Source organism: Chryseobacterium sp. 27AL (assembly GCF_057815395.1).
The window spans coordinates 1,210,873-1,268,543 of the sequence record NZ_JBYRIW010000001.1; the positions used below are offsets into that span (position 1 = coordinate 1,210,873).

Below are 57,671 nucleotides of genomic sequence, written 5' to 3' on the forward strand. Positions count from 1 at the left end.
TCCTGCAAAAGTTCCATAGGGTGTTGCTCTTGTGCTGGCTCTCAGGGCGTATTTTTTTAGGGTACTGAACAGCTTCTCCTCTTTTGATTTTTTTAATTCACCTTTTTTATACAACTGAATTGTCTTGTAGAGATCGGGAGAGCTCCAAAAAATGGATGCGGTAAACAATGTATTCTCTAATAAGCTATGTACAACTTCCTCGAGAGATTTAGTTTTATTTTTTTCCAAAAAAAGAATATCATAAGAAAAAGAAGGCTTTCTTATGATATATCTCTGATAATTTTTAAATGAGTTTTCTGATAACATAACTATTTCATTCAGTTCTAAAAGACGCTTCCAAAGATGCGATAAAAAATACTTTTATCACTCAATAAAATTTCACCTTCACCTTGCATTACAGGCATTACAGGGATTTCTTTCTGCTCGGAAGTCCATATTTTTTTTCCCGGAAGCTTTACATACGCCTGATGCATCCCATCTATCTCTACAGGTAAGATGGAAGAAATTTTACCTTCTATAAAACCATATTCATGACTGGGAAACCCATGCAGGCTGAATTTTACCGTCTGGCCTGTTTTTACATTACCCGATCCTTTCACAGGAAATTTTATTTTAACTTCGGAACCTGTAGATTCGGGAACTACCCAGATGATTTTGTCCAGTGTATTATTTTCATTGGTGCCGTTAGAAAGATAGATCTTTCCTGCCATGGGAGTTATGGTCGTGTATTCTTTCCCGGTATTTTTATCGATGTGTATGAGAAGTGTATCTCCTGGTTTTACCTCATCTCCGTTTTTCACTAAAAAGTTGAAGATCTGATTGGCATCATCTCTTTTCACCGTCACTTTCCCAGGCTGGTTTTCAGATTGTACAATGACGGTCGTCTGAAGCGTTTCCGGGTATTTTATGAAGAAGGAAACAAATAGTCCCATCATCGCTATGATAAAAAGACATGTAAGTCCCCAACGGGTAATCCAGCTTGGGATGATGCCTACGATTTCTTCCATCTCGGCACTTCTCTCTTCTAATATTTGATCTAATTCTGCCATAATTATGCTGCGCCAAGCTCTAGCTGGTTTTTTACTAATTCAAAATAATATCCTTTGTTTTTAGCAAGCTCATAATGATTTCCCTGTTCTACAATTTCACCGTCTTTCATGACAATGATCTGATCTGCGTGCTTTACGGTACTTAATCGGTGAGCGATTACCACGACAGTTCTGCCTTCATAAAACTTATTTAGATTTTCCATGATAATTTTCTCATTATTGGCATCCAGCGCACTTGTTGCTTCATCAAAGAATAAATATTTAGGGTCTTTATAAACGGCTCGTGCAATGAATAACCGCTGTTTCTGGCCTCCGCTCAGCCCGGAACCACTGTTTCCTATCCGGGTTGTAAATCCTAACGGAAGCTTTGAAATGTACGGATGCAGGTTTGCTACTCTTACGGATTCAAAAAGCTTCTCTTCATCGATTCTTTCTCCTTTCATCGCAATATTTCTGGCTATGGAATCAGAAAAAATATATCCTTCCTGCATAACGGTTCCCACGTTGTTTCTCCAAAGCTGGGCTGAAATATCCTGAAGTGAAATTCCGTCGACTGTTATATTTCCTTCACTGGGTGCATAAAATTTAAGAAGCAGTTTGAGCAATGTTGTCTTGCCGCTTCCACTCGCTCCTACGATGGCCGTAATTTTACCTTTAGGAATGAATAAATTAATATCTTTCAGTACCAGCGGGCTTTTGGGAGAGCCGTAACGAAAAGATAAATTTGAAATTTCGATCCCGGAACCCGTGTTTTCTTTTAATCTTTTGGTGAATAATTCATGGCTTAGATATAATGAATCTGAATCATTTTCAGGACGGATGGGATATTTGCTGTCATTAAAACCAATTAAATCCTCATCACTTTCCTCTTCTTTCCGGTTATGAATTTCATTTAATCGGTCTAAACTTATCTGCGCATCCTGAATGCTTTTTATAAATGAAATAATCTGTGTAAGAGGACTATTCATCTGTCCAACGATGTACGAAATACTCAGCATAACCCCTAAGGAAATCTGCTGATTGACAACAAGACTTGCCGCGAGATAACTGATAAAGATATTTTTAAGCTGGGTGAAAAATGTAGCACCCATTTCCTGATACTGCTCAAGAGAAAGACTCTTAATATTAACTCTAAATAATTTAGCCTGAATTCTTTCCCATTCCCAACGTCTGCTTTTTTGACTGTTGTACAATTTGATTTCCTGCATTCCTGTAATAATTTCATACAGGCTGTTCTGATTTTCCCTTGATCTCTGGAATCTGTTATAATCAATATTTTTTCTTCTCTTAAGGAAAAGTAATATCCATCCTATTGAAAGTAAGCTCCCTATGGCAAAAACTCCTAAAAGTTGAATATTGTAAATTCCCAGGATAAAAGAAAACACAAACAAATTGATAATTGAAAAAAGCGTATTTAAGGTAGAACCTGTTAAAAATGTTTCAATTCGGTGATGATCGTTTATTCTCTGGGTAATGTCACCAACATTTTTAGATTCAAAAAAATTTACAGGAAGCTTCATCAGCTTTATTAAAAAATTGGAAATGATACTGATGCTTATTCTTGTGCTGATGTGAAGGAGAATCCAGTTTCTCAACATATCTATTGCTACACTTCCCAGAAACAAAAGCAACTGTGAAAATAGAATAAGATGAATAAAACTTAAATTTTTTCTGTTAATCCCGAAGTCTACCAAGCTCTGTGTGAGGAAAGGAAAACACATACTGATCAAACTTGCCAGTACCATGCCCAGAACCAGCTGTGCAAAATATTTTTTATACGGTCTGAGATATCCCATCAGGAATCCGAAGCCGCTTTTGTTCTTCTCTATCCCTTCTTCATTTCGATAAAAATCCGGGGTGGGTTCCAGTAAAAGCGCCACCCCTTTGTTGTTGGCGGTAGACAGCCAGCATTTTTCGAAAACATCTTTTTCCACTCTTACCATCGTGTGCCCGGGATCGGCGATGATAATCTGTTCTTTTTTACGGAAAAGATTCTTTTTCTTGATGTCGTAGAGTACAATAAAATGCTCCTGATTCCAGTGCAGGACACAGGGAAGCGGAACATCATTGACCAGCTGCTCGTAGTTCAGTTTGGCAGTGAGTGTTTTGAATCCTATTTTTTCAGCCGCTTCACTTAGCCCAAGAAGACTAACCCCATTCTTAGTAATATAGGAATTGGCTCTTAAATAGTCGAGTGAATATTCTTCTCCGTAGAATGAAGATATCATCCGCAAACAGGTCGGACCACAATCCATGTAGTCCAACTGCTTATAAAATTTATATTTTTTACTAAGAATTGACATTGATGATGGTATTACAAATTAGAGGTCGGCCATTGAGTCTGAACTGTAGGATCAGTTTTCCTGCCTCCTGTAATTGCTTCAGCATCTACAGGCTCAATATCTGTTGACAGTTCTTTAGTTATTCCCAGAAATTTTACTTTCTGTTTATCTACCAAAGTTTTGTTATTCTTATCTGTTTGGTTTTTGTTTTTTTTATCTGAATTTTTCATCTTGTTAAAGGTTTATTAGGCGTTGGTATCCGAGAAAAGGTTCTTGATTTTAAGTTCTGTATTTTCGATGTGATTTTGGGTGTAGATAGGTGGCTTATATTCTCTGAAGCCTCCGAAAAAACTGTCAGATTCTGCCTGGTCCTGGATATCCAGCTTTTGCTTGCAGCTGTCTATATTTTTGCTTTTAGCTTTGGTAATCCGTAATTTCTGAAACAACTTTTTCATTTTCGTATATTTTTTTGATTAGTGTGAGTATCGGGATAGTCCCGGGGAATAATACATCCTGATTGTTCCCGATAAAATGATGCATTCCTTCCGATTGAGCTTCGGAACCTGGCTTTGAAATGAGCTCTAAAAATTCTTTCAGGATCATTTCATCATCATACACAGGTATAAATTGGGGAAGAATATTTGATATAAAATCAATGAAAGAACGCAGGTATCTCTTATTTTGCAATTTGTAAAGAATCTTTACCGTATCAAAAACGATCTGGTAAATCATTGTGCATTTAAGAGCAGACTCTTCTGTTTTGTCATCAAAAGTAAATTCGGAAAGATATCTTATCCCAACATTCTTTTTAGTCATAAGAAACAGCAGCAACTTGCAGTTCATAACAATTCCTTCTGAAAAATGATTAGTTCTGAAGCATATCCTCGATATATTCTGATATTGCTGTATCTGAACAAAAACAGGCAAATCTATTTTCGTTTGCTCTTTAATCTTCTGATTGGTAACTATTGATTTTAAAGTAAGATATGCAGCTAATTTTATATTTCCGGTCTTATAATATAAATAGGCTTTTTTAGGATACAGGGTGTCTTTTAAAATCAGTTTAAAAGTTTCATCACTATTTTCCAACGGAAACATTTTTTCGCCATACCCAAACTGAGAAAAGCTTTCCTCAATTTTATTCTCTTTCACAAGACTGAAAGCTTCGAAAAATGTATTCTCAAGGCTATTGTACAGGGCAGCGTCATCAAAAGATCTCTTATTTATAAATTCCCTGGTATAGATACCGGTAAAGAGATCATCATTGAGAATGGAGGAAATATTTTTCTGCATAATCTAGCCGGCTATTCTTATCAGTTTTTTTCTTACAATTTCTTTTTTCTGATTTTCATCAAAATCATAGACACAGTAATCTTTGTCTTTATTTTCCAATGCGTGCTGCGAGCAGCCTCCGTTGCACAAAGGCAGTATGGAGCACGAAAGACATGGTTTGTTTTTAAACTTGATGTTCATTCTTTCATCAAATTTCTCATTCCAGTTGATCTCACCATTAGCTTGCAAAGTGCCTTCTTTGGAACCTCCCGAAAAATCTCTGGCCGTACATTTGAAAACGTCACCATTATAGTTGATCGTCGCATTATTGATCTTATCGGCATAGCAAGAATGCTTCACATTGTCCGGAACGGCTCCTTCGTGAGCTGCAAATCCAAGTTCTTTTACCTTTCTGATGAGATCATTTACTCTTTCTGTAGTCTGCGGGTCTTCTACAACCTGCCATACTTTATGAAAAGCAATAGAAGCGTAATCTCTTTTTTCCACATCGATCTTCTGAAGATCTTTGTACACTTCTTCGAAATCATCAAGATTATCATTCGTAAAATTTACCCTGATCCCTACGCTGAAATCATTTTCACAAAGCTTTTTTACATTTTGCATAATCACATCGTAAGAACCGCGTTTTGCGTTTACATATCTTACGGTATCGTGCGATGCTTTATTACCGTCCAGCGTGATCTGAAATCCGTTTACCGTATACGCTTTCAGTTCTTCAATCATTTCGTCTGTGAAAAGGAAGCCGTTGGTCGTAAACTGAGTATCAAATTCCACCCCGTATTCTTTACAGATCTTGTCTGCAAATGCCATAATAGGGGCAATCACTTCTTTATAATACATCAAAGGTTCTCCTCCAAACCAAGAAATATGAAAAGTTTTCAGCTCCTTTTTTGTGGTGATGATATTGTTGATCAGAAGACAGGTTTTGGTCACCGTTTCGTTGTTCATCTTTGATCCTTTCACGTGGGATTCATAACAGTACCAGCATTTAAAGTTGCAGTTCATGGTTGGGTTCACGATCAGCGAGTAATGTGTTTCATCACTATCAATCTTCTTGCTCAGTGTACGTACTTTATCAACCTCATCCACTTCTTTTTCCACAATGAAACCATTTTTATACAATGACTGATAAAAAGTAGGATGATAGCCGGAAAGATCCTGAATATCTTCTTCTGTTCTCAGTGCTTTGAACAAGTCTAATATAGTCGCATCGATGGCTATGAACTTATTACTGAAAGAATTATAAATATAGTTCTTGTTATTATGAAAAATACTGTGATTAAATTGGCTTGTTTTCATAATTAGTTTTTTTAAAGAAGTCAGCCTAAAAATTTTTTTTAGGCTAACTTAAAATTTAAAATTAAGGATTAGTTACCTGTACTTGTGCTCGTACCTGTTTCAGGCTTTACAGCACACTTACATTTGAAGATATTGATGTTGATATCTTCCAATTGCTCTTCTGAAACAGCATCTGAGAAACCTCCGGCTAATTGTCCCGCTTCGTTTTCGTTTACAGCTTCGAATTGTAATGATTTTGATAAGTGCTCAAGAGCTTTGTCATTTGAGTTGTTAGAATCTTTAGACATTTTAATTTAATTTATGGTTATTACTTACTCTTTTATACCGGTTTTCAGTTTTCCCCGTAGTTGTTGCAACAATATCTTTACAATCAGTTCATTTTTCAGAACGATTTGTACGTTTTCAGTTATAGATTTGCATCTGTTTGCGGTTTAGTTGTACATCTACACTTTGACCAGTTAACATGAGTAATTTCTCCATTTTCTTCTGATACCGGCTCTGAAAAACCTCCTGATAACCGTCCTAATTCATTTTCGTTCACTTCTTCAATTTTCAATTGTCTGGATAATTTTTCAAGAGCGTCTTCTTTCTCTTCTGATTTTTTTTCTTTCATTTCAATTAGTTTTTATGGTTATTAGTTTTTAGCCCTGTTACAATTTAAAGTCTTCCTTTTTCATCTGCGCTACTGGATTCAATTTTCTTTGCTTTAAAATTTTCTCCGCTTTTGAAATTGTAGATCAACGAAAGCGAAAGTACCCTGGATTGCTCTTTATGACTGATATAGATTCTTGTATCATTAAAGTAGCTCGTCGCCTTATAATTATTGGTATAGAAAAGATCACTCAACGATGCTCTTGCTGTAAGCTGGTTTTTGAAAAACTTTTTCTGTACTCCCAAATCTACTCCTGCAATCCCTTTGGTGACGATATTTCCGGTTACCATCTGTGGTGTGTAAAATCCATTTAACGTAAAAGTATATCCCTTTCCTAATGTGATTTCCTGTTCAGACTGCAGGATAAATGATGGCTTTTCTATCAAGAAATAAGGTGATTTTGAAACTGTATACGTCAAAAGTAAATTATTGTTGGTCGTCCACCATTTTGCAATATTTACAGGCACGCTTAAGGTAGCTGTCAGCACTTTACTTGTCCCTGCATTGGACTTAATTACAGTCACCAGCTCCTGCCCCGGGTAATTTTCGATGATCTGGGCAATAATATCGGTAGTGTAATTATAGCTCAATGCTGTATAATATTTTCCGCTCCACATGCCGCTTACCTCGAATGAATTGGTAAATTGCGGTTTGAGATAAGGATTTCCTGTCGTTACTGAATAGTTATCGATATAATATTTGTACGGGTTCAAATCAAAATAGGAAGGTCTTCGTATTCTTCTGTTGTATGAAAAAGCCAAAAAGTTATTCCCTTCCGCATCTAAATTTCTTTTCAGGAATAATGACGGAAACCAGTTAAAATAATCCTGAGAAACCTCGCCTTGCTGGCTGCCTGAAAGATCACCCGATACATCCGACTGCTCTCCTCTTACGCCCAGTTTATATTCAATTTTTTTCCATTCTCCGCTGAAACTTGCGAAAGCTGCGTAAATTCTTTCTCTGTATTTAAAATTGAAATTATTTTCAGGAACGCTGTACCAGGAGTTTTGAAAGATTTCATAGCTGTTATCGTTATCGATATCGGTACTTGTTGCCTTCGCTCCGAAACTTAAATTATGTCCGGATTTAAAATTCCAGTTATATTTTGCATCTGCCGTAAAAATCTTTGCTGTGCTGGGATAGGAAAATTTAAACAAAGTATCTCTTACAATGATATTGTTTGCATTAAAATCCCTGCTGTCACTAATGCTGTTTCCGGTTCTCTTGTTATAGGTATAATCTGTTACAAAACTGAACTTTGAACCCAGTGTATCTGTTTTTATACTATAATTTAGACCTCCATTGTGATAATTCGTTTTAGATTCCGTCGGAAAGCTTCCTATTGATCTTACATTATTACCTGCATTAGGATATGAAATGTAAGAATCTGAAACAGAATTACTTGAAAAGTCACTAAACTGCCCTGTATATTGCAATGCGACAGACTGTTTATCTGAAAAATCGTACGTTGAACCAATCTTTATCCTGTTGCTTTTATTCTTCTGAATATCTGTTGAAGATTGTTCATATTTTCCGCCGTTTGTAAAATCTCTTTTTTGGGCAAGCTCTTCATAGCTTTTACTGTTTGTATAAGAATAGCTTGAACTTAAGCCAAATTTTCCTTTCTTGTAATTAATGGCTGCATATGGATTGTAGCTTGGATATTTCCCAAGACCAATTGAATAATCATTCCCGATATATCCGTTGATGCCTTCCTTGGTATTCTTTTTCAGAATAATGTTAATAATTCCTCCCGAACCTTCCGCATCAAATTCTGCCGGAGGATGGGCGATTACTTCGATCGACTGTATTTCATTTGATCTTAAATTCTGAAGATAATTTTTCAGATCTACCCCGCTAATGTTCAGCATTTTTCCGTCGACCATTACTCTGGTACCCCATACTCCGTTGATCGAAATTTTACCGTTATTCACAAAAACGCCCGGAGCAAGCCTGAATAGGTCTAAAGATGATTTCCCCGCCGCAATAGGATTATCAGAGACATTCATTACAATTCTGTCGATCTTTCTTACAATGGTAGATTTTGCTCTTTTACTTACTACCACTTCCTGAATATCTGTAACTTTTTCTTTCGGCAATGCAATAGATACGGTAACTTCCGGATCATTGAAATTGTATTGTTGAGCGAAGGGAACTAAATTTTTATATGACGTAACCACTTTATAGGTTCCGCTTTCCGCAAACCATACCTGGAACTTTCCGTTTTCATCAGCTATTTTTTCTGTAAGAGGTTGTGAAGGATCTTTTACATTATAGAATTTTAAAGAAGCAAAAGATAAAGGTCTGCCTTCATTGTCCGTTACACGGCCGTTTACCGTTGTCTGCCCGTACAAAGCTCCATACCCTAAAAAGAATGCTGCAATTATAAAAACTGATTTAGTCATCATCAAAAGAATTATGACTCAAAAGTATCAGGATAGACCGTTTTAATCAATTTTGATCGATAAGATATATGATTTCTACGATAAAAACATAAAATAGACCGTTAAGTAGGGTTTAAAAAGAGCAATAATGAACGATTATTTTACTTCTGTTGTGGAAAACAGTTGTAAAAATATAAGATATTATACATTAATTGCCGAAGTTCACAAAATGCGGAATATCGGTTGCAAAACTGTTCATCGGCAAAACATTGTTTCGGTTACTGTTAAAATCGAAAAGCGAATTATTATCGAATGGAACTCGAGGATAATACATAAAAGAAATTTGAATTCTGTTAAAAACAAGATACGGATTATTGATCAAAACCCCAATTCCTATTTTTGTGTTTGTTGTTGTTTTCAATAATTTCTCGTCAGGCATACTTAACCATCCGGCTGCGGCAGTTAAGTATGGACTGAAATGAAAATTCTTCCAGGTTTTATTAATGAAAAGCTGAAGCTGATACCTTAAAACCAATTTTTTAGTCCCGATATAATCTGCATTATAAACAGGAAATTCATCCCCCGAAGAAAGATTAATTCTATCGATGTAAGAATAGTTATTCTGCGGATTTCCCAGTGCCAAAGTCGGAGAAAAGAAATGTCTTACTTTCGCAAATTTCCAATCCATAAGATTTGTAAAGTACGTACCATCCAGACGGAAAGACTCGCGGTCTTGCCGATCCTGATTAAAAAACCTTCCGAACTGAGCCTTCAGACTGAAATAACCTAGTTTTATAAAGCTGCCATATGTAGCAGAAATTCCGGTATACGGTATCACTTTATTGCTTCTCGATAAAAATCCTCCAGTGAGATTTACAGAAGTTCCATAAGCAATATCTTCAGGTAAATCATATTGAAAAATATTTTTCTGCACTTCAAATTTTCTCTGAATAAATCCTGCGGATATCAGAAAACTGCTGTATGACTTAAAATACTGATACTGATCAATTTCAGGACTGTCTTTATACTGATAATTTTGAAATCTTCCAATGAGTGCTATATTGCTGGATATTTTTTCACTGGAACTCGAAGAAACGGGAATCTGATAACCACCCCACAAATCCTGACTATATACTTTAATCTGGACTTCCGGAAAAGTGGTAGCCGTTTCTATCGGAAGCGCAACATTACGCATAAAATATTCAAAAGATAAACCACCTGCCCATTTCGTTAATGGCGAGAAAAAGTCTCTTTTTACATTAAAATTGATTCTTTCATTTTTAAAGAAATCTCTTTCTCCCAACACCTGAGCATTAATATATGAGCCAAAAAGATTGTACGCCGTATAACTTCCAAAAATATAGTCTTGCTTTTCCTTCGAATCGTTTCTGTAAAGCAAATTGAGTTCATGTCCCAAACCGAGTACATTTTCCTCCGTAACTCCTAATCCTATCTTGCTTCCGGAATAACTTACTCTTGGTTTTAAGCTCCAGGAATCGAGAACTTTCACCACAACATCCACGGAGTCTTTGGTAGAAGTACTGTCCGATATACTGATATGTACCCTGTTTATAAAAGGCATTGCTCTAAGTAAACGCTCAGATTCATAGATTTTTTGCGCATTGTATTCCTCTCCTTTTTCAAAAAGAAGATAATTATTAACCGTAGAAATTCTTGTGTTGGAATGTAAATGATTTGTAAACCAATCGTACCATCTGGATTTCTCCTTTTTATCTTTGGAGCCATATCCAAACGGATCAATTGTTTCTATTCTAATATTTCTAATATATTTTCCTTTGTAAGTTTCCTGCGACAGTTTTTCAGTTGTTGTTTTTACAGAGGCTGAATCTGCTTCTCTACGGAATATAAAGCGATGTATGAATTTGGTGACTTTTCTTTTATCCGAAAATTTTTCAATTTTATAATAAATGGAATCTTTTTTCTCCTGTCCGTAAAAAAAAGAAAAACTGCTTAACAATAAAATCAAAATTACAATCGATTTTTTCATCAATTCACCAAAAATTCAATACCGTTCATACTAGCAATTTATAAGCCAAAAATGTGGTACAATATAAACACTTAGCGAAGAGTAAATGCATCAGTTTTCATTTTTTAAAATAGGGTGTCGAAATACATTCTGAATTATCTTTAAACATCTAAAAATGTAATTAATAGCCGTCTTTCTATAGATATAGCGCAGAACTAATAACGCAGCAATTTAATTTTAAAATAGACAGGAAAATAGTAATGTTAAGAAGGAAGAACTTTTTGATCACCTCTCTAAATTCAGCATCCTGACAGATCATATTAATTAATATCAACTTACAAAATAAAAAAAGGAAAAAGCACTTCTAAAATGCTTTTTCCCAAAGGTGACCCCGGAGGGATTCGAACCCCCAACCGACGGAGCCGAAATCCGTTATTCTATCCAGTTGAACTACGGAGCCATTATATAAATGATAATTAATGAATTATAAACGATGTAATCACTCATCATTTATCAATTATATTTAGAACGTAATTTTCACGCCTCCCAAAATCTGTGCACCAAGAACTTTGTATCCTTTGTACGTCTGGTATTTTGAGTTCAGAAGATTATTTCCGAGTGCGAAAATACTGAAATTTTTGTGAATTTTATACTCTGCAGATAAGTTTAAATCAGCATACCCTCCAACTTTGTCATTGGTATCTTCAGTAGATTGGTATACCATAGGACTTCCAACTCCCTCAAGCACAAACGAATTCGTTGTTCTGTCGCTGGCAAAAATCCCTTTAAAACCAAGCATTAATTTTCGGTCTAGCATGGTATATTTTGCACCGATTGATGCCGTAACAAGGGGTACATTGTAAATATCTGAGTAGTTATCCAGGTCAAATTTGGTGAATTTCACTTCTGTATCCAGCACAAGATTTGCCAAAGGGAAATACTGCAGGCTTCCTTTAATGTCTCCAACATTTCCGTCATCATACACTGCTGAAAAAGTATTGGCATAGTTGTAAGCAGAACGGTTAACTGAAGTATAATCAAACAAATCATTGGCTTTAAAGAACATCATATCTCTCAACTTTCCGTACCCTGCAGAAACGTCATATTTAAACATTTCATCAATATCACCTCTCAAACCTACATAAAAATGATATTTGGTTTCTGTCGGTCTCAGATACTGATCTGAAACGATGAATGGATTTTGCTGCAATAAATCGGCGTAAGTATTCAGTTTTAGTCCTCCGTCTACCCCACCGTAGAATTTAAATTCATCAGCGGCTGCGTATTGAAATTCAGCTTGTGGAAACCAATACGTTTTATTGTTTTTCATATGCTCAGGCATCATATCGTTCTGATTTTTTGAGTTCAGAAACGCAAATGAAGATCCTAACGTTAAATAAGATTCTCCCTTTCTGAAGGTTACTTTCGGAGCAAGATTCAGATTAACAAAATTGGAAGAATTTTTATCAAGAAGGGCAAATTCACTTTTTACTGCTTCAAGACCGACACCAAGATCAGCATTCAGCGTAATATCTGATTTCCCTAATTCTACCGCATGTTTAGACAAATTGGCTAATATGGAAACCTGATTCTCTTGAGCATCAAAATGGTCTTTTAGAAAAGACGATTTCACTCTTACATCATTAAGAATTTCATTGGAATAAAAATCATAATAACCGTTTACCTTAAACTGATTTACTCTTTGATCCAAATCGACATCACCCGGCTGAAGGGCATAAATTCCGTAGTAGTTATAGCTGTTTAAGCCATATTCAGCATTCAGATTAAATTTTCCTTTGTCTCCGTAGGAATTCAGAAAAGCGCCTAACGTTGTGGAGCTCTGCTTGGAATCCCAGTCATATTCTTTTTTAAGCCCTTGTGTTGATAGAAAATGCGCATCAACACCCACTTCAATTTTATTTTCCAGCGTTTTGGAAATATTGGCGTCACCGAGAATTTTTCCGTAGTTCCCCATTCCGAACTGGATGTAGTTATTTTGTGCCGAACCTTCAAATTTCGGAGTTACATCCTGTCCCTGGATGGTAGAGGTTTTAAAATCTGAAACAGCAGGAACATCTGTAATTCTGTACTGTACAGGATTCTGTGACTTTTCTTCCGGCGGATAATTTTTAATGGTTTCTACCGAAGTTTTCTTTTTTTCGATCTTCTTTACTTCCGGTTCTCTTTTTTTATTAAGAATCAGTTTCTCTTCTTTGATCTGGGAAAACGCCACTGATGAGATCCCTAAAAATATGATGGATAATAATTGAATTCTTTTATTCATTATTTTTCTGTATTAATGTAACAATGTAATAATGTAGCAATCTAACAATGTAATGCACTTCGAATTGGTAAACTGGTACATTGATAAATTGGTAAACTTATAATATTTTACTTTTTAATCTGCTTTTTAACCTCTTTAGCTTCTGCTACGATCTCCGGAAAATCTTTATAATTTTCAATGATCTGATCGCATGTATAGCTCGCCTGGTAATTGTCTTTCAAGCCAACATAATTCTTAGCCATTAATACAAGAGCTTTTGCCCCCCAATATTCTTCCGAAGAATAATTATTGGCCAGTTTAAAAATCGTTTCATTAGAAGATTTAAAGGCCTTTGCTTTATTCTGATAAAATGCTTTTGCGTAAAGCGATTCTGCGGCAACTTCTGTGTTGGAAGATTTTTCCAGTGAAGCATAGGCAGCCTGCGCATCTTTGTCTTTCCCGGAATTCATCAGGCTTCTAGCCTTGATTACCTTTGCTGTTTCAATCACAGCAGCTGAATTTTTGCTGTTGGCAATGACAGCGTCCGCAAGTTTCTCGGCCTGCGAGAAGTTTTTCTCATCAGCATAGAGTTTCATCAATTCAACATTCGCATAGTTTTTAACATTAACGTTTGAAGAGTTTCTGATGTTTTCAAGATATTTTCTGGCTTCTACCGAATCGCCCTGTGCAATATAAATTTGTGCAAGACGCGTTTGTGCATCATCCTGGTAATCATTCTGCACATTTGCTATTTCTTGTAAAACGAGTAATGCTTTTGTTGTATTTTTTGTCTGGTAATAACTTTCCCCAAGCTCATATTTAGCCTGATAAAGACCTTCGCCCGTAGGATTTTGGGTTAAATATTTTTCGTAATAAGAAATAGCATTTTTATAATCTTTTTTGGCAAAATACTGTTTTGCTGTCGAAAGATTAATTTCGTCAATTTCAGCAGCATCAACATTTACTCCAATATTTTTAGCGAAATTCTGATAGCCTGCAACATCTCCGTTTTTGGTAAAGATCGGTTTGGCTGCCTGTACAATTTTTTCAGCGTAGGCTGTATTTCTGTACTGCTCGCCGAGAGATTTTAATTCAGATAAAGCTTTATCGTTCTGGTTTTGGTCGATGTAATTCTGAGCTCTGTAAATAGAAGCATTGGCCACAAGATCTTTATCAGATGATGTTTTGATCACTTTTGCAAAGAAATCATTGGAGTTTGCAAAATCATCCTGAGCCGCATAAGCTGTTCCGATTTCGTACTGTGCATCATCATAATAATCTGAATCCGGATATTTGGATAAAAGACTTTTCAGGTTGGTGATCTTTGCCTGTGTATCGCCTTTAAATCCTAATGCCATCGCTTTCTGATATAAAGTGTAATCCGTTGCATCTTCATTTTTGTCGTAGATGGCAATGGCTTCATTCAGATTATTATTGGCATAATTAATATCTGCCAAACGAAGTTCCGCATCATTTTTAAATTCCGGCTTCGGATTTTTAAGGTACTGTGTGAAATATCGTTCAGCCTGATCAAATTTCTTAGATTTAAAATAAGCATACCCCAAGTCATAAGGCAGTTGCTGCTTCTCCGGGAAATTTTCATTTAAAAGTTTTTCGTAGCGCACAATGGCCGAAGGATAATTTCCTTTCTGGTAATATACCTGTCCCAGCCAGTATAATGCCCGGTTATTGAATTCTTTATTGATATTAAATCCTAAACTTCTCAGGAAATACTGTTCTGCTTCATCATAATTTCCTTTGTTGAATTCTTCCGTTCCCAATAAATAAGAAACTTCCTGATCAATTTTATCAATTTCGGGAGATGAATTCTGAAGCCTGTCGATGGCATTCAGCGTTTCTTTATAATTCCCGGAATACAGATATGATTTCACCAGAAGCGACCTCATCTCTGAAGCGTTGGTATTTGGGTTTTCGTTAATATAATTCTGAATTACCGTTGAAGAACTTTCGAACGGATTTCCAATGTCGTAGCTTAATTTGGCATATTGCTCATGAGCCAGCTTTTTCACTTTCGGATCATAGTTCATCTGGTATGACGAACGGAATGCAGAAAGAGCCTCCTGTTTTTTATCCACCGCGAGATACGCATTTCCAAGCTGATAATAAGCATTCTGAGCCAGTGCGGAATTGCTGTTTAACAATTGATTATAATAGGAAACCGCTTCATCATACTTTTTAAGCTGCGCCGCCACAAATCCCATTTCGTACAAATCATTTTCCGAAGGATTCTGCTGAACGCTCAGATAATCTTTCAGGTGGGGATACGCTGACGTGTAATCACCTTTCATGAAGTAACTTTCCCCGATGATTTTGTGAACTTCCGCCTTGTATGAATCTGAGATATCTTCATTCAATAAAGCCGTACCTTCAAAAATTGCTTTGTCGTAATCCTTATCATTATAATACATCTGTACATAATACGGACGGACCAGTTTTGAATATTTCGGCTGATCTTTCACAGAATCAAAATACTGAAATGCTTTATCATTCTGTCTGTCGGAATAATATAAATGTCCTAGCATGTAGGCAATATCGCCTTTCTGGGATTCATCAGCAGTTTTATAAGCTTCTTCCAGAGCATCCGTTGCTCCTTTGGAATCTCCCATCATAAATTTAGCATAACCCAACTTCAAGACATACTGTGTATTTTCTTCTTTGGAAAGCTGATACTGATTAACTTTTTTAAGTGTTTCCAAGGCTTTCGGGAAATCCTTTTTTGCAAGATAATAATCAGCCAGTGGTAAATTTGCCTGCGCAAAGTATGCCGAATTCGGATATTCCTTGATAAAAGCCGTTAAACCTTCTTCCGCATGATTTTTCTGAAGGATTACCCCAATTACATTATCAAAAAATTGCGCCGCTTCCTGCCTTGACTTCGACAAATTCTGATTGTAGAAATATTGTCGGGCATATTCGTATTGGGAAGCGTTGTATATTTTGGTCTGATAAAGATTTTCTGCGAGGTTAAATCTGTAGTTTTCTTTTTGTGCAAAGTACTGAGACTGCTGTGCATCGGAGATCCCGAAATAGAACACCGCAGCTGCTAAGAGTATTTTTTTTGATTTCATTAATTTTAAATTTTAAAATGTTTAAGACTGAAAATCAGATCTAAGATATTTAAAATTCTGTGGAAAAATTATCCACAATCCATCAACGAAAATATTGAAAAGATATTGTATATACAAGCGTTTTAACACATTGTTAATAAGTGGATAAATTTTTAAGATTTCTTAACTTTTTCCGTAAGAAACCTTAAGAAAATCTGAATTATTTCAGATAAATAATTACATTTGCTTTTTTCAAATCAAATAAAAGAATTGAATGAGTCAGCTTTTTAGAAGAAAAATCTATTCAGATTCAGATACATCCACAAGTTTACACAGGGTTTTGGGTGTTTGGGACATTGTGTTTTTTGGTATTGCGGCGATTATTGGGGCAGGAAGTTTCAGCAGTTTAGGTGAAGCCGTTTTTCGAGGAGGCCCCGGAGTTATTCTGTTATATTTGATTTGTGGCTTTGCCTGTGGATTTACAGCACTGTGCTATGCCGAATTTGCCAGTAGAATTCCGACTGCGGGTTCTGCCTATACATACGCTTACGCCAGTTTCGGGGAGCTTATCGCCTGGATCATTGGCTGGGCACTGATCATGGAATATTCTTTTGGCAATATTTATGTTGCTTTCTCATGGTCAGATTATTTCACAAGCTTTTTAGAGAGACTGGGAATGCATATTCCTGATTACCTTACCTGCAGCTATACAGAAGCCAAGAAAGCTTTTTTAAATGGTTCCGAAAATAAAGAACTCATCAATGCATGGAAAAATGCGCCACTGATAGGAAGTTTAAAGTTTATCGTTGACGTTCCTGCTTTGGTTATCAACGGACTGATCACCTGGTTGTGTTATGTCGGTGTTAAAGAAAGTAAAAACTTTAATAATGTCTTGGTTATCCTGAAATTAGCGGTAATTGTTTTGGTGATTCTGGTAGGATTTGCTTATATCAATACAGATAACTGGACTCCGGTAAATCCTGAAACACAGGTTTCGTCTTTTATGCCAAACGGTTTTGCAGGGGTAATGAGCGCAGTTTCAGGAGTATTTTTTGCGTATATCGGTTTTGATGCATTAAGTGTACTTTCCGAAGAAACTAAAGATCCGCAGCGAACATTACCGAAAGGAATGATTATTTCCCTGGTATTGTGTACTGTTATTTATATCGCTTTAACATTAGTATTGACAGGAATGGTCGACTACAGAAAGTTTGACGGTGTCGGTGATCCGCTTTCTTTCATCTTTGAAAAATCTAATGCCAATGTTGCCTGGATGGAACTTGTGGTTTCTTTCGTTGCCATCGTTGCGATCACTACGGTTTTACTGGTATTCCAGATGGGACAACCAAGAATCTGGTACGCAATGAGCCGAGACGGACTGATGTCTCCGAAATTCCAGACGGTACACCCAAAATACAAAACACCATCTTTTGCAACGGTTATCACAGGAATTGTAGTAGGTGTGCCTATATTATTTACCGATAAAAGTTTCATTCTCGATTTTACAAGTATAGGAACGATCTTCGCTTTTGTATTGGTATGTGCCGGTGTTTTAATGCTTCCTGCAAAAGAAAAATTAAAAGGCAGATTTCACCTTCCTTATATTAATGGTAAAATCATTTTTCCGGCTATTTTTATCGGCGGTCTCATCGGTTTCTACTTCTGGCAACCTGAATTCTTCCACACCCTGATGGACTGGAATGATCCTACAGAAGGAGAATTCAGAGCTTCCATATTTTTCTTTATATTGATTAATCTGGCTCTCTGCATCTTTACTTTCATTAAAAACTTTTCATTAATTCCACTGGTCGGTTTAAGCTCATGTCTCTATCTATTAACAGGAATGAGCCATGACAACTGGTTCTGGTTCGGATTGTGGTTTGCGATAGGACTGATCATTTATTTCTGTTACGGATACAGAAACAGTAAGCTCAGAAAAGCTTAATTTAAACGATATAAAGCCGGATCTCAATATTGAGTCCGGCTTTTTATTTGTCTTCTTGACATTGGCGAACTTATTGCTTACATTTTGATAATTTAAACTACAAATGCCATGTCTGAAAGAATAAAAACATTTAAAGAATTTTACCAGTTTTATCTGACTGAACACAGTAAAATGGGAACCCGGATTTTTCATTTCATTGGAACTCTATTGGTGTTTTTTGTAATTGGTTATGTGATAAGTTCCGGGAAAGAGCGATTTTTATGGTATGTACCGATATTTGGGTACGGCTTTGCCTGGTTCAGCCATGCTGTGATTGAAAAGAATAAACCGGCTACATTCCGCTATCCTATTTGGTCACTGATTTCTGATTTTAGACTTTTCTTTGAACTTTTAATTGGCAAGCAGAAATTCACGGGAATTCCGGTTCAGAAAAAAACGGAAGAGATTTAAAGCTTTTTAGCATTAATAAATTACGGCGGGTTTGCTTTGCAAACCCGCCGTAATATTTCAAAAAATCATATTTACTTGAATCTTTTCTTAAAATTAAATTTCAGCATATTCATTAATCCCGGTTCGATAATATCGATTCCCAAACCGAAATTGCTGTCAGCAACCTGATGATGGTCTGTGCGGAATTTTTCAAATTCATCCTGCGGAATTTCAAGATTCACAAGAGGATTAAATTCAATATAAACTGTCGCACCATTTTTATTTATTTTCTTGCGACTTTTGAAATCAAAATAGGGATTACTGATCGTACTTTCCTGAACCGTATATTTTTCTTCCGTATCGATTTTCTGATCGGTGTATAAATTAATTTCATACTTTTCACTGTCGAAATTATGCCAGAAAGGAAGATCTTTGTGCATAAAATCTCTTGCACTTGCTTTCACAACATTGCGGTCAAAATACATCAGAAAACGGTTTTTCTTAGGATCTACGAAGTAAGGATTTTCAATCGTCGCGCCATACTGAATCCTGAATTCATTCAATTTTTTATCATCACTGATAATGTCAATTGCCGCATCTTTAAAGATATTTCTTACGTCTGTTCCATTTCTGTCATTAGAATAATTCAGGCTGTAAAAAAGGAAATTATTCCAATTGTCAATCACTTCTCTTTTGTTGGTGTTTTTAAAATATCTTCTCATGGCATTGGCACGATTTCCTTTATAGGTCGTCGTTAACACTAACTTTCCTGTAGTATTCTTTACATTAAAATCTACTTTTTCATCTACACAGAAATAAGGATAACGATAAGGCTTTCTTTCCTTTAATTCCTGATTAGGCTTTACTTCAAGATAATGCATAAAGTAAATGAAACCTCGATTTTCCAGCAAACCAAACTCATCTCGAATGGTTGCATCTATAAAACACTCTTCTCCTTTATGATTGATCTTCACAATCGCATGATTAAACGTCAGCAAAGACGGCAGATAATATTTAATGTAAAAATCTGTATGGAAATTTACCAGAACAATAGAAGCTTCCGCACCGATATAATCCAGAATGACTTTTAATAAAACCGATTTGGCCTTACAATCGCCCTGCTTATTTTCGTAGGTAATGGCAGGAGCTTGCGGTTTATGTCCATTCATTTCGTCGGCATTGAAAATATAATAGATATTATTCTGAACATACTCAATGGCAAACTGAATCTTCTCCTCCTGATCTGATATGGAATCCAGTTTTTCGACAAGATCGTGGGCAAAGTCCTTCAATGAAGCCTGACTAAAAATCTCATCATATACAGACGTAATATAATTAGAAAGATCAACCCAGTTACTATCTGTTGCAAAATCTATAAAAGGAAATATCTCGCGGCTGGCATCTACCGGATTGATATAGTTTTTCTCTTCAAAAATGAATTTTTCACCCTTTTCCAGATAGTGAACTTCCGGTTTTAGAAGATTCCCATTTTCATCTCTGAAAAATATTTTTTTACAAGCGATCTTCTGATTTCTTTCATTGATAAAAGTAAATTTGTAACTTCCGTACGCCCAGTAATTATCCGGACTTACCCAAACATATTTGGAGAATTCCTTCCTTAAGAAATCACGTTCAGTGAAGGGTTTCACTCTTGAATCTTCAAGGATCAGAATATCGTACAGACGCAAATCCTTTATGGTAATATTGATTTTTTTATTACTGCTTAATATTCCCCCGCTACTGTGATTCTCATTATCGAAAACTTTGATTTTTGTATCCGGAATTTTATCAATTAAAACACCATCTCTCAAAACACAGATCCGGTGAATATTATAGATTTCATTTTCTTCAACGACGATATCAGAAACAGAAGCTCTTTCTAAATTTGCCGGTTCATTTAAAGTATAAGCCATGCAAACATATTCGCTGTTTTCCGTATTACTTGTATGGTATTTTTTATCTAAAAAATAGCAGAAATCTTTTCCTTCGTTGTTTTGCTGTTTGGCAAAATCAGAATCCTGTATTTTGTTTATCAGTTCCTGATCGTCGATATTGCCTGCCCATTTTTCTGGTTTTCGGATTCTGTAATTTTCAATTTCAATCTGATTGTCCATATACTATTACTATTTGTATTTTCGGTGTAAAAAGGAAAGTCAAATTAGCTATTTAAAAACTAAAAAACAAGAGATACAGATGTTAAGATACCTTAAAACTGTTGCTCAAAACTGACTTTTCAGGGTTATGCTACATAAAAAATACCAAAATGAATTAGAGACACTTATTCCTGACATTTTCACAAACTAACAATCTGATTAAATATATTTTAGATAAAAAAATAACCTCAGAAATTCTGAGGCTTTATTTTTAAAGGTCGGTATTTGTATTGTGGTTGTGATCCTTCGGCGGTTTAGGATAATTCCCTTTGGAAACCTCTCCTACCGTATTGGCAGCCGTCATGGCGACGACAAGATCATTCAGCATATTACTTGCGGCAGTCGGTGAATTGGGCAATAATACCAGATTGCTTCTGTTACTGGATCCCACGGAATGTAACGTATCATAATGCTGCGTTACAACAATCAGTGCAGAGGCTTCATGAGAATTGATTTCAACGTTATTCAGCATTCTTACGGATTCTTCGAGACCTTTGGCGATTTCTCTCCTCTGATCTGCAATACCCTGCCCCTGAAGTTTTTTAGACTCTGCTTCAGCTTTTGCCACCGCAACAATTCTGATTCTCTGAGCTTCAGACTCATATTCCGCAGCAGTTTTTTCTCTTTCAGCTGCATTGATTCTGTTCATGGCGTGTTTCACCTGCTCATCCGGATCAATATCCGTCACTAACGCTTTGATAATGTCGTATCCGTAGCTCTGCATAGCTTCCTGCAATTCTCCTTTTACAGCAATCGCGATGTCATCTTTTTTTACGAAAACATCATCAAGTTTAAGTTTAGGAACTTCAGCACGAACTACATCAAAAACATACGAAGTAATCTGGTTTTCAGGATTTTCAAGACGGTAATAAGCATCTCCAACCTGTGTTCTGATGACCTGATACTGAACAGATATTTTCATTTTAATGAAAACATTATCCAGTGTTTTGGTGTCAATCATTACATCCAGCTGCTGAATTCTAAGATTCAGTCTTTTAGCTATCTGATCAATGATAGGCAACTTGAGATGAAGCCCTGAATGTTTTACAGCCTGAAACTTTCCGAAACGTTCGATAATTGCTGCTGTTTCCTGTTTTACGACAAAAAAAGAAGCAAATAAAATAATTAACCCGATAAAAATGACAGGTACCAAAAAAAGACTCATAGTTTTAATTTTTTAATATGAATTGTATTCTTCATAAAGATATGGTTTTTAGTTTTAAGAGGAAAACCAACCGAAAGATTTGGCAATTCAAATTTTAAACGTTACATGGTCATTCCGATATCAATCCCTTTTATTTTCCGGTAAAGATCCGTAGCATAATTATCCGTCATTCCGGAAACGAAATCGATAATACCCAGAACTTTCTGATAATCGGTGCCATCCTTATAAACGAATTGCTGCGGAATGAGTTTTAAGGCTTTTTTATCATAAGATTTTCTTTCATCGTCATTTTTCAGAATAGAAGGTATAAAATGATCCAACAATTCATACATTACATTATAGCCGGCATTTTCAATTTCAACGACTGCTTTATGGTTGTATATTTTTTCAATGGAGAAGCTTTCAATATCCTGTAGTGTTGTATTTTCAGATTTATAAAGATCAAGCAAGGCTTTATCCAGATTACCTTCAAGAATTTTGTCAAAGTTCTGCTTATACATTTCCAATGATTTATTGATCAGGGCATTGATTACTTTAGCGCGAAGATACGAGATCTGTTCGTTTTCGTTTGAGATCGAACTGAGCTTGGATTCTATTCTTTTGACATCATCTGTTTCAGATTTTACCAACTCAAAAAAAAGATTTTTACAGTCGGCGGTAGATACGATTCCCAGACGGTGCGCATCTTCCATATCAATAATATTATAACATATATCATCAGCAGCTTCTACCAGCCACACAAAAGGATGTCTTTTGAAAATATGTGGCTCTTCACTTTCTGCAATCATATTCGTTTCTCTGGCAATTTCCAGAAAAATATCTTTTTCATTCTGAAAAAATCCGAACTTTTTGCGGTGAATAATCCCTTTTTTTCTGGCAATCGCTTCACATGGATATTTGGCAATGCTGGACAACGTAGAAAATGTAAGCTGAATTCCCCCGGCATCTTTTCCTTGCTGTTGTTGGGCTAAAACCCTTATTGCATTGGCATTTCCCTCAAAATTCATCAGATCGGCCCATTCTTTTTCATTGAATTTGGATTTCAGATCCGTTTCATTTCGTTCAAAATAACTGGCAATCGCATCTTCCCCGGAATGCCCGAAAGCAGGATTTCCCACATCGTGACAAAGGCAGGCAGCTGCGATTACATTACCTAAATTATGCAGGTAAAAGCTTTTTGCCTCTTCCGTAAGGTCATTCTTGTACTGATCGTGGATGAACTCGCCCATCACACTTCCAAGGCTTCGCCCAACAGATGAAACCTCCAGCGAATGCGTAAGACGATTATGCACAAAAACACTTCCCGGTAACGGAAAAACCTGAGTTTTATTCTGAAGTCTTCTGAAAGCCGATGAAAAAATAATTCTGTCAAAATCTCTCTGAAAATCCGTTCTTGAAGCTTTTGTATGCGGGTTGTTCCCTGTACGCTGATTCGTGAAAATCTGGTTTAAGTTCATCATGGTTCAAAATTAGTTCAAATTTTATTTTTTTCGGTTAAGTTCTCGCCATTTTTTATTAGAAACGTCGTGTTTATATTCTTCTTTCTTCACCCTTTTGTGGCAGAATTATTGTTATCTCGAATATAAAACAAGGTTATGCCAGAAGGTCCTTCCATATTATTAATGAAAGAAAGCATTCAGAAATTTGAAGGCGAAAAAGTTCTTGAAGCTGGCGGAAATGCCAAAATAGATAAAGAAATCCTGATAGGCCGAAATTTAAAAGAGATTAAAACTTTCGGAAAACAAACTTACCTTGTATTTGATGATGTCGCCGTGAGAATTCATCTTCTGATGTTTGGCTCACATAGCGTTGATGAACAAACAAAACCTGACCAACAACTAAGGTTATCATTAATATTTCCAAACGGCAGTATGTATTTTTATACCTGTAATGTAAAAATGGTAGATACCGAATTCCTGAAAAAGATCGACTGGGAAGCTGATGTCATGAGTGACAGTTGGAAACCTTTAAAAGCAGAGAAAAAATTAAAGTCAAATCCTGAGATGATGGTCTGCGACGCTTTGATGGATCAGGATATTTTTTCGGGAGTGGGAAATATCATTAAAAATGAAGTTTTGTTCAGAATCGGAGTACAGCCCGAAAGCCTTTTAGGTAAAATGCCGCCTAAAAAAATTAAAGAACTCATTAAAGAAGCCAGAAACTACAGTTTCGATTTCCTGGAATGGAAACGGGATTTTACTCTCAAAAAACACTGGAAAGCACATACTAAAAAAATCTGCCCAAAATGCGGAGAAAACCTCATCAAAAAACAGACAGGTAAAGGAAAAAGAAGAAGTTTTTACTGTGAAATCGATCAGGAATTATATCAATAATCTTTTATTACCAGTTTATTAATAAATATTCAGATATTTAGTAATCATTAAATATCACCACATACAACTTACACATTTACAGTACATTCAATATCAAAAACAGGTGAATACTTTTCACCATAAAAGGATTAAATATTAAATTTTGTTAATATTAAACTATTTTAATCAAAATAAAGTGATATAAATCATGTCTTCTTTGATGCTATGCGATGCATTTTGATTATTAAGTCTCGAACACATAACACTATCTATTGAAATATTATCAAAATTTTAAACTAATATTGAAAAATTCATAAATAAATTTTAAGGTTTGTATTAAATTTATGTAAACATATTTTAGCCCAAAAGTTAACTCCAAGTACACACAACACTGATATACATCATATTTATATCTTTGGGATGTCATTTTATTGTCGTAATATTGCAATGTCAAATCAACAATAATTAATCAAATAATTAAAAATACAATAAAATGATCGCTTACATCGGAATCGCAACATGTTTAGTAGTTTTTACTTCTTATTTTGCAACAGTAAAAAGAGAACAAGGAAACTAATCTCAAATTCTGCAGCTTAATTTTCAGCCTAAGAATACACAAATGAATTATATTGTTTATGTTTTCAATCTTTAATAGATTGACTGCTCTTTTACTCAGCGCGAGTAAAAGGGCATAAAAAACATAAAACAATCTACACTAAGGACAATTTTTAATTTTTATAATAGCCGATAGAGTCGAACATTTATTTGTTCGGCTTTTTTGTTGAATAGCTTTATCTTTGTCAATAAATTTTCCAGCACATGAATCTCTACAACCTTATTATCCAGGACAAAGAAGAAATATCCCTTAACGACGTATTTCTGGAAGCCTATAATAAGGAACAGCTGACTCAGCTTATCAAAGAAAACACTTACGCGACAGAATTGCAGAAATACGGACTACCGGTAAACAACAAAGTCCTTCTTGAAGGCAGTTCGGGTTGCGGAAAAACCATGACCGCAAAAGCAATTGCCAATGCATTAGGAAAAAACATCATCATCCTCAACCTCAGCAATATTGTTTCTTCGCGGATTGGGGAAACTTCACAGAATATTAAAATGATTTTCGACAAAGCAGCAAGAGAAAGATCCGTTCTTTTTCTGGATGAGCTCGACCAGATTGGTAAAGCAAGAGGCAGCGATGATAAAGATGTGGGCGAAATGAGAAGGCTCGTCAATACACTGATACAACTCATCGATTATTATCCTGAAAACGCCCTTCTTTTGTGCGCCACCAATCATCCTGAAATTATTGATACCGCTCTGATCAGGCGCTTTCAACTTAAAATTAAATATAAAATGCCATCTAAAGAATTTCTGGATCAGTTTTACGACAATATTCTCTTAAAATTCCCGGAAGATCTCAGGAGTATTGAACGGAAATATGAAATTTCTTTTGCGGAGGCAAAGGATCATGCTTTTACTGTGATGAAAGGAAATTTGATCAGAAAACTCGAAAATAAATAATAAGAGAATTTTTCAAATCTAACTTCCATCAGTCTAAAGTCAATTCGAGTGAAATTCTGAAGGAATTTTGTATCGAGAACCTTTATAACAGTTAAAGTTCTCGATACGCTTTTCTTCATTGCATTACGAAAACCTACTCGAACTGACGGTATTAAAGTATTGTTATTTGCAAATAGCATTCAGGTATTCAGTTGAGAGCATCAACTAGTTCAATGAGACCGTCAAGTAGTCCGAATAGAGGATCAATCAGTTCGATGAAGCAATCAAGTGTTTAGAATGAACAATCAACCGTTCAGAAGTATCGATCAACCGTTCCGAAGAAGCAATCAACCACTCCGAAGAAGCGTTCAACCAGTACGAAGAGGCAATCAAGTACAATTTATTATATTTCAGCACTTTACTCAAATGCAAAAAAAATCCCTCTCATTACTGAAAGGGATTCATATTATATAATTTAAAAACTTTAATTACATATAAGCTTCAATCGGCTCACAAGTACATACTAAGTTTCTGTCTCCGTAAGCTTCATCAACTCTTGAAACAGAAGCAAAGAATTTGTGATCTCTCACCCACTCCAATGGATATGCTGCCTTTTCTCTGCTGTAAGGTTTATCCCAAGAATCTGAGATAACGATCTGTTCTGTATGAGGAGCATTTTTCAATACATTGTTTGTTGCATCAGCTTCACCATTGGCGATCTCATCAATTTCGTGTTTGATAGCGATTAACGCTTCTGCAAAACGGTCGATTTCTGCTTTGCTTTCAGATTCTGTAGGCTCGATCATTAAGGTTCCTGCGACAGGGAAAGAAACCGTCGGCGCGTGGAATCCGTAATCCATTAATCTTTTTGCTACGTCGGCTACTTCAATTCCTAAAGATTTGAACTGTCTGAAATCTACGATACATTCGTGTGCAACTTTTCCATTTTTGTTTGAATATAAAATAGGGAAATGCTCTGCTAATATTTCTTTTAAATAATTGGCATTTAAAATCGCGTGTTCAGTTGACTTTTTCAACCCTGACGTTCCAAGCATTTTTATATAAGCGTAAGAAATATTAAGGATCAATCCGGAACCGTAAGGCGCTGCAGAAATACCCTCAATAGATTCTTTAGAACCAATTTTGATATTAGCGTTGGAAGGTAAGAATGGAACCAGATGTTTAGCCACGCAGATCGGACCAACACCAGGACCTCCGCCTCCATGAGGAATTGCAAAAGTTTTGTGAAGATTCAGGTGACAAACGTCTGCACCGATGTTACCCGGACTTGTATATCCTACCTGAGCATTCATATTGGCACCGTCCATATAAACCTGTCCGCCATGTTCATGAATTAAAGAAGTGATTTCTTTAATGTTGGCATCGAAGAATCCGTATGTTGACGGATAAGTGATCATCACGCAAGAAAGATTTTCAGAATGTTGTTCTGTTTTAGCTTTTAAATCTTCAAAATCAATTTCTCCGCTTTCAAGGTTTTTCACCACAACGATTTTCATTCCTGCCATCGCTGCAGATGCAGGGTTTGTTCCGTGTGCCGACTGAGGAATCAACACAACGTTTCTGTGACCTTCGCCCCTTGAAATATGATATTGTCTGATTACCATTAATCCAGCATATTCTCCCTGTGCTCCTGAGTTTGGCTGAAGAGACGTTCCTGCAAAACCAGTGATTTCTGCTAAATCTTTTTCAAGTTCGCGGATCATTTCCTGATATCCTTCTGCCTGATTTACCGGTACAAATGGGTGAATAGCGCCCCAGTTTTCCCATGAAAGAGGAAGCATTTGAGTAGCAGCGTTCAGCTTCATCGTACAAGAACCCAAAGAAATCATAGAATGTGTCAATGATAAATCTTTTCTTTCAAGACGTTTGATGTAACGCATCAACTCTGTTTCCGTATGGTATTTGTTGAATACTTCTTCCGTAAGAATTTTGTCTTTTCTTAAATTTTCTTCCGGAATACTATATCCTTCTTTAATTTCTAATTTAAAAGTCTGCTTGTCTTTAAACTGAGCAAATGAAGCCATTAAATAATTCAGTTTATCTAATGTTGTACTTTCATTGATTGCGATGCTTACCACCCCTTCTGTGAAATAATTCAGATTGAGTTTATGATCCAGCATCATTCTCATCAGTCTTTTCTTATCTTCTTCGTTGATTGTAATTTTTACCGTATCAAAGATCGGCTCTTCAACGATGTCATATCCTAATGCTTTAAGTCCGCCTTTTAAAGCATTTGCTTTAAAATGGATTTGATCTGCGATATAGTTTAATCCTTTTGGACCGTGATAAACGGCATACATTCCTGCCATTACAGCCAAAAGAACCTGAGCTGTACAGATGTTGGAAGTTGCTCTTTCTCTTTTGATATGCTGTTCTCTGGTCTGTAAAGCCATTCTTAACGCACGTTTTCCGTACGCATCCTGGGAAACCCCAATAATTCTTCCCGGAATATCTCTCTTATAATCTTCTCTACAAGAGAAGAACGCTGCGTGAGGTCCTCCGTAACCTAATGGAATACCGAATCTTTGTGTTGTTCCAACAGCACAGTCGGCACCCATGGATGCAGGAGATTTTAATTTAACCAAAGCCATCGGATCGCAGGCAACCACCACCTGAAGATCTAATTTCTTGTATTCAACAATATCTTCTGTATAATCTAAAACAATTCCGTTTTTACCCGGATACTGTAACAGAACCCCAAAGTAAGAACCGTCAAGAGTATGTGTTTTGTGATCTCCTTCTACGATTTCGATCTCAAGACCTTCGGCTTTTGTTTTTAATACAGAAACGGTCTGAGGCAAAACAAGATCAGAAACGAAGAATTTATTGGCTCCGGATTTTTTCTGATCTTTTGTTCTGTTGTTGAAGAACATATGCATTGCTTCCGCAGCGGCTGTAGATTCATCTAATAACGAAGCGTTTGCCAAATCAAAACCTGTAAGATCACACACAACAGTCTGGAAATTAAGAAGAGCCTCTAATCTTCCCTGTGCTATTTCTGCCTGATAAGGAGTATAAGCGGTGTACCAGCTCGGGTTTTCAAAGATATTCCTTTGAATAGCCGACGGCAACAAGGTATTGTGATATCCAAAACCGATGTAGCTTGTATAATCAGTATTCTTTGCTGCCAGTTCTTTTGAATGGTTCAGCATCTCGTATTCTGAAAGCGGTTCTGAGATTTCAAGATCTTTTTCTAAGCGGATAGAAGAAGGAATGGTTTGAGAGATGAGCTCTTCAACACTTGAAACGCCAATTTTTTCCAGCATTGCCTGTTTATCGGCTTCATTCATGGAAATGTGGCGGCTCACAAACTGTTCTGTATTCATTTTTATTTATTAGATTTTGTTTGTAAAAAAGATTCGTAAAATTACGGATTTTTAGAAAATTGTACAAGTAAATTGAAATCGCATCAAAATCTACTAATCAGCGCTATCACATTCATAATTAATGGATTTTTATTATCATTTTAAATATAAAAACAGGTAAAATTGTGTTTTAAGATAAATTATTATAATGTCATTATTTTTAAAATTCTTCAAAAATCAACTTAAATAAGTCTCATGAGCAATTAATTTTACAAAGTATGCTTTTAATAAAAAAACGTGGTTTATCGTACTATTATTTTTTGAATTCTAATTATTTAACATTCAAACTCATAAAATTCATGAATTTTTACTATCTGTATTTATTCTAAATTAATATATTTGCAGCATGAATATGATCATCCCTTTCAAAGTTCCGCCCCTGGCGCCTGCTTTTTCAATGAATACAGAAGAAATATATTGTGGTGAAAAGAAATCCTGCTGTAAGAAGTTCAAGAAAGGAAAAAGATGTAAAAAATGTCCGGGAAGGAAAAAAATGGCTTGATTATAAGCTTGAAGAGGGAAGCTGGAGGCTGGAAGTTTTTCAGGTTGCATTAAATTATTTAAACAGAAATTTAAATGAATTTAATGGACAAAGCTTTTAATAAGAAAATAAACGGCCATGATCAGCAACATAATTCCCACAATAAGCCTCGCTATTTTCGGCTGTCGATGCGGATTTGCAACGGTTCTCGGTTGCGATTTGAATAATTCTTCTGCTTTATCTTTGAATTTTTCCGTATTGTTTTCAAAAACTTCTGTAATGGTAATTCCCTGAACTGCTGTTTTATGCAATAAAGAATTCGTCGCATGCAGTAGAATCTGAAATTTCCCGTCTTTGAATTCTGTTATTTTGAAAATTCTCTCTCCATACGGTTTTTCTAACCCGAAAGGTAAAACTTTCACCACATCAGCATTTTGCGTCTGCCAATTGATAATGATCTCCTCTCCTTTTTTTGCATGGATCTTGTTTGCCGTAAAAGTCTTTATCGAAGGCGGAACGTTGTATCTGAAGCTTTTCTGATGACTTTCAAGATTCTGATCGTAAGAATATCTTCTGCTTTTATCGCTCAATGTTTCATAAGCCTCCTGAATTTCCCGGAAACGGTCGGCAAAAAAGTCATCATTTTGATTTTTATCGGGATGATATTTTAAAGATAGTTTTCTGTACGCTTTTTTGATGTCTTCTTCCGAAGCATCGTGAGAAATCCCGAGAAAATAGTAGTAATCTTTCATTGAACTGTACAAAAATAAGGATTTTGTGATTGTGAGCAAAGCGAGGGAATTTTTTTAACGCGAAGTCCGCGAAGATTTTTTGAAATGTTGAGAATATTTTTTTCGTTCGCAAAGGCGTTTCACTCAGCAAAGGCTAAGCGCATTAGTTACTTATGCGTAAAAATTTTGCCCTAAGTTTGTCATGCTGGAAGCATCTCAACAAAACAGTGTATTTTAACGCAGCGGACGCGAAGATTTTTTTTTAAAGCTTTGAAAATATTTTTTCGTTCGCAAAGGCGTTTCACTTAGCAAAGGCTGAAAACGTTATTGCATTATGCTTTAATATGAAAATTATTGTTGACTTTTTTACTATTGAATGAACGACTGCGACCCTAGCCCAGATTGGAGCATTTGTTTGAGCTCATTTTTGTGATTTCGGCTGCGGCGGCAAAGCCGCCGCAGCCGAAATCACAAAAATAGCGAGTGCGGAAAGCTGGAAACAGCTCCTTAAAATTCAGCAGAATTGGAAAATGTAGTTTTGAGATTGCTTCTTCACTTCGCTCATCGCAATGACTATAAAAAAATTCCGGTTCGGGAAGCGAAGCTTCCCGAACCGGAATTAACAATTTCAATTTAGTTACTTTCTATTATGCTTCTGCAATATTCTCTTTTCTGAAATCTCTTCTGTGACATCTCGAAGCGAATTCTTTTTTAAATTTTCCTTTCAACTCCTGATATTGTTCATCGTTCATTTCTCTGATCTTATCGGCCAGTCCGAAAGGAGATTTTTCTTTGATTCCGTATTCATCGAAAATACCTTTTACAAATCTTTTTCTTTCAATTGCTTTTTTAGCGATCATGGCAATTCCGGCCACGGCAAGTGCTCCAAGAGCTCCTTTTAATACTGAATTTTTCATTTTTTCAAAATTTTAAATTTTACTACTTTTTTATATAGACGAATAACTTTTTAATTTTACTTTACTACTTCTAAAATGTTTGTTATTCGTTTGTTTTTCTGTTTCTATTGAAAAAACTGTTTTCGCATCTGCTTTTCCAAATCTCTTTAAATTTCTCTCTTTCTTCAGGAGAAAGATGCATCATTTTTTCTCTCATTTTTCTTTCTTTGAAGTCTTTCATTCCTTTTCCGAAATGGAATCCTCCAAAAAGGATTTTACATAATATCAGAATTCCCATGGCCTGCCAGTAAGAAATGGATTTTACCCCTAAAATTTCCGGCAAAAGGCAGTTCCAAAGGGCCATCACAACCCATGTGATTCCTAAAATAATCAATGGCGGACAGAGTATTAAAAAAATCCAGCCTTTTTTATGTTTATGATTCATATCTTTCTTTTTTACTAACTATTTAGATCTTCGTATAATTTTCTCAACCTGTTTCTTAAATGCTTCACCGCATAATTTTTACGGCTGATAATGGTCTTTATATTTTCACCGTGTTCATCGGCAATTTCCTGAAGCGTTTTGTCATTGAGTTCATTTTCTACATAGACAAGCCTTTGTTTTTCAGGTAACTCTTCCAGTGCTTCAAACAGTTTTTTCCAGATTTCATCCTGAAACATTTTAACTTCAGGGCTTGCACTTTCGTCCATCAACAGGATATCTTTTATGGAAAAATCTCCGTCTTCATCTTCATAGACAAAATCTTCCAGGTTTTCGGTTTTCTTTTTGCGGTATTTGTCGGTGATTTTATTGGCCGTAACTCTGTACAGCCATCCGCCTACATTCACAATCTCCGAGAGATTGGTAAGGCTGCTGAACTGATACCACACTTCCTGCAGAATATCTTCCGCATCTTCCGTATTTTTCACTTTGGGGCGAATGTACGACATCAGCTTTCCTCCGTACTTTGAAACGGTTTGCGAGATGATACTTTCCTTCTCCTTCTGTGGCATTGTTATTTTTTCGACAATCTCCATATTGCTATGACGATTGAAATTTTTGTTTTACTTTAATAAATTTAAAATATTTTTCGGGAAATCAGGATTTTCTTTTATTAATCGTGTTTTTCAGATGTAATTTATGTTTGCAAATCTGGTGTATTTTTTTCATAAGCTGTTTCCCGCTTGGAATTTATGCTGAGCCTGCCGAAGTACTATATCTTTTTTGTTTCTTACAAAACAAAAAAGGATACCGTTTCTATCGGGGCTAAGATAGACCCCTATAATAAGAAATTCAGACATAAAACAACGCGAGCTCGAAGTAGAAATCGGATTAATAGGTTGGAAGAGGGAGGCTGGATGCTGGAAGTTTCTTTTGTCAACATTACTTTAAGGTCTTAATGAGCAAATCTTTCTTTTTATAAAAATTGGAATCTATAAATTAAATACGGTCGAATTCACGTTAAACTAAAAAAAACGGAAAGCCAGACTGACTTTCCGTTGGATTAATTATAAAAATTATTGGATTTACTGATTGAAGTTTTTAGCAAAGAAGCCCATCATCGTTTTGTAAAATTCTATTCGGTTCGGTTCTTTCCCAAATCCATGTCCTTCATCATATTTTACCATATAAGGAACTTCAAAGCCTTTCGCTCTTAGCGCTTTTACGATCTGATCAGATTCGTTGATATTTACTCTCGGATCATTCGCTCCCTGAACGACAAACAAAGGCTTTTTAATTTTATCAATCTGGAAAACAGGCGAAACTTCTTTGGCAATGTTGGCTTCTTCCGGATTGTCCAGATCGTACCAGATTTGTTTTACCATTTCTTTATACGGCTTCCAGTATTCCGGGAAAGAATCGAAAAAGGTGAAAATATTGGATACTCCGACATAATCTACCCCGCAGGAATAAAGATCCGGCGTTTTGATCAGCCCCATCAAAGTAGCGTAGCCTCCGTGGCTTCCACCGTAGATGGCCACTTTATTTTTGTCGATCCAGCCTTGCTCAATAGCGTATTTTACGCCGTCTTCCACATCATCCATCGCCTTTCTTCCGATTTGCTTGTAACCTGATTTCTGAAATTCTTTACCATAACCTCCGGAAATTCTAAAGTTGACCTGTAATGTGGCATATCCCCTGCTCGCAAACAGCTGAGATTCCGGGTTGAAGCCCCAGTCATCACGGATTCCCTGTGGTCCGCCGTGAGGATTTACGATTAAAGGAACTTTTTTGCCCTGCAATGCTTCTTTAGGCAAAGTGATATATCCTCGGATGGTAAGTCCGTCCCTGCTTTTGAACTCTATAGGACGCATCTCAGCCATATCTTCTTCCTTAAGCTGTGGCATAAGATCAAAGAGAAGTTTGGTCGTTTTGGATTTGGTATCGTATTCATAATACTTTCCGTACAGTTTATCACTGTCTACCACCACGAGAAGCTTGTCTTCTTTATCATCCGAAGAAACAACATAGAATTGTTTTTCACCGAATTCTGAAGCCAGTTTATCATGAACTTCTTTATAAAATTTGCTTACAGGAATCGTTTCATTTTTGATCCCATTGTAGCTGATGTAATCCAGTTCGTAATTCCTGTTTTTCCCTGCGAGACTAATGGAGCTCACGTCATATGTCGGATTGGAATATATTTCTTTAATGACCGCATCTTTTTTTAAATCATACAGAACAATTCTTGATTTATCACCGTCAAGATTGGTCTCAACATACGCTTCATTCTTATTTCTTGAATTTTCATTAAAGCTGATAATGTAAAAGCTGTCTTTCCAGTCGGTAGATTTCAGAAGGTTGAACTTTCCGGTTTCCAGATCTTTATAATAAAGCTTTGAAGTCAGTCCGTTTTCAAGAACAACATATCCGCGCAGGTTTCCGTCTTTATCAAATATATAATCATCAATCGGACTGTTAACGTCCTTGTTTTCGTACAGCTGAGTAATTTCTCCCGTATTAAAGTTGATTTTATAGGGTTCAAAAATCTGCTTGTTATTCTTGTTCATCGTTACCACAACAAACGGAGTATCTTTGATAATCCTCACGCTTCCTAACGTAATGCCTTCAAAAGGGGTAAGGTCCTTCAGATTTTTACCGTCTACATCCGCGGCGTACAAATGTGTATTTTCATTGCCTCCGCGATCCTGGGTGTAATAGAGTCTCTTTTTATCCAACCAGCCGTAGCTGCGTATTAGATCGTCTTTTTCTTCCAGCGCTTTAGTGATTACTCCTGTTTTAAGGTTTTTTACATAGACATGGTTTTTACTGTCTTTGTCTTTTTCCTTATAAGAAAGATACTGTCCGTCCGGGGAAATTTTGAATTGTGAAGCTTTTGGTCTTGCAAAGTAATCCTCCACTTTATATTTGAAGTTTCCTTTATCGTAAGAAATTAATTGGTCGAAGGTTGCTTTTGTGGAAACCAGCGTCGGATCTCCCGGCAATTTGGTGGTGTTGGTCTGTGCATTCATCATTACGGCGGATATTACAATTTGTGTTATCCCGAAAAGTTTAGCATTAATATTCATATTTCATGGTTTGGATTAAATGTCTATAGAATAAGACGCTTTAATCATAAGAATTGTTACATTCAAGAGTAGAATGGCATATAAAAAATGGAAAGCTAAACTTTCCACTGTATTAATTCAAATAGATCCCGAAGTACCAGGTCCAGGCAATTAAAATAATCTGCATCGGGATTCTTTCTTTATAAAGATAATCCATTCCCGGGCCGGTAAGATCTGCTTTAAAAATGTTGATCTTTTTCTTTGATGAATTGATGTTGGCAATAAAAACCAAAACATAGAAAATAATTAGAAGGATCGCTGTCAATTCACGAATTGAAGGTATCATCAAACCAATTCCTGCCGCGATTTCTATTATTCCGGTAGCGTATACCCAAAACATTTTTCCGGGAATAAACTCGGGAATCATCATCGCCATTCCTTTCTGAAATTTAAAGTGCGAAAAGCCGGTGAATATGATGAAAACAGCCATTCCGAGATTTCCGGAAAACACAAAATTCCAGTTACCCTGGATAATTTTTGTTGCTAGTAATCCTACAATAAAGCCGGCGAAAAGAATTGTTAATAATTTCATATTTTACTTGTATTAAGATGACGGAAATTACGCAAAATATTTGGCTTGATCTTTTAAGATTTCCCAACCATACACCACACAGATTATATGACACATAAGTCACAGAAGATTTTTTTGAGAGGCCGAAATATTTTAGAGCACATTAGATAAAAATCAAAGATTTTTTCAACTCATATGTTCTATGTGTTTTCAAAACATTCTTCTCTATCTTATTTTTCTAATGTGTTTAAATTTTAAATAAATAAACAGATTGTATGACACATAAGTCACAGAAGAATTTTTTGATAGGCCGAAATATTTTAGAGCACATGAGATAAAAATCAAAGATTTTTTAAACTCATATGTTCTATATGTTTTCAAAGCATTCTTCTCTATCTTATTTTTCTAATATGTTTAAATTTTAAATAAATAAACAGATTGTATGACACATAAGTCACAGAAGAATTTTTTGATAGGCCGAAATATTTTAGAGCACATAGATAAAAATCAAAGATTTTTTTAAACTCATATGTTCTATATGTTTTCAAAGCATTCTTCTTTACCTTATTTTTCTAATGTGTTTAAATTTTAAATAAATAAACAGATTGTATGACACATAAGTCACAGAAGATTTTTTTGAGAGGCCGAAATATTTTAGAGCACATTAGATAAAAATCAAAGATTTTTTTAACTCATATGTTCTATGTGTTTTCAAAACATTCTTCTCTATCTTATTTTTCTAATGTGTTTAAATTTTAAACCAATGAATAAACAGATTTATACAGATCAGCATACGAAAATAAATCCGCTAAATCTGCAAGCGAAAAAAATCCCGCAGATGAAGATGAAAATAAAATTTAAGTTCAATTCCTACACCTCTCTTTCAGCAAGATTTTTAATTACTTCTAATCCCTGTGTAAAGCCTGTATTGATGTGATCCTGCCATTCTTTCTCGGTCTGCACCTCAACATGCAGCTTGGTTTTTCCACCAAAATCGATTAAAATATACTTTTCAAAACAGCCGCTCCACTGTTTTACCTGCATGCTTTCGGTATCTTCATTTCCTTCTTTGTCCACCATTCCCAGGTGCTTGAATATAATCTGATCAGGTTCCTCCATACTGTCAATAGTAGAGACCATTCCTTCTCCTTCTGCATTTACAAAATAGGTTTTCCCTCCCACTTTCCAGTCGGATTTCATGACAGATCCCGGACTGAAAAACTGTGTCCATTCGCTGTAAGTATTTTCATTCCACAAAACGTCCCAAACTTTTTGTTTGGGAGCATTAATGATCATTTCGTACGATAAAGTTTCCATTGTTGAATTGATTTAAAGTTGGTTTTCAGAAAGATGTTTTACGTTCGTCAGAGCATTCGGAAATTTTTCTTCAAAGAACGACCTGAACTCTTCTGATGTATTAATTTCTACATGCAAATGAGTGATGTTTTCATTTTCAGTAAGCACATATTTCTCTGTAGCGTCGCCCCAGTCACGAGGCGTTTCAATTCCTTCATAAATTTCTCCCAAATGAAGAAATGTTATCTCTTCATTAGGAATAAGCGTTTTAATTTCACTGTACATTCCGTTATTTTTGGCATCAAGAAATTTTATAATGCTTCCATCTTCTAAATTTCCCTGATAAAAAGATCCTTCCGTAAAAGCTGAAGTCCACTGTCTGAAAGAAAAGTCATCCCAGAGGACACTCCAAACCTTTATTGCCTCTGCATTGATCTCAATATCAAAATTCAATTTTTCCATAATTTATATAAAACTAGCTGTTAATCTGTGTAAATATTATCCGCCTACAAAGTCTCCTCCATTGATATGGATAATTTCTCCGGTAATAAAACTTGAATCCTGTGACGCCAGAAATACGTAGGCCGGAGCCACTTCAGAAGGCTGTCCTGCCCTTTTCATCGGATTGTCTTTTCCGAAATCTGAAACATCATCAAAAGTTTCTTTTACCAAAGGTGTCCAGATCGGGCCCGGAGCTACTCCATTAACCAAAATATTTTTTTCAGCGATGTTCGTGGCCAGAGAGCGTATAAATGTAGCGATGGCTCCTTTTGTGGATGAATAATCGATCAAATGATCACTGCCGCGGTAGGCTGTCACAGAGGTTGTGCATATAATGCGGGAACCGCTGTCCATCAATTGTAAAGCATCCCGGGTGAAAGAAATCATCGAGATGATATTGGTATTAAAAGTCTCCTGAATCTGTTCATCAGAAATATTTTCAATATCATCTTTAGGAAACTGTATTCCTGCGTTATTGACCAGGATATCCAGGGATTTCCATTCTTTTTTGATCTGCTGAAGGCATTTTTTCCGGAAATCTTTCTTTGAGATATCTCCTTTGAGCAAAAGACATTTCTGACCTTCTTTTTCTACCAGTCTTTGGGTCTCTTTAGCATCGTCATCACTTTCTTTATAAATGATGGCAACCTCAGCACCTTCACGGGCGTAATGTACCGCCACTGCCTGACCGATACCACTGTCACCTCCTGAGATCAAAGCTTTTTTACCTGAAAGCTTTTCACTGCCTTTGTAATTTTCACGAATAATTTCGGGATACAATCCTTCCTGAGGAACTTTAGATTTAGAATCTGACTTGTTCTGTGTTTTCATAAGCAAATCTTTTTCTCTAATTATCATCAAACAGCAAGCCGAAGCTGAAAAAATATGGTATATGATAAAAGGACGAATTATATTTAAAAAACTTTAACACCTATTAAGAATGGTAAGCCTTTTCCAGATCTTCTATAATAATTTTCTGCATCCTCATCATCGCCTGAACGACTTTCTGTGCTTTCATTGGATCGGGATCACTCATCAGCTGGATTAATCTTTTAGGAACAATCTGCCAGCTGAATCCGAACTGATCTTTCAGCCAGCCGCACATGCTTTCTCTCCCTCCATTGGAAGTTAAGGTATTCCAATAATGGTCGGTCTGCTCCTGATCATCGGTCATCACCACCATCGATATGGCTTCATTAAAATCAAACTGGTGGTCATAAGAATTATCCATGCAGAAGAAGCTGTAGTTATCAATCACAAAATGGGCATGCTGAATGTGGTCAGCATCTTCTGTGGCAGGATGCCCTTCGCTTCCGTCTCCGTATTTCAGGATATTCCCAATTCTGGAATTCGGGAAGGTGTTGGTATAAAGTTCCATTGCCTGCATTGCTTTTCCGTTGTTTTCATGGATAAACATGAGTGTGGGAATAATTTTCTGTTCTGTCTGGTTTTCTCCCAGAAATATCTGCCACGTGACATCATATTTGTCCTTAAGCCAACCGTATTTTTTGCTCCAGGAATAAGAATCCAACGGCATTAGAGCCATTCCGCCGTCCATGAGTTCATTCCAGTATTTATCGACTTCCTCTTCTGTTTCGCAAATGACCATGAAAGAAACGGAAGCGTTTTTTTTGAACTGAGGTCCGCCATTCAGCAGCATCATTTTTTGCCCGAAAAGTTCTATATTCATCACAACAGGGGTATCTGCCGTGATGTTTCCGTTAAATACTTTACAGTAAAATTCTGCGGATTCTTTAGCATTTTCATCATACCAGAGGCATGGAAAGATATTGTTGTTCATCGTTTTAAATTTAAATGATAATAATTATAGTTCTATTTGTTGTGCATTTCTTTTAACGCAATGGCGCAAAGAATTTTTTTTTAAATCATCATGTTGATTTCCGGGCGCAAAGGCTGAACTCCGTTCGTAAACCTACGGTTTATATTCAGCAAATGATAGATGCTTAACATTTAATGCATTCTAAAGTATAAAAACCTGTGCTTTTTCTCTTTAACGCAAAAGACGCAAGGATTTTATTTGATATCTAAACAGTTGATTTTTCGTTCGCAAGGGTACTTCGGCAGGCTCAGCATAAACTAATCACTCAGCAAATGATAGTGGAACCATAGTTTTGCAAAGATTACCTGAATGTCATTAGGGATACGGGCCCTCATTATTTTTAAAATACATATCGTTTTCCATCATATACAATTTAAGCTTCTGTAATGCGCTTTTATTGACATTGCACATCTGTAGGATTTCTTCTTCAGAATAATCTGAAAGCTTTTCCAGGGAATCAATTTTTTCTTTTTCAAGAGCTCTTCTGGCCGGCAGAGGAATGATGCCCTGCAAAAAGCTTCCCTTCGCAGCATGACTCACTGCACAAACGGAGTGAAGGCATTTTGCCATTATTACCAGATTGATCATGACGGAAAGATGTTATTTAATGGTTCTCGACATATTTATGGAAATTATTGAGAATCGCGTACCAGCCATCCCGTTGCATTTCCACAGGATTTTGCTTTTCAGGATCGAAAATCTCTGTCACCTTTGTGGTGTTTTCGTCTATTTTCTCAAAGATGACCTGCACTTTTCTATGATCTTCCGTATGATAGATAATGCTTCTTTCGGGAATTATTTCATCATAAATTCCAACAAAATCAAATCCGAAGCTGCCGTCTTTCGCCTGCATTCTCGTTTTAAATTTACCGCCTTGCTTTAAATCTACTTCAGCAGACGGGCATTCCCAGGTATCACTGGCAAAATTCCATTGGGTAATATGTTCGGGACCGTTGAAATAGTCCCACACCTTTTGAACGGGTGCCAATATTGTAATATCAATGCTGATAGGTTCCATATAAATGTTATTTGGTGTTACAAAAGGACAGCGTTCTGCCATCTTTTACTTCCTAAAGATAAACTATTTTGTGTATTCTTCATTATAATTCACCATCCAATGGATACCATATTTATCCTGAAAACTTCCGAAATAATCGCCCCAAAACTGATCTTCGATCGGCATTTCTATATTTCCACCTTCAGAAAGTCCTTTAAAAAGCCGGTCTGCCTCTTCCCTGGAATCCGGAAAAATGGAAACATAATTATTATTTCCCACCGTAAGGGTCTGCCCAAAACTCGGAACGATATCGGAAGCCATCAGAAGATCGTTGCCAATGGGGAGCGCTATATGCATTACCCTGTTTTTCTCATCTTCCGATAAGTTTTCGGTTCCGGGAGCATTTCCCATTCTGTAGATTTCCCCGACAAACTCGCCGCCGAAAACAGATTTGTAAAAATTGAAAGCTTCTTCCGCTTTTCCGTCAAAGTTTAAATAAGAATTTAATTTAGCCATGATTTTTATTTTTAATTATTATTTTATGATCCAAGATTTTATTTCATATATAGAAGGTTGCCTGTCAACCTACCCACCATCGTACGGTCAACACCTCGACTATCGTGCGGTATCGACACCCACACTCGAGCGAAGGACACCATGACACTCGGGCGGAGGACACACCACCTTTCGGGCGAAGGACACACTTTCCTTCGTACGAAAGACAAGATGGCTTTCACCCGATGCCTTTTTCAACCGGACTGTTTAATATTTCAGATCTTTATCAAAATCGTATTTCATTCCTTCATAACCGAGGATTCTGCGCATGAGTCCGATTTGTCCGCACAGGTAATCTTCACGGCCGATGCACATTCCGACAAAATTGAGAACCGTTTCCTGAAAGAAATCGATATTCATTCCCATTGGAAAAGCTTTGTCTAAATCTTCATCCGATGCTTGTAAAAGTTTATGATAAACAAGTGGTGAAATCTTGTGGAAAGCATCTTTCAGCTGTTGTAAAGAGGGATATTTAAAACTTTCATCCAATGCTTTTCCCTGAAAGAAAAAATCTTTGAATTCGAATTCTTCCTCAAGTCCGAGAATATGGCCTAAAGCATACCGCATATCAAGAAAATTCCCGGCCATCCAGATGATATGATTGGTTCTGTCTTCAATTCTTTTTAAAGCATCTTCCTCTGAAATTCCATCAAGCAGCATCAGAAAACTTTGACTGTGACCACGAAATGCAGGAATAATGATATCAAGTTTATTTGATTTTGGGGTATCCATAATTTTTAGAATTTAAATTGGAATTAAAGTTATGAAGGGATCTGGGTAGGGTCTGCAAAGATGGCATTCCAGCCATGACCATTGATATCCCAGAAGGAATTCTGATACATCCAGCCGTGATCCTGGGCCTCTTCGTGCTGTGTCGCGCCGTTGGCTACCGCGGCGTTTACTACCTGGTCAACTTCTTCTCGGCTGTCTAAACCAATAGCTACCAAAACTTGCGTCGTATCGCCTTTTGGGACTGGCCTTTCAGAAAAGGTTTCGAAAAAATCTTCGGTGAGAAACATGACAGAAATATTGTCACTCAGGATAATACAAACTGTTCTTTCATCAGAAATCTGTTCATTCACAGAAAATCCCAGATTCATCCAGAATTCTTTTGTCTTCTGAATATCTTTCACCGGAAGATTGACATAGATTTGATTGACTTTCATTTTGTAATTTTTTAATGTTAAGCTTTTAACCAAAATTACCGAGTTACAATGAAAGTCAACTTGCCATAAGACAAGATTTAAATTTTCCTGGGATGCGAGACAAGCTCTTTACGGATGCGGCTTAATGAAGTATCTGTAATGCCCAGATAGGAAGCAATCTGCTTCAGCGGTGCAAATTGAATGACGTAAGGTTTCTGCTCCAAAAGATTAAGATAACGTTTGGTAGCGGAAAGGGTAAACATTTCTACTGAACGCTGTTTTCCGATAAAAAGCTGCTGAGACATCCACGCCCTTCCCCATTCCCTGAGATTCGGGATTTTGTGAAACAGTTCCTGAAAAGTGTCGAAATTCATCTTCCAACATTCGCAGTCGGTAATGCAGACAATATTTTCCTGTGAAGGAATTCGCTGAAACAGGGATGATACTTCAATGATGATTTCATTGTCTACGAAAAAATTGGTGGTCACCTCATTTCCGTTAAAGTCATTGACAAATGACCGGGCAAGACCCTTTTCAAGGATATAATATTCATTGGCCGTTTTTTCTTCTTTGAGAATAAAATCACCTTTATGAAAAGTAATCTTCTCATGAGCATTAAAAATTTCCTGAAGCTCTTCAGGTAAGAAAAACGGGAATTCATAGCAAATTTCCAGGGCTTTACTGATCATCAGACAATGTTTTTATTGGTTTTAAAAATAGAATTTTTATGGGAACTGGTGAAGAGAATTTTTATATTTTGTTGAAACAGTTATAGAGTTCCTTTAATAATGGCTTTTATAATGAGATCCTTCGGCAGGCTCAGGATGACAGCGCTCATACTAACGTGAGATTGGAACTTTTTTCAACTGGTTTAATATAACACGATGGGAAATAATTAATAATTTAGCGTTATGAAACAGACATTTAGATTTAATTCACTTTCAGAATTTCATGCGTTCTGTAATCTTCCCAACCCGGAACATCCCTTGATCAGCCTTATTGATTACAGCAAGGTAAAATATCCTGTCAATGACACAGAACTCAAGTGGATCCAGAATTTCTATTCGGTCGGCCTGAAAAGGAATGTCAATGCCAAATTCAATTATGGCCAGCAGGAATATGATTTTGATTCGGGGGTACTTTGCTTTGTTTCGCCGCTTCAGTTTCTGAGCCTTGAAATGAAACCTGATGTGGAAGTGGAACCAACGGGATATCTGTTGCTCATTCACCCTGATTTCCTTTGGGGAACTTCGCTGATCAAGAAAATAAAATCGTACGAGTTTTTCAGTTACCAGATCAATGAAGCGCTTTTTCTCTCGGATAAGGAAGAAAAAATTATCGTTGATCTTTTTAAAAATATTGAAAAAGAGTACCAGAATAATACGGATAAATTCACCCAAGAACTGATTGTCGCCCAGCTCGAGCTGTTCCTGATCTACGCCGAACGCTTTTATGAGCGGCAGTTCTTCACCCGCAAGAAATCCAGCCACGAATTGCTGGAGAAGTTTGAGGATGTTCTTTCACAGCACTTCAATAACGGAAACCTGCTGGAAAAAGGGATTCCTTCCGTAAAATTCATCGCGGAACAACTGAATATTTCACCCAATTATCTGGGAAGCTTACTACGCATTCACACGCAACAAAACACACAGCAGCACATCCAGAATAAGCTGATCGATCTCGCTAAAGAACGTCTGAGCACAACCAATCTTTCCGTAAGTGAAATTGCTTATGAGCTTGGTTTTGAGCATCCGCAGTCTTTCAGTAAGCTGTTTAAGCAGAAGGTGAAGCAGTCGCCGGGGGAGTTTAGGAGGGCGTTTAATTGAGATATGTAAGTATCTTATTTAAAGATTTATTTGTACTTTTGATTTAAATATATCAGTCATGGATATTCAAACAAGAAAATTAAACCTCATCACTTATCTTGCTCAATTGCAGGACGAGAGTTTCTTTGAGAAAATCGAAGAATATATTTTATCTAAAGTGGAAAAGGAAGATCATTCTGAATTTGTTCCTTTTACTGTTGAGGAATTAATTAACCGTATAGAAAGATCCGAAGTTGATTTCAAAAACGGAAGATTCAAAAGTCAGGATGATTTAGAAAATTTATCTGCTAATTGGTAATCCATGAAAATTATATGGACAAATTTTGCTATTGAAAATCTAAAGATTATTTTCGAATACTATGCTGATAAAGCGAATAAAAAAGTTGCACATAAAATCAGAAAACAGATTTTAAATTCAACAAGACAGTTAATTCAAAATCCCGAATCCGGGCAAATTGAATTATATCTTGAAAAACTAAATCAGCAACATCGTTATATTTTGAGTAAGAATTTTAAAATTATTTATAAAATTGAGACTAACCATATCATAATCAATGATATCTTTGATACGAGACAGAATCCAATTAAAATGATCGATAATAAACGAAATATTAAATAAAAAAGAGAAGCCAAAAACTTCTCTTTTTCTATATCCTTTATCCAAACTTCTTCTTCCTTAACCAGAAGAACAATCCTCCTAAAAGTCCGATGATTGCTAATGGCAAAAGCAAATTAAACCATTGCCAGTTGCTTTTCTCTTCGGTAATTCTTTGACGGTCAAGAAGTCTTTCTTCGATGTTTCGGTTTCTCAGCTCCATCAGATTGCTGTCGTCCAGAAGATAGTCGAGTGCGTTTCTCAGGAACTGTTCGTTTCCAAACTGTTCGTTGGTCAGCAGATCTACCCCTAAAGGAAGCGGCTCACCTTTCAGCACTTTGTTTCTTCCTACGTCTCCGTCGGCGATGACGATCATTTTATTTTCAGGACTTGAAGTTTTAAAATTCGGGTACGATTTTCTTTCAATTCTTGAGGCATAGGCAGAATTAAATTTTCCTTCCAAAGCCACAGCGTAAATTTTCGGAGTGCTTGGCTTTTCCATCTGTCCAAGACTGTCGACACTGGAAATCTCCTTTAAATCTACATAATTCGGAACCTGCTTCAGCAACGTTCTTTCACTCGACTCAAAAAGAACATTGGTTTTAATATTTTTTCTTCCGCCCAACGTATCAATGGAAGTCGGGAATTCAAACTTTACCGGATTAATATTTTTGGTAATCGGATTGTTATTTTCAGCAATTCCCAACGGGAAATATGGCCACGGAAGGCTGGTGTACTGAGGATTTCCGCTTACTTCTCCTGTAACTAATCTCAACAAGGCAAACTTCTTTACATCCTTCACCAGAGACGGATTGATCCTGATTCCATAATTAAAGAAAAAATCAGTCATATTGATGTCTACCGGGAAAGGCATTACTTTTTTGGACCTCATCAGCGTATCCATTTCTGCGTTTACGGCGTCGATCATCCACAATGTTTTTCCGCCATTCATGATGTACTGGTCAAGAATCACTTTTTCCCCGTCGGTAAAAGCTTTTCTTGGTTTGGCAATCACCAAAGCGCTCATCTGTTTCAGCATCGGGACATCAGCAAGCGTAAGCTCCGTCTGATTTTTAGGAATAATAGGTCCGGCATCATAACTTTCGGTTGCCAATTGCATAAATCCCTCAAATTCCCTTGGATTCAATTCATCCTGATTGACCAAAATTCCGATTTTCTTTCTTTTGCTTGCCGCAATATTTTTAATGTTTGAAACAAGATTGTATTCTAAATTTTCAATTGATTTCGTTAACTGCTGATCGGCATCAATTCCCGTTTGCTGCACTACCAATGGGATAGAAACTCCTCTTTTATCGTACTTCACCACCGCATAAGGGAAAAGCATGATCTGTGAAACTTTTCCGTCTTTGATATCCGGAAGCACGGAAGGCTGCATTCCCATCGCCATCAGGGTATCCTGCGACATTTTGGTTTTGATAGGGTCGATGAATTTAAAATCAATCTTTGGATTTATTTTCCTGAATTCCTCGAGCATGAATTTTGTTTCGCTCTGAAGCTGCTTGAAGCTTGCGGGAAAATCACCTTCCAGATAAACGTCTACGGTTAAAGGTTTATGGACAGATTCCAACACTTTAACTGTATTTTCGGAAAGGGTGTATCTTTTTTCTTTGGTTAAATCCAATCTGATTCCTGAAACAGCAAGAATAATGACCAAAGGCAATATGATGAAAAGTAAAATTCCTAACGGAGACTTAATTGATATCTTCTTCATAATTCTACTTTTTTTTATTTATAAAATGATTGGACAAAACTAATGTAACACCAATAATGAAAGCAAAATAAGCAACATCTTTAAAATCGATAAGCCCTCTTGTAAAGCCTAAAAAATGCTGGTAAAAACCTATATTCTGCAGGATGAAATCTGCACCTCCCAACAGTTTATAGCTTGCCAGCTGCTCAATTCCAAAATACATGATGAAACACATGAAAACGCCCAACAGATAAGCCATAATCTGGTTTTGTGAAAGCGAAGAAGCCAAAATTCCTACACCGGAAAATGCTGCAATTAAAATGATTAATCCGATGTAACTTCCGAAGGTCATTCCCAGATCAATGTTGCCTTCAGGCACTCCTAAAACATAGACGGTGTACAGGTAAATCAACGAAGGAATCAAACATAATATCCCGACAATCCATACCGAAAGGAATTTTCCGAATACCAGATCCGAAACTTTCAAAGGTTGGGAAAACAGCCAGTTCAACGTTCCCGTTTGTTGCTCTTCCGCAAAAGTCTTCATAGAAAGCGCCGGAATAATGAACATCAACAGCCAGGGCACCAAAACGAAATAGCTCTGTAAAGAAGCCATCCCGATCTCAAAGATATTGGAATCGTTGTCGAAAAAAAACAGAAACAGCGTCGCGATCAGACTGAAAGCCGCAATGATCACCCATGCGCTCCAGTTTCCGAAGTAACTCCAAAGTTCCTTTTTTAAAATTGCAATCATAGTTTTATTTAGGGTTTAAGTAATAGGTGTTAGGAATTAGGTGTGGAAAAATTCACAACCGATCATTCACAATTCACCATTATCTCATTTTTTCTTTTTCTTATTAACCAATTTCACGGTCATCATAATCAGAAATACCAGAACGAAAAATCCGGAAATTAATTGCCACCAGTATTCAATGACCTGGGATTTCAAAATCACGGTGAATACCACGAGGAATAAAATAAAAGTTGCGATTTCGTTTGCCTGCCTTAATTTGATATTGGCCGTTTCAAGCGCATTTCCGTTTAATTCTTTTAACTTTAAAACTTTCTTCCAGCACCAATAATGGTAAATCGCTAATCCTACTAAGAAAGTTAATTTTAAATGAAACCAAGGGGTTTTCATCAGTCCCATGTTCAGGAAAATCATGATTAATCCGCATACCGTCATGATTACACCGGCAGGAACGGTAATGATATTCCAAAGTCTTCTTGCCATGAAAGTATATTGCTCCCTTAAGATTTTCTTTTTATCCTCAGCAAATTCATCGGTGTCTTTATAGTACACAAAAATTCTTACGAGATAAAAAATCCCGGCAAAATAACTCACCATGAAGATGATATGCAGTGCTTTTATAATTGTATAAAGCATTTGAAAAATTTGTTTGCAAAGATAAGTTATTTCACAAAAAAAGAAGGTTTATTATAAAAAAATGACGGTAAAATAAGATAATTAAAGGGATACTAAAAATGAAGAAGTTTCAGGCTTCTAAAATTTAAAAATAAACTAAATATTTTAGAATAAAATTCACCTGATCATGGAAATGCTGTCTGTTTTCTGTCCCTGATTATAAATTTTGATATAAAGGAGTTTTCCCGTGTCATTATAATATTTCCAGGGTCCGTAATAAAACCAATGACTTTCATTTTCAGAAACATCTATTTTAGACTGGCCTTTTTCCATAATTTTTCCATTCGGAAAATATCTTTTGGTTCTGGTAGTTCCTTTTCTGATAACATCTTTCTGATATTTTCGACCATTTAATGTCATTTTCCACACGCCTACTTTTTCTCCCATTCTATATTTTCCGGTAGCGTGCAATATTCCTTCATCAGAGGAATATTCTTCTTTCCATTTGCCGTCTCTCTTGCTCACTTTCTTTTCATCTTTAACATATTGATTGATCTTTGTTTTGCAGGAAACCAAGATTAAAAAGATCAGTAAAATGGATAATTTTTGCATAAAAAAACAGAATTTCTGTAAAGATAAGAAATCCTGTTTTATATTCTACAAACGTAGAGCTTATTTATTTTTAAGAAATTACATTTAATTCTTTTCCTACTTTTTCGAATGCTGCAATAGCTTTGTCTAAATGTTCTCTTGTATGCGCTGCAGAAAGCTGTACTCTGATTCTTGCTTTTCCTTTCGGTACAACCGGATAGAAGAATCCTATTACGTATATTCCTTCATCCATCAGTTTTTCTGCCATTTTCTGAGCTAAAGGCGCATCATACAACATTACCGGAACAATCGCAGCGTCACCATCAGGAATATCAAAACCTTTAGCTTTCATTTCCGTTCTGAAATATTCTGCATTTTCCATGACTTTATCCCGAAGAGAAGTATCTTCAGAGATCATATCCAAAACTTTCAAAGCCGCCCCGACAATTCCAGGAGCCAAAGAATTTGAAAATAAATAAGGTCTTGAACGCTGTCTCAACATATCGATAATCTCTTTCTTACCAGAAGTAAATCCGCCTAAAGCACCACCCAAAGCCTTTCCAAGCGTAGAAGTAATAATATCTACTCTACCCATCACTTCGTTGGCTTCATGTGTTCCCCGGCCTGTTTTTCCGATGAAACCCGTTGCGTGAGAATCGTCAACCATTACCAACGCATCATATTTATCCGCCAGAGCGCAAACACCTTTCAGGTCTGCAACAATTCCGTCCATAGAGAATACACCATCCGTTACAATGATTTTGAAACGGTGATTTTTTTCAGAAGCTGCAATTAACTGCGCTTCCAGATCTTCCATATTGTTATTTTTATAACGGTATCTTGCTGCTTTACAAAGACGTACTCCATCGATAATTGAAGCGTGGTTCAGTTCATCAGAGATGATTGCGTCCTCTTCCGTAAATAATGGTTCGAAAACACCACCATTGGCATCGAAACAGGCAGCATACAAGATTGTATCTTCAAGACCTAAAAAATCAGCAATTTTCTTTTCCAATTGCTTGTGAATATCCTGAGTTCCGCAGATAAAACGAACTGAAGACATACCGTATCCGTGGGATTCTATCATATCCTGAGAAGCTTTCATCACTTCCGGATTATTGGATAATCCCAGATAATTGTTGGCACAGAAGTTCAGCAACTTTTTTCCATTCGCTTCTATTTCTGCGCTTTGCTGAGAAGTAATAATTCTTTCTCTTTTGTAAAGTCCGTCGTTTTCAATATTTTGCAGTTCGTTCTGTAGATTTTCAAGATACTTTTTAGAGATCATTTCTAATTATTTTTAAGATTCGCTAATTTAATAAAAAAAGCCGTTTCGCAATGATGAAACGGCTGTGTAATTTGTAATGCTCAAATGCTTAGGATGTAACTTTTACTTTTTAATGAATTTTTTGGTAAATTCAGATGTATCCGTTTTTACTTTAATTAAATAATTACCCGTCGCTAAATCGGCAATATTTATTCTTTTATCAGGATTTAAAAGAGTTCTTACGAGACTTCCTTTACTATCAAAAACTAAAGCGGAAATAATTTTTTTATCAGTTTCAATATTCAATACCTCGGTTGCCGGATTTGGGGAAATAGTGATATTTTCTTTTTTGGAAACTTCATTCGTAGCAAGCGAACTGAGATTGGCAACAAGAATATTATCAACCTTAAATCCTGTTCCGAAATCATCATAAACAAAGTCAATCGTGTGGGCATTTTTATAGGTACCCAACGCTCCGCTGTACACCTGGGTTCCGTTCACCCAATACTGTAATATATTGGTAGATTTTTTAATTCCAATTTTAATATTGTACCATTGATTAGGATTTAGTACAGGACCATCAACAAGTGTAGTGGCAGTTCTATAACTCATTGTACCGGTTTCATAATCAATTTTTAATCTTGCGGTGTAATAATAATCTACATTGTCATTATAGACCGCAATTTCATAATCTGAGCCATCCAAGCCGTCAAATCTGTAATCAAATGAGATTTCTACATCATCTCCCGTTACAAGACTTGAAATATTCTTTTCAATACCACACAAATCCAAAACATCTCCTTCACTTAACATCGTAAATGAATTTACTCCATCTGTAGCATTGGAAGCAGCCACTGTAGGATTAGCAACAGGAATACCTCCCCACGTTGTCCAGCCCTGCTGCCCACCAAGATTTCCAACAGTATAACCTTCCGATGCTTCAAATGAAATTTTTGAAGTTTGTGCACTGACCGACAGTACACTCAATGACATAAATGTCCCTAGAGAAAATAGAATTTTTTTCATAATAATGTAATTAGCAATGAACAAGTTATGAAAAATTAATTTAAAACCCTATATAAATGTTAAACTTTTTAACAAAAATTTAGAAAAACAAGAAAAACCTTCAGGGATTCTGAAGGTTTAAATTATTATATTTTAAAAGAACTATTTCTTTAAAAACTTCACATTCTTATCATTAATCTTAAAAATGTAAGTTCCAGGAACCAACTCTGAAATACTGATTGCTTTTTCCGGCTGATAAGTTCCTTTTCTCACCAACTTTCCATCTATAAAATAGATCGTAAAATCTGTCGGTTTATCAATACCTTTTACATGTATTTCATTTTTGGCGGGATTCGGATACAAAGCAAATTCTTCTTTATTAAAATCACTCGTTCCTAATGTATTATCCTGAGTAACTGTAGAATTTTTTTCAACAATCTGGTAATCGTAATTAAACTCAACACTTGCTACCGGAAAGCTTACTGTTTGGGTAAAGTACTGATTGTTTGAGGTGTTGTTTAATGCAAAATAAGCAACTTGGCCAGCAGTTCCGTTTACTTTTATTGGTAAAGGCAATTCAAAAAAGCTTACTGTTGGGCTGCTTTGAGTTTGAGAAGCTTTAAAAGTCAATGTATTTCCGGTTTGTTTCCACCGGATGTTGTACGTCGGATATCCCTGCCCATAAATCCAGTCATTGAAAAACCCTGTAAAATCTTGTCCTGTAGAAGTCAATAAAGAAGCATTAAAATCCTGGGTTCTCACATAATTATATGCCAGCGCAGGCCTTGAGTGATATTCTTTAATAGCCTGATAAAAAGCGGTATCTCCTAAAATCCATTTCAGCATTCGCAGAACATATGCTCCTTTTGAGTAAGAAAGTCTTCCACTAAATATGATCCCCACATTTGTTAAATTAGAATCATCTACATACACACTTCCGGCTGGAGAACTGGTAATAAAATCTTTCTGTCCTAAAAGATAATTCCTGAACTCACTATTCGTCATTAAAAGTTTTTCATTGGCAACATGTTCTCCGAAAGTGGCAAAACCTTCATTGAGCCAGATATCATTCCACGCACCGCAGGTTACTTTATCACCAAACCACTGATGGGCCAGTTCGTGTGCGATCAGCCCTCTCCCCCACGAACCTAATGATGACATCGTCTGGTGCTCCATTCCGCCACCGGCCTGAAATTCCATGTGGCCGTATTTTTCATTCCGGAAAGGATAAGGTCCAAAATAAGTTTCGAAGGTATTCATTACCGTTTTGGTCCATTCGATATTACTCATACTGGTTGTGTTTGAAGCGGTTGAAGGGAAAACATAATTCACAAAAGGAAAAGGTGGATTTCCCATGGTGTCGTTCAGTTTTACAAAATTGGTCACTGAAAGAGCGATGAGATAAGCAGCCGTAGGATATTGTGTTCTCCAGAATGTACGTTTCTGTCCGTTACCAAGCAGTGTTTCAGACATTAGCTTTCCATTAGAAGCCACATTATACTGAGATGGTGTCGTAACTTTTATATCAAATCTTTCAATTTTATCATTTAAACTCTGCTTGGTTGGAAACCAGTCCTGCGCCCCGTAAGGTTCGCTCAAGGTTGATAAAACAGCTGTTCCGCTTTGGGTTCCGTTAAAAAATGCATTATTTGCTGAAGTAGGCTGCCCTGAATAATTGATGGTAAGGGAATCTAATACATTAGCAGGAATAGCAGATGCAAAATCAATCTTAACTTCTTTGGTACTCAGCTGCTGAAAATTAAGATTACTACCATGATAAACGACCTGCGAAACCGTCATCTCATCATCCAGATCAAAATAGATGCTGTTCATGCTCTGAGTAGGCTTGAAATGTGAAGTTACAGATCCGGAAATATTGTAAACAGCAGGATCTATGGAAACATCCATCCTCTGATATTGCAGATCGTAGTTAAGTGTGTTCGGATTGGTATTTCCGACGGCCATTTTATTAGCAAAAGACTTCATTTCTTTTGCGATCAGACCTTTTCTTTCAATATTGTTTTGAGCATACGCATGATGTGCAGCAATTAAGCACAATAGCAAAAAATAAAATTTTCTCATATACTACAGAAATTGTATCAAAGATATAAAAAAACCTTTCAATCATTGATCAAAAGGTTTTTATCTTAATTAAATTTTAATAATTCTATAAATCTAATGCAGGTTCAAGAATTTTCTCCATTCTCTTCTTAACCATATCGACCGATCCTGCGTAATTGTTGACCATTAAAGAGAAAACCAAAGTTTTTCCCGTATTTGTTTTCATATATCCTGCTAAAGTTTTAACCTTATTTAAAGTTCCTGTTTTAGCAAAAACCTGTCCGTTTCCAAGACCGTTGAACATTCTTTTCAGGGTTCCTGATTGACCTCCAACCGGTAAAGAATTCAGATAGGTTTTATAATACTTTTCATCCATTAATGATGTTAAAAATTTAGCCTGAGCAATCGGCGTTACATTATTGCTTCTTGAAAGTCCGCTTCCGTCGATATAATTTAACCCGATCATATCAAAACCTTCATTCTTAAGGTGTTCTGTTACGACTTTTCGTCCAGATTCAGTTGTCTGATCGCCTAAACTCTGAAATCCTACTGTCTTTAAAAGTGCTTCGGCCAAACCATTGTCACTATGTTGATTGGTATAATAAATAATATCGCTTAAAGTAGGAGATTTGTAGGTTGAAATCAACTTTCTGCTTTCAGGATTGGCATCTGTCATTTTAGGGGTGACTTTTCCGGTAACAGGAATTCCGCTTTTCACCAATGTTGTTCTGAAGGTATTGGCAAGATAAGCCGGAGCGTCGGGTAACTTTGTAGTTAAAATAGGATCTCCTTCGTATTTATCGGCATATACCATCTGATGGTTGTAAGGAGAAACGTAGAAAAATTTCTTTTCTGTAGAGAAATTGGTTGATTTTTTAACGATCAGTTTTTCGTTTGCAGGGTTGATCTCGCGTGTTGTACCAACAGGAAGATAGTAATTATTGTTTTCCAGCCAAACAACATTTTCCGGAAGCTTCGAAATATTGCCTTTGAAAAGCGCTGTCTGGATGATAATATCACCATTTACCTTTTTGATTCCTTCACGAGAAAGACCTTCTTTAAAATCTGAAACAATATCTCTGTACGTCCATGCACCACCTTTATTGGTTCCTAAAGATGGGTCGCCACTTCCTACGATATAGAGATTTCCGTTCAGAACTCCATTTTCATCAATACTTCCTGAGTATTCCAGCTGCGTATTCCAACGGTAATTTTCACCCAGCATGCTCATTGCTGTTTCTGTGGTTAATAATTTTGTTGTGGAAGCAGGAACTAAAGGAGTATTTTCGTTATACGAAGAGATTACTTTCTTCGTTTTCGGGTCGTACACTACGAATCCCCAGGTTGCATTTTTCAGCACCGGATCGGTCATCATTGTGTTTACATTAATATCTACAAGTTCTTTGGCCGACAAAACTGTTTTCTCTACCATTGAAGTAATGGGAGAAGGTAAGTTTAAGCTGCTGCTCTGATTTTCGTAAGCCTGAGAATATAGAACTGTAGAAACGGTAGACTGGGCAAGAAAAAATCCTGAGGCCAGCACCGCAACACCTGAAATATACTTTCTGAAATTTACCATCTATTTTTTCATTTTGCTATAGTTTGGATCGCTTGCCAGTCAATTGGTTAAATTGAAAATGAAACTCCAAACATATAATCAACGACCAAATGTAGAAAATATTGCTAAAAGTAGGCGCCGTGCCCTCTTATAAAACCCTATAAAATTTGTTAAAATATGTTAAAAATCAACAAAAACTTCTTTTTTAATGCTTTGGTATGCAGTAATTTCGTCAAATTCTTTCAAACTTGTTAAAACCAGTTTTTTATATTCTTCATACTTTTTGCCACGTGGAAGCTTAAGCATAATCTGAAACTGATAGAGATTGTTAAGTTTTGCGATCTGTGCTTTTTCAGGACCCAAAACGCAGTCTTCAGGAAGATACTTTCTGAGGATAGAGCCCAAAAACTGCGAAGCTCTGTTCGCTTTATCCTCTTTTCTATGCTTCAGCTCTATCATAATAAGCTTTGTAAACGGTGGATAGTGAAATTTCTGACGTTCGGTTAAAATGTATTTATAAATCTTTGCCGGATTATTTATTTTAATTAATTGAAAAACAGAATGATCAGGATTAAAAGTCTGAATAACAATTTTTCCTTTCCCCGAGACTCTTCCTGCTCTACCGGAAACCTGTGTAATGAGTTGATATGCACGCTCCTCCGCCCTGAAGTCCTGAACATACAATAAAGAATCTGCCTTGGGAATGGCTACCAGCTCAATATGATTAAAATCCAGTCCTTTGGAAATCATCTGAGTTCCTACGACAATATCAGTTTCACGATCTTCTATTTTCTCATACAGTCTTTCGTAGGCAAATTTCTTCCTCATCGAATCGACATCCATCCGATCGACTTCATGATCCGGAAATAATTTTGAAACCTCTTCATGGATCTGTTCTACGCCTACGCCACGCTCATTCAGGTTTTCCGAATAGCATTTCGGGCAGGTTTTCGGTTTGGAAGCTCTCTGGCCGCAATAATGGCATTTCATTTCATTAGCAGCTTTATGATACGTCATCACGACATCACAATTGGAGCAATAATTCACATATCCGCAGGTCTCACATTCCACTACATTGGCATAACCACGGCGGTTGTGAAGGACAATTATCTGATTTTTCTCTTCTAAAACTTTCTTAATTTCATCAATTACCTGTAAAGAAAAATTCCCGGAAACTTTTTTGGAATCCTGGGCTTCCTTAAAATTGATCAGTTCATATTCCGGAAGATTGACATTCCCGAAACGTTCTTCAAGAAAAACATAAGCCATTTTATCTTTCCTAGCGTTGTAGTAGCTTTCAACGGAAGGAGTTGCAGAGCCTAGAATGACGTTCGCACCATAGAAATTTCCCAACACCAAAGCCGCATCTTTGGCATTAAAATAAGGTGAAACTTCACGCGGCCTGTACGCTGAATCGTGTTCTTCATCCACAACGATCAGTCCCAGATTCTGAAAAGGTAAAAATAAAGCATTTCTGGTTCCTACAAGAATGCTGATATCATTTTGTCTGATTCTCCTCCAAACTTCAACCCTTTCAAAATCAGTCAATTTCTGATGATAAAAACCAAGTTTTCGTCCGTATTTCTTTTCTAATCTTTGGGTAATCTGTTTCGTCAAAGAAATTTCAGGAAGCAGAAACAATACATTTTTCCCTTCACTAATGCATTCTTCTATTTTATCTAAATAAATATGGGTCTTGCCTGAAGAAGTGACTCCATGAAGCAGCACATTCCTCCCTTCTTCAAAGGCTTCATCAATCTCCTGTTTTGCCGCTTTCTGGGCTTCGGAAAGTTCTTCGATTTCTTCAATTTCCCCTTCATAGCTTTCAAGCCGGTCTTTCTGAACATAATATTCTTCAACAAGATTCTTATCCGCCAACGCTTTAAAATGAGAACTTCCAAAATAACCGTCTTCAAAAAGTTCTGATTTTTTAATGAGAACATCCGGATTTTCGGTTTGTAATTCAAGAATATGAAGGAAGAGTTCTTTCTGTTTTTTAGCTCTGCTTAGTTGTAGAAGAATTTCAGTTAAATGCTGATTCTTCAAAACCTCATCATTAATTTTAACGTAAGCTACTTCTTTTGCCTTATATTTTTCCGCAATTTTTTCATCAATCTCGATGTATTGAAGATCAATCAGTGAATTAATAGTTTTGATGATATCTTTTTTCGGGATAAAAGCTTCAATATCTGTTAAATTAATCAGCTGTCGTACTTCTAATGCCTGGATAAGATACATTTCATTGACGTCCAGAATTTCAAAATCAACCGTAATATTGGGTTTCAACTTTAGATAGGTTTCACTTTCCAGCTTTAAGGAAGACGGAAACGCAAAACGATAAATTTCCCCAAGCCCGCACAAATAATATTCTGAAAGCCAGTTCCAGAACCTGATTTGCCCTTCCGGAACGATCGGCTTATCATCCAGAATACTGATGACTTCTTTTGCTACAAAATTTTCGGGAGCCAGGTCATGAAGCTCGAAAACAATTCCCGTATAAATTTTCTTTCCTCCAAACGGAACCAGCACCCGCATTCCCACTTCGATCTGAGGAATGAGATCTTCAGGAACTTTGTATGTAAAAGATCCTTTTAAATTTAATGGTAAAACAATTTGGGCGTAATTCAAGGGAAATATTTAAAATGTAAAATTAATTTTTTCTTTTGTGAACTGCAATTTTTTATCAGATCATTGTGATGAATGATGTGATTAAGCAAAGTTTTTTAACGCAGAGAAACGCAAAGATTTTGTTATTTTTTACTGGATATTTTCCGGTTGCAAAGGCTGAACTTCGTTCGTAAACCTTCAGTTTATGTTCAGCAAATGAGTATTAAATCTGATTAAAATTAAATCTCTCTTTACTAATTAAGCCAATATCTGATCTTGATACGAAAATGAATACAAAAGACAACTATCCTAGCCCGGATTGAAACGACATCCTTTTGGGTTGCGGGCGGAGCGGAGCCCGTAACCCAAAAGATATAGTGGAAAGCCGGAAAAAGCTCCTGATCAGGCTGGAGTGTTTTACGAGTTTAAGAGTGTGAGAGCTTTAGAGTTTTTATGAGTCGATCAGAAAAAATATTCAATAATTTCGTACCATATTGCAGAAGTGAAAATTCCAATGATAATACTGAAACCTATCGTGAGGTTGGTCAGTTTTGTATTGAGTCTGAACTGTTCGGCAATGATACTGGAGGTAAGAACGGTAGGCATGGCAGCTTCAAAAATGGTGATTCTGGCAATATCTCCTTTTATGCCAATTAAAAGTGCAAAAGCAAGCGTGATGACCGGCGCCAGAATGAGTTTGTACAGCATTGAAACAGACATTTGGGGAATCAGCTTTTTCCACCCGTTGAATTTCAATTGTAATCCCACTGAAAACAGCGCCAACGGACTTACGGTAGCCGCAAGTTTGTCAAAAACCGGTTCTGCCCAACTGAAATCAATAAACTGAGATAGCGCTAATGCCGAAATGCAGCCTATGAGCGGAGGAAAAGTGATCAGTCTTTTCAGGATAAATTTTGCACTTACTTTTCCTGACGTGCTTCCGCCTTTTACAGCCGCAATAATTCCCAGTGTGGACAATGCAAAAAACATAGTCTGATCACAGATCACGGCAATGCTCAATAAACGTTCCCCATAAAAAGCAGAAACCAGCGGAAAACCGATAAATGAAGTATTGCTGTAACTGCTTATCAGTTCCATCGTACTCCTTGACCGTCTGGAATAGCCTTTTGCCTTGCTGTAAAACATAATAAACAGAAACCCGAAAACCGATATCATAAAAGTCGCTACGATCGGAAAAAGCATTTCGACCGTCCAGTTGATGTAGGGAAGATATTTGAAAGATACCGCGGGAAGTGCCAGATACAGAATCCAGGTATTGATTCCTTTATGGGCATCCGGATGGATAGATTTTGTTGCTTTTAGAACCATTCCCGCTACAATACAAACCGCAATCAGAACAAAATTTATCATAATTCGAAATTATGATGCAA

The 57,671-nt window shown here is 36.4% G+C and carries 52 protein-coding genes and 1 tRNA gene (1 of these 53 running past the window's edge); 8 read left to right on the forward strand and 45 right to left on the reverse strand.

The window, feature by feature from the left end:
• From AC3WV0_RS05245 to AC3WV0_RS05310, 14 genes are all read right to left on the reverse strand, one after another.
• Nucleotides 1-306 carry the start of a lantibiotic dehydratase gene (locus AC3WV0_RS05245; protein WP_488844584.1) on the reverse strand. Its footprint begins 2,706 nt before the window's first position, so the window shows 306 of its 3,012 coding nt (coding positions 1-306); it begins with the start codon at nt 304-306; its stop codon lies beyond the left edge, outside the window.
• 17 nt (nt 307-323) lie between these two features.
• Complete coding sequence (locus tag AC3WV0_RS05250; RefSeq protein ID WP_488844585.1) at nt 324-1,049, reverse strand: hypothetical protein; 726 nt, start codon at nt 1,047-1,049, stop codon at nt 324-326.
• Nucleotides 1,050-1,051: 2 nt separating this feature from the next.
• Nucleotides 1,052-3,352, reverse strand: a complete 2,301-nt coding sequence (locus AC3WV0_RS05255) for a peptidase domain-containing ABC transporter (protein WP_488844588.1) — start codon at nt 3,350-3,352, stop codon at nt 1,052-1,054.
• An 11-nt stretch (nt 3,353-3,363) separates the two neighbouring features.
• On the reverse strand, nt 3,364-3,561 hold the full coding sequence (locus tag AC3WV0_RS05260; protein WP_488844590.1) for a hypothetical protein: 198 nt from the start codon (nt 3,559-3,561) through the stop codon (nt 3,364-3,366).
• Nucleotides 3,562-3,576: 15 nt separating this feature from the next.
• Nucleotides 3,577-3,786 (reverse strand): hypothetical protein, encoded by a 210-nt coding sequence (locus AC3WV0_RS05265; protein ID WP_143052718.1) that lies wholly within the window; start codon nt 3,784-3,786, stop codon nt 3,577-3,579.
• On the reverse strand, nt 3,746-4,624 hold the full coding sequence (locus AC3WV0_RS05270) for a hypothetical protein (protein ID WP_488844592.1): 879 nt from the start codon (nt 4,622-4,624) through the stop codon (nt 3,746-3,748). The genes AC3WV0_RS05265 and AC3WV0_RS05270 overlap by 41 nt, the downstream gene beginning before the upstream one ends.
• Before the next feature lie 3 nt (nt 4,625-4,627).
• The gene (locus AC3WV0_RS05275) at nt 4,628-5,923 is read right to left on the reverse strand and encodes a radical SAM protein (RefSeq protein WP_488844594.1); all 1,296 of its coding nucleotides are present in this window, start codon (nt 5,921-5,923) and stop codon (nt 4,628-4,630) included.
• A gap of 68 nt (nt 5,924-5,991) precedes the next feature.
• Nucleotides 5,992-6,210 (reverse strand): hypothetical protein, encoded by a 219-nt coding sequence (locus AC3WV0_RS05280; RefSeq protein ID WP_488844596.1) that lies wholly within the window; start codon nt 6,208-6,210, stop codon nt 5,992-5,994.
• Between the two features lie 119 nt (nt 6,211-6,329).
• Nucleotides 6,330-6,536 (reverse strand): hypothetical protein, encoded by a 207-nt coding sequence (locus AC3WV0_RS05285; protein WP_488844598.1) that lies wholly within the window; start codon nt 6,534-6,536, stop codon nt 6,330-6,332.
• 44 nt (nt 6,537-6,580) lie between these two features.
• Nucleotides 6,581-8,983, reverse strand: a complete 2,403-nt coding sequence (locus tag AC3WV0_RS05290) for a TonB-dependent receptor domain-containing protein (protein WP_488844600.1) — start codon at nt 8,981-8,983, stop codon at nt 6,581-6,583.
• 184 nt (nt 8,984-9,167) lie between these two features.
• On the reverse strand, nt 9,168-10,967 hold the full coding sequence (locus AC3WV0_RS05295; RefSeq protein WP_488844602.1) for a hypothetical protein: 1,800 nt from the start codon (nt 10,965-10,967) through the stop codon (nt 9,168-9,170).
• A 365-nt stretch (nt 10,968-11,332) separates the two neighbouring features.
• Nucleotides 11,333-11,406: transfer RNA gene (locus tag AC3WV0_RS05300), tRNA-Arg, on the reverse strand.
• Nucleotides 11,407-11,469: 63 nt separating this feature from the next.
• The gene (locus tag AC3WV0_RS05305) at nt 11,470-13,230 is read right to left on the reverse strand and encodes a TonB-dependent receptor (protein ID WP_488844603.1); all 1,761 of its coding nucleotides are present in this window, start codon (nt 13,228-13,230) and stop codon (nt 11,470-11,472) included.
• A gap of 107 nt (nt 13,231-13,337) precedes the next feature.
• Nucleotides 13,338-16,298 carry a tetratricopeptide repeat protein gene (locus tag AC3WV0_RS05310; protein ID WP_488844605.1) on the reverse strand — a complete coding sequence of 987 codons (2,961 nt, stop codon included), beginning with the start codon at nt 16,296-16,298 and terminating at the stop codon, nt 13,338-13,340.
• 253 nt (nt 16,299-16,551) lie between these two features.
• Between AC3WV0_RS05310 and AC3WV0_RS05315 the strand changes: the two genes are divergently transcribed.
• Together AC3WV0_RS05315 and AC3WV0_RS05320 are read left to right on the forward strand one after the other, a co-directional pair.
• A complete protein-coding gene (locus AC3WV0_RS05315) occupies nt 16,552-18,222 on the forward strand; it encodes an APC family permease (protein ID WP_488844606.1) in 1,671 nt (556 codons plus the stop codon).
• Between the two features lie 108 nt (nt 18,223-18,330).
• Nucleotides 18,331-18,672, forward strand: coding sequence for an Mpo1-like protein (locus AC3WV0_RS05320; RefSeq protein WP_488844607.1), 342 nt, complete (start codon nt 18,331-18,333; stop codon nt 18,670-18,672).
• Between the two features lie 71 nt (nt 18,673-18,743).
• Here AC3WV0_RS05320 and AC3WV0_RS05325 read toward each other — a convergent pair whose 3' ends face one another.
• The 3 genes from AC3WV0_RS05325 to AC3WV0_RS05335 all read right to left on the reverse strand — a co-directional run bounded on the left by AC3WV0_RS05325 (nt 18,744) and on the right by AC3WV0_RS05335 (nt 23,426).
• Nucleotides 18,744-20,765: a DUF3857 domain-containing protein gene (locus AC3WV0_RS05325; RefSeq protein WP_488844609.1), complete on the reverse strand. Its 2,022-nt coding sequence runs from the start codon at nt 20,763-20,765 to the stop codon at nt 18,744-18,746.
• A 250-nt stretch (nt 20,766-21,015) separates the two neighbouring features.
• Entirely contained in the window at nt 21,016-21,969 is a 954-nt protein-coding gene (locus tag AC3WV0_RS05330; RefSeq protein ID WP_488844611.1) for an SPFH domain-containing protein, read from the reverse strand.
• A gap of 101 nt (nt 21,970-22,070) precedes the next feature.
• On the reverse strand, nt 22,071-23,426 hold the full coding sequence (locus tag AC3WV0_RS05335; RefSeq protein WP_488844708.1) for a deoxyguanosinetriphosphate triphosphohydrolase: 1,356 nt from the start codon (nt 23,424-23,426) through the stop codon (nt 22,071-22,073).
• Nucleotides 23,427-23,564: 138 nt separating this feature from the next.
• Between AC3WV0_RS05335 and AC3WV0_RS05340 the strand changes: the two genes are divergently transcribed.
• Nucleotides 23,565-24,302, forward strand: coding sequence for an endonuclease (locus AC3WV0_RS05340; protein ID WP_488844613.1), 738 nt, complete (start codon nt 23,565-23,567; stop codon nt 24,300-24,302).
• 798 nt (nt 24,303-25,100) lie between these two features.
• Nucleotides 25,101-25,805: an AAA family ATPase gene (locus tag AC3WV0_RS05345; protein ID WP_488844615.1), complete on the forward strand. Its 705-nt coding sequence runs from the start codon at nt 25,101-25,103 to the stop codon at nt 25,803-25,805.
• Nucleotides 25,806-26,272: 467 nt separating this feature from the next.
• Here the strand turns inward: AC3WV0_RS05345 and gcvP are convergent, their stop codons facing one another.
• Nucleotides 26,273-29,131: an aminomethyl-transferring glycine dehydrogenase gene (gene gcvP / locus AC3WV0_RS05350; RefSeq protein WP_488844617.1), complete on the reverse strand. Its 2,859-nt coding sequence runs from the start codon at nt 29,129-29,131 to the stop codon at nt 26,273-26,275.
• A gap of 461 nt (nt 29,132-29,592) precedes the next feature.
• Between gcvP and AC3WV0_RS05355 the strand changes: the two genes are divergently transcribed.
• Complete coding sequence (locus AC3WV0_RS05355) at nt 29,593-29,772, forward strand: hypothetical protein (protein WP_488844619.1); 180 nt, start codon at nt 29,593-29,595, stop codon at nt 29,770-29,772.
• On the opposite strand, the gene AC3WV0_RS05360 is transcribed toward AC3WV0_RS05355, so the two are convergent.
• From AC3WV0_RS05360 to AC3WV0_RS05440, 17 genes are all read right to left on the reverse strand, one after another.
• Nucleotides 29,753-30,403, reverse strand: a complete 651-nt coding sequence (locus AC3WV0_RS05360) for a J domain-containing protein (RefSeq protein WP_488844621.1) — start codon at nt 30,401-30,403, stop codon at nt 29,753-29,755. The genes AC3WV0_RS05355 and AC3WV0_RS05360 overlap by 20 nt on opposite strands.
• Nucleotides 30,404-30,774: 371 nt before the next feature.
• Entirely contained in the window at nt 30,775-31,014 is a 240-nt protein-coding gene (locus tag AC3WV0_RS05365; protein WP_488844623.1) for a hypothetical protein, read from the reverse strand.
• 15 nt (nt 31,015-31,029) lie between these two features.
• The gene (locus AC3WV0_RS05370) at nt 31,030-31,299 is read right to left on the reverse strand and encodes a hypothetical protein (RefSeq protein WP_488844625.1); all 270 of its coding nucleotides are present in this window, start codon (nt 31,297-31,299) and stop codon (nt 31,030-31,032) included.
• A gap of 82 nt (nt 31,300-31,381) precedes the next feature.
• A complete protein-coding gene (locus AC3WV0_RS05375) occupies nt 31,382-31,723 on the reverse strand; it encodes a hypothetical protein (RefSeq protein ID WP_488844627.1) in 342 nt (113 codons plus the stop codon).
• Nucleotides 31,724-31,737: 14 nt separating this feature from the next.
• Nucleotides 31,738-32,292 carry an RNA polymerase sigma factor gene (locus AC3WV0_RS05380; protein WP_488844629.1) on the reverse strand — a complete coding sequence of 185 codons (555 nt, stop codon included), beginning with the start codon at nt 32,290-32,292 and terminating at the stop codon, nt 31,738-31,740.
• 513 nt (nt 32,293-32,805) lie between these two features.
• Nucleotides 32,806-34,809 carry a S9 family peptidase gene (locus AC3WV0_RS05385; protein ID WP_488844631.1) on the reverse strand — a complete coding sequence of 668 codons (2,004 nt, stop codon included), beginning with the start codon at nt 34,807-34,809 and terminating at the stop codon, nt 32,806-32,808.
• Between the two features lie 112 nt (nt 34,810-34,921).
• Nucleotides 34,922-35,380, reverse strand: a complete 459-nt coding sequence (locus tag AC3WV0_RS05390; RefSeq protein WP_488844633.1) for a DoxX family protein — start codon at nt 35,378-35,380, stop codon at nt 34,922-34,924.
• 849 nt (nt 35,381-36,229) lie between these two features.
• Nucleotides 36,230-36,676 (reverse strand): SRPBCC family protein, encoded by a 447-nt coding sequence (locus AC3WV0_RS05395; RefSeq protein WP_488844635.1) that lies wholly within the window; start codon nt 36,674-36,676, stop codon nt 36,230-36,232.
• Between the two features lie 12 nt (nt 36,677-36,688).
• Nucleotides 36,689-37,117 carry an SRPBCC family protein gene (locus AC3WV0_RS05400; protein ID WP_488844637.1) on the reverse strand — a complete coding sequence of 143 codons (429 nt, stop codon included), beginning with the start codon at nt 37,115-37,117 and terminating at the stop codon, nt 36,689-36,691.
• Between the two features lie 36 nt (nt 37,118-37,153).
• Nucleotides 37,154-37,987, reverse strand: a complete 834-nt coding sequence (locus AC3WV0_RS05405) for an SDR family oxidoreductase (protein WP_488844638.1) — start codon at nt 37,985-37,987, stop codon at nt 37,154-37,156.
• Nucleotides 37,988-38,090: 103 nt separating this feature from the next.
• Complete coding sequence (locus AC3WV0_RS05410) at nt 38,091-38,957, reverse strand: VOC family protein (RefSeq protein ID WP_488844640.1); 867 nt, start codon at nt 38,955-38,957, stop codon at nt 38,091-38,093.
• A gap of 354 nt (nt 38,958-39,311) precedes the next feature.
• The gene (locus AC3WV0_RS05415) at nt 39,312-39,584 is read right to left on the reverse strand and encodes a helix-hairpin-helix domain-containing protein (protein WP_488844642.1); all 273 of its coding nucleotides are present in this window, start codon (nt 39,582-39,584) and stop codon (nt 39,312-39,314) included.
• A gap of 16 nt (nt 39,585-39,600) precedes the next feature.
• A complete protein-coding gene (locus tag AC3WV0_RS05420; protein WP_488844710.1) occupies nt 39,601-40,014 on the reverse strand; it encodes an SRPBCC family protein in 414 nt (137 codons plus the stop codon).
• A gap of 63 nt (nt 40,015-40,077) precedes the next feature.
• A complete protein-coding gene (locus AC3WV0_RS05425; RefSeq protein ID WP_090002259.1) occupies nt 40,078-40,509 on the reverse strand; it encodes a VOC family protein in 432 nt (143 codons plus the stop codon).
• A 246-nt stretch (nt 40,510-40,755) separates the two neighbouring features.
• Nucleotides 40,756-41,280, reverse strand: coding sequence for a DinB family protein (locus AC3WV0_RS05430; RefSeq protein ID WP_488844644.1), 525 nt, complete (start codon nt 41,278-41,280; stop codon nt 40,756-40,758).
• Between the two features lie 29 nt (nt 41,281-41,309).
• Nucleotides 41,310-41,714 (reverse strand): VOC family protein, encoded by a 405-nt coding sequence (locus AC3WV0_RS05435; protein ID WP_488844646.1) that lies wholly within the window; start codon nt 41,712-41,714, stop codon nt 41,310-41,312.
• A gap of 77 nt (nt 41,715-41,791) precedes the next feature.
• Nucleotides 41,792-42,382: a Crp/Fnr family transcriptional regulator gene (locus tag AC3WV0_RS05440; RefSeq protein WP_488844648.1), complete on the reverse strand. Its 591-nt coding sequence runs from the start codon at nt 42,380-42,382 to the stop codon at nt 41,792-41,794.
• Between the two features lie 222 nt (nt 42,383-42,604).
• Between AC3WV0_RS05440 and AC3WV0_RS05445 the strand changes: the two genes are divergently transcribed.
• The 3 genes from AC3WV0_RS05445 to AC3WV0_RS05455 are packed head-to-tail and all read left to right on the forward strand — an operon-like array spanning nt 42,605 to nt 44,138.
• Nucleotides 42,605-43,519, forward strand: coding sequence for a helix-turn-helix domain-containing protein (locus tag AC3WV0_RS05445; RefSeq protein ID WP_488844650.1), 915 nt, complete (start codon nt 42,605-42,607; stop codon nt 43,517-43,519).
• Between the two features lie 58 nt (nt 43,520-43,577).
• Nucleotides 43,578-43,817, forward strand: coding sequence for a hypothetical protein (locus AC3WV0_RS05450; RefSeq protein WP_488844652.1), 240 nt, complete (start codon nt 43,578-43,580; stop codon nt 43,815-43,817).
• Between the two features lie 3 nt (nt 43,818-43,820).
• Nucleotides 43,821-44,138, forward strand: coding sequence for a type II toxin-antitoxin system RelE/ParE family toxin (locus tag AC3WV0_RS05455; protein WP_488844654.1), 318 nt, complete (start codon nt 43,821-43,823; stop codon nt 44,136-44,138).
• Between the two features lie 37 nt (nt 44,139-44,175).
• On the opposite strand, the gene gldG is transcribed toward AC3WV0_RS05455, so the two are convergent.
• From gldG to AC3WV0_RS05505, 10 genes are all read right to left on the reverse strand, one after another.
• A complete protein-coding gene (gldG, locus tag AC3WV0_RS05460) occupies nt 44,176-45,846 on the reverse strand; it encodes a gliding motility-associated ABC transporter substrate-binding protein GldG (protein ID WP_488844656.1) in 1,671 nt (556 codons plus the stop codon).
• A 4-nt stretch (nt 45,847-45,850) separates the two neighbouring features.
• Complete coding sequence (locus AC3WV0_RS05465) at nt 45,851-46,579, reverse strand: ABC transporter permease (RefSeq protein WP_488844658.1); 729 nt, start codon at nt 46,577-46,579, stop codon at nt 45,851-45,853.
• An 84-nt stretch (nt 46,580-46,663) separates the two neighbouring features.
• Entirely contained in the window at nt 46,664-47,212 is a 549-nt protein-coding gene (locus AC3WV0_RS05470; RefSeq protein ID WP_488844660.1) for a CopD family protein, read from the reverse strand.
• Nucleotides 47,213-47,368: 156 nt separating this feature from the next.
• Nucleotides 47,369-47,803, reverse strand: a complete 435-nt coding sequence (locus AC3WV0_RS05475; protein WP_488844662.1) for a toxin-antitoxin system YwqK family antitoxin — start codon at nt 47,801-47,803, stop codon at nt 47,369-47,371.
• Nucleotides 47,804-47,873: 70 nt separating this feature from the next.
• A complete protein-coding gene (gene kbl / locus AC3WV0_RS05480; protein ID WP_488844664.1) occupies nt 47,874-49,070 on the reverse strand; it encodes a glycine C-acetyltransferase in 1,197 nt (398 codons plus the stop codon).
• Between the two features lie 102 nt (nt 49,071-49,172).
• Nucleotides 49,173-50,075 carry a T9SS type A sorting domain-containing protein gene (locus AC3WV0_RS05485; protein WP_488844666.1) on the reverse strand — a complete coding sequence of 301 codons (903 nt, stop codon included), beginning with the start codon at nt 50,073-50,075 and terminating at the stop codon, nt 49,173-49,175.
• Nucleotides 50,076-50,216: 141 nt separating this feature from the next.
• Nucleotides 50,217-52,136, reverse strand: a complete 1,920-nt coding sequence (locus AC3WV0_RS05490) for a M1 family metallopeptidase (RefSeq protein WP_488844668.1) — start codon at nt 52,134-52,136, stop codon at nt 50,217-50,219.
• An 85-nt stretch (nt 52,137-52,221) separates the two neighbouring features.
• On the reverse strand, nt 52,222-53,694 hold the full coding sequence (gene dacB / locus AC3WV0_RS05495; protein WP_488844670.1) for a D-alanyl-D-alanine carboxypeptidase/D-alanyl-D-alanine endopeptidase: 1,473 nt from the start codon (nt 53,692-53,694) through the stop codon (nt 52,222-52,224).
• A gap of 159 nt (nt 53,695-53,853) precedes the next feature.
• A complete protein-coding gene (priA, locus tag AC3WV0_RS05500; RefSeq protein WP_488844672.1) occupies nt 53,854-56,301 on the reverse strand; it encodes a replication restart helicase PriA in 2,448 nt (815 codons plus the stop codon).
• Nucleotides 56,302-56,742: 441 nt separating this feature from the next.
• Nucleotides 56,743-57,651, reverse strand: a complete 909-nt coding sequence (locus tag AC3WV0_RS05505) for an AEC family transporter (protein ID WP_488844674.1) — start codon at nt 57,649-57,651, stop codon at nt 56,743-56,745.
• Nucleotides 57,652-57,671 lie beyond the last annotated feature (20 nt).

Bases quoted from the DNA above. Each gene is read 5' to 3' on its own strand.
- AC3WV0_RS05250 (WP_488844585.1), bottom strand. From the start codon at position 1,049: ATGGCAGAATTAGATCAAATATTAGAAGAGAGAAGTGCCGAGATGGAA.
- AC3WV0_RS05255 (WP_488844588.1), bottom strand. From the start codon at position 3,352: ATGTCAATTCTTAGTAAAAAATATAAATTTTATAAGCAGTTGGACTAC.
- AC3WV0_RS05260 (WP_488844590.1), bottom strand. From the start codon at position 3,561: ATGAAAAATTCAGATAAAAAAAACAAAAACCAAACAGATAAGAATAAC.
- AC3WV0_RS05265 (WP_143052718.1), bottom strand. From the start codon at position 3,786: ATGAAAAAGTTGTTTCAGAAATTACGGATTACCAAAGCTAAAAGCAAA.
- AC3WV0_RS05270 (WP_488844592.1), bottom strand. From the start codon at position 4,624: ATGCAGAAAAATATTTCCTCCATTCTCAATGATGATCTCTTTACCGGT.
- AC3WV0_RS05275 (WP_488844594.1), bottom strand. From the start codon at position 5,923: ATGAAAACAAGCCAATTTAATCACAGTATTTTTCATAATAACAAGAAC.
- AC3WV0_RS05280 (WP_488844596.1), bottom strand. From the start codon at position 6,210: ATGTCTAAAGATTCTAACAACTCAAATGACAAAGCTCTTGAGCACTTA.
- AC3WV0_RS05285 (WP_488844598.1), bottom strand. From the start codon at position 6,536: ATGAAAGAAAAAAAATCAGAAGAGAAAGAAGACGCTCTTGAAAAATTA.
- AC3WV0_RS05290 (WP_488844600.1), bottom strand. From the start codon at position 8,983: ATGATGACTAAATCAGTTTTTATAATTGCAGCATTCTTTTTAGGGTAT.
- AC3WV0_RS05295 (WP_488844602.1), bottom strand. From the start codon at position 10,967: ATGAAAAAATCGATTGTAATTTTGATTTTATTGTTAAGCAGTTTTTCT.
- AC3WV0_RS05305 (WP_488844603.1), bottom strand. From the start codon at position 13,230: ATGAATAAAAGAATTCAATTATTATCCATCATATTTTTAGGGATCTCA.
- AC3WV0_RS05310 (WP_488844605.1), bottom strand. From the start codon at position 16,298: ATGAAATCAAAAAAAATACTCTTAGCAGCTGCGGTGTTCTATTTCGGG.
- AC3WV0_RS05315 (WP_488844606.1), top strand. From the start codon at position 16,552: ATGAGTCAGCTTTTTAGAAGAAAAATCTATTCAGATTCAGATACATCC.
- AC3WV0_RS05320 (WP_488844607.1), top strand. From the start codon at position 18,331: ATGTCTGAAAGAATAAAAACATTTAAAGAATTTTACCAGTTTTATCTG.
- AC3WV0_RS05325 (WP_488844609.1), bottom strand. From the start codon at position 20,765: ATGGACAATCAGATTGAAATTGAAAATTACAGAATCCGAAAACCAGAA.
- AC3WV0_RS05330 (WP_488844611.1), bottom strand. From the start codon at position 21,969: ATGAGTCTTTTTTTGGTACCTGTCATTTTTATCGGGTTAATTATTTTA.
- AC3WV0_RS05335 (WP_488844708.1), bottom strand. From the start codon at position 23,426: ATGAACTTAAACCAGATTTTCACGAATCAGCGTACAGGGAACAACCCG.
- AC3WV0_RS05340 (WP_488844613.1), top strand. From the start codon at position 23,565: ATGCCAGAAGGTCCTTCCATATTATTAATGAAAGAAAGCATTCAGAAA.
- AC3WV0_RS05345 (WP_488844615.1), top strand. From the start codon at position 25,101: ATGAATCTCTACAACCTTATTATCCAGGACAAAGAAGAAATATCCCTT.
- gcvP (WP_488844617.1), bottom strand. From the start codon at position 29,131: ATGAATACAGAACAGTTTGTGAGCCGCCACATTTCCATGAATGAAGCC.
- AC3WV0_RS05360 (WP_488844621.1), bottom strand. From the start codon at position 30,403: ATGAAAGATTACTACTATTTTCTCGGGATTTCTCACGATGCTTCGGAA.
- AC3WV0_RS05370 (WP_488844625.1), bottom strand. From the start codon at position 31,299: ATGAAAAATTCAGTATTAAAAGGAGCTCTTGGAGCACTTGCCGTGGCC.
- AC3WV0_RS05375 (WP_488844627.1), bottom strand. From the start codon at position 31,723: ATGAATCATAAACATAAAAAAGGCTGGATTTTTTTAATACTCTGTCCG.
- AC3WV0_RS05380 (WP_488844629.1), bottom strand. From the start codon at position 32,292: ATGCCACAGAAGGAGAAGGAAAGTATCATCTCGCAAACCGTTTCAAAG.
- AC3WV0_RS05385 (WP_488844631.1), bottom strand. From the start codon at position 34,809: ATGAATATTAATGCTAAACTTTTCGGGATAACACAAATTGTAATATCC.
- AC3WV0_RS05390 (WP_488844633.1), bottom strand. From the start codon at position 35,380: ATGAAATTATTAACAATTCTTTTCGCCGGCTTTATTGTAGGATTACTA.
- AC3WV0_RS05395 (WP_488844635.1), bottom strand. From the start codon at position 36,676: ATGGAAACTTTATCGTACGAAATGATCATTAATGCTCCCAAACAAAAA.
- AC3WV0_RS05400 (WP_488844637.1), bottom strand. From the start codon at position 37,117: ATGGAAAAATTGAATTTTGATATTGAGATCAATGCAGAGGCAATAAAG.
- AC3WV0_RS05405 (WP_488844638.1), bottom strand. From the start codon at position 37,987: ATGAAAACACAGAACAAGTCAGATTCTAAATCTAAAGTTCCTCAGGAA.
- AC3WV0_RS05410 (WP_488844640.1), bottom strand. From the start codon at position 38,957: ATGAACAACAATATCTTTCCATGCCTCTGGTATGATGAAAATGCTAAA.
- AC3WV0_RS05415 (WP_488844642.1), bottom strand. From the start codon at position 39,584: ATGATCAATCTGGTAATAATGGCAAAATGCCTTCACTCCGTTTGTGCA.
- AC3WV0_RS05420 (WP_488844710.1), bottom strand. From the start codon at position 40,014: ATGGAACCTATCAGCATTGATATTACAATATTGGCACCCGTTCAAAAG.
- AC3WV0_RS05425 (WP_090002259.1), bottom strand. From the start codon at position 40,509: ATGGCTAAATTAAATTCTTATTTAAACTTTGACGGAAAAGCGGAAGAA.
- AC3WV0_RS05430 (WP_488844644.1), bottom strand. From the start codon at position 41,280: ATGGATACCCCAAAATCAAATAAACTTGATATCATTATTCCTGCATTT.
- AC3WV0_RS05435 (WP_488844646.1), bottom strand. From the start codon at position 41,714: ATGAAAGTCAATCAAATCTATGTCAATCTTCCGGTGAAAGATATTCAG.
- AC3WV0_RS05440 (WP_488844648.1), bottom strand. From the start codon at position 42,382: ATGATCAGTAAAGCCCTGGAAATTTGCTATGAATTCCCGTTTTTCTTA.
- AC3WV0_RS05445 (WP_488844650.1), top strand. From the start codon at position 42,605: ATGAAACAGACATTTAGATTTAATTCACTTTCAGAATTTCATGCGTTC.
- AC3WV0_RS05450 (WP_488844652.1), top strand. From the start codon at position 43,578: ATGGATATTCAAACAAGAAAATTAAACCTCATCACTTATCTTGCTCAA.
- AC3WV0_RS05455 (WP_488844654.1), top strand. From the start codon at position 43,821: ATGAAAATTATATGGACAAATTTTGCTATTGAAAATCTAAAGATTATT.
- gldG (WP_488844656.1), bottom strand. From the start codon at position 45,846: ATGAAGAAGATATCAATTAAGTCTCCGTTAGGAATTTTACTTTTCATC.
- AC3WV0_RS05465 (WP_488844658.1), bottom strand. From the start codon at position 46,579: ATGATTGCAATTTTAAAAAAGGAACTTTGGAGTTACTTCGGAAACTGG.
- AC3WV0_RS05470 (WP_488844660.1), bottom strand. From the start codon at position 47,212: ATGCTTTATACAATTATAAAAGCACTGCATATCATCTTCATGGTGAGT.
- AC3WV0_RS05475 (WP_488844662.1), bottom strand. From the start codon at position 47,803: ATGCAAAAATTATCCATTTTACTGATCTTTTTAATCTTGGTTTCCTGC.
- kbl (WP_488844664.1), bottom strand. From the start codon at position 49,070: ATGATCTCTAAAAAGTATCTTGAAAATCTACAGAACGAACTGCAAAAT.
- AC3WV0_RS05485 (WP_488844666.1), bottom strand. From the start codon at position 50,075: ATGAAAAAAATTCTATTTTCTCTAGGGACATTTATGTCATTGAGTGTA.
- AC3WV0_RS05490 (WP_488844668.1), bottom strand. From the start codon at position 52,136: ATGAGAAAATTTTATTTTTTGCTATTGTGCTTAATTGCTGCACATCAT.
- dacB (WP_488844670.1), bottom strand. From the start codon at position 53,694: ATGGTAAATTTCAGAAAGTATATTTCAGGTGTTGCGGTGCTGGCCTCA.
- AC3WV0_RS05505 (WP_488844674.1), bottom strand. From the start codon at position 57,651: ATGATAAATTTTGTTCTGATTGCGGTTTGTATTGTAGCGGGAATGGTT.